The sequence below is a fragment of the Adhaeribacter rhizoryzae genome, assembly GCF_008629685.1.
Classification (GTDB): Bacteria; Bacteroidota; Bacteroidia; order Cytophagales; family Hymenobacteraceae; genus Adhaeribacter; species Adhaeribacter rhizoryzae.
Genome location: NZ_VWSF01000020.1, coordinates 57,672 through 115,342, shown reverse-complemented (window position 1 = coordinate 115,342; position 57,671 = coordinate 57,672). Strand labels below are relative to the sequence as shown.

At 45.4% G+C, this 57,671-nt stretch carries 32 protein-coding genes (1 of these 32 only partly in view); 8 read left to right on the top strand and 24 right to left on the bottom strand.

Features of this window, described 5'->3' with window-relative positions:
• Together F0145_RS20385 and F0145_RS20380 are read left to right on the top strand one after the other, a co-directional pair.
• A protein-coding gene (locus F0145_RS20385; RefSeq protein WP_150091394.1) for a TonB-dependent receptor crosses the window boundary here: on the top strand, positions 1–1,704 show its 3' portion. It extends 741 nt beyond the left edge of the window; 1,704 of the gene's 2,445 nt are visible here — the last part of the coding sequence; its start codon lies off the left edge, out of view; it ends in the stop codon at positions 1,702–1,704.
• An 80-nt stretch (positions 1,705–1,784) separates the two neighbouring features.
• Positions 1,785–2,957: a PepSY-associated TM helix domain-containing protein gene (locus F0145_RS20380; protein WP_150091392.1), complete on the top strand. Its 1,173-nt coding sequence runs from the start codon at positions 1,785–1,787 to the stop codon at positions 2,955–2,957.
• 201 nt (positions 2,958–3,158) lie between these two features.
• Here F0145_RS20380 and F0145_RS20375 read toward each other — a convergent pair whose 3' ends face one another.
• The 8 genes from F0145_RS20375 to xth all read right to left on the bottom strand — a co-directional run bounded on the left by F0145_RS20375 (position 3,159) and on the right by xth (position 16,577).
• Positions 3,159–5,189, bottom strand: a complete 2,031-nt coding sequence (locus tag F0145_RS20375; protein ID WP_150091389.1) for an alginate lyase family protein — start codon at positions 5,187–5,189, stop codon at positions 3,159–3,161.
• Between the two features lie 134 nt (positions 5,190–5,323).
• Positions 5,324–5,728 carry a hypothetical protein gene (locus F0145_RS20370; protein ID WP_150091387.1) on the bottom strand — a complete coding sequence of 135 codons (405 nt, stop codon included), beginning with the start codon at positions 5,726–5,728 and terminating at the stop codon, positions 5,324–5,326.
• Positions 5,729–5,751: 23 nt separating this feature from the next.
• Entirely contained in the window at positions 5,752–7,884 is a 2,133-nt protein-coding gene (locus F0145_RS20365) for a PVC-type heme-binding CxxCH protein (protein WP_150091385.1), read from the bottom strand.
• Positions 7,885–7,915: 31 nt separating this feature from the next.
• Positions 7,916–8,884 carry an amidohydrolase family protein gene (locus F0145_RS20360; protein WP_150091383.1) on the bottom strand — a complete coding sequence of 323 codons (969 nt, stop codon included), beginning with the start codon at positions 8,882–8,884 and terminating at the stop codon, positions 7,916–7,918.
• 272 nt (positions 8,885–9,156) lie between these two features.
• Positions 9,157–9,606 carry a response regulator gene (locus F0145_RS20355; protein ID WP_150091381.1) on the bottom strand — a complete coding sequence of 150 codons (450 nt, stop codon included), beginning with the start codon at positions 9,604–9,606 and terminating at the stop codon, positions 9,157–9,159.
• Between the two features lie 233 nt (positions 9,607–9,839).
• Complete coding sequence (locus tag F0145_RS20350) at positions 9,840–12,029, bottom strand: carboxypeptidase-like regulatory domain-containing protein (RefSeq protein ID WP_223816175.1); 2,190 nt, start codon at positions 12,027–12,029, stop codon at positions 9,840–9,842.
• Positions 12,030–12,225: 196 nt separating this feature from the next.
• Positions 12,226–15,318: a transglycosylase domain-containing protein gene (locus F0145_RS20345; protein ID WP_223816174.1), complete on the bottom strand. Its 3,093-nt coding sequence runs from the start codon at positions 15,316–15,318 to the stop codon at positions 12,226–12,228.
• A gap of 482 nt (positions 15,319–15,800) precedes the next feature.
• A complete protein-coding gene (gene xth, locus F0145_RS20340) occupies positions 15,801–16,577 on the bottom strand; it encodes an exodeoxyribonuclease III (protein WP_150091376.1) in 777 nt (258 codons plus the stop codon).
• 280 nt (positions 16,578–16,857) lie between these two features.
• Between xth and F0145_RS20335 the strand changes: the two genes are divergently transcribed.
• Entirely contained in the window at positions 16,858–17,847 is a 990-nt protein-coding gene (locus F0145_RS20335; RefSeq protein WP_150091374.1) for a TIR domain-containing protein, read from the top strand.
• Positions 17,848–18,135: 288 nt separating this feature from the next.
• Here the strand turns inward: F0145_RS20335 and F0145_RS20330 are convergent, their stop codons facing one another.
• Positions 18,136–18,558, bottom strand: coding sequence for a hypothetical protein (locus tag F0145_RS20330; protein ID WP_150091372.1), 423 nt, complete (start codon positions 18,556–18,558; stop codon positions 18,136–18,138).
• A 424-nt stretch (positions 18,559–18,982) separates the two neighbouring features.
• Positions 18,983–21,493 (bottom strand): SF1B family DNA helicase RecD2, encoded by a 2,511-nt coding sequence (recD2, locus tag F0145_RS20325; RefSeq protein ID WP_150091370.1) that lies wholly within the window; start codon positions 21,491–21,493, stop codon positions 18,983–18,985.
• A 531-nt stretch (positions 21,494–22,024) separates the two neighbouring features.
• Between recD2 and F0145_RS20320 the strand changes: the two genes are divergently transcribed.
• The 4 genes from F0145_RS20320 (at position 22,025) to F0145_RS20305 (ending at position 31,098) form a co-directional block, all read left to right on the top strand.
• Complete coding sequence (locus F0145_RS20320; protein WP_150091368.1) at positions 22,025–22,933, top strand: ABC transporter ATP-binding protein; 909 nt, start codon at positions 22,025–22,027, stop codon at positions 22,931–22,933.
• The gene (locus F0145_RS20315) at positions 22,930–26,532 is read left to right on the top strand and encodes an ABC transporter permease/M1 family aminopeptidase (protein WP_223816173.1); all 3,603 of its coding nucleotides are present in this window, start codon (positions 22,930–22,932) and stop codon (positions 26,530–26,532) included. Before F0145_RS20320 ends, F0145_RS20315 begins: the two co-directional genes overlap by 4 nt.
• Complete coding sequence (locus tag F0145_RS20310) at positions 26,529–30,230, top strand: ABC transporter permease/M1 family aminopeptidase (protein WP_150091366.1); 3,702 nt, start codon at positions 26,529–26,531, stop codon at positions 30,228–30,230. The genes F0145_RS20315 and F0145_RS20310 overlap by 4 nt, the downstream gene beginning before the upstream one ends.
• 97 nt (positions 30,231–30,327) lie before the next feature.
• Positions 30,328–31,098: an oxygenase MpaB family protein gene (locus tag F0145_RS20305; protein WP_150091364.1), complete on the top strand. Its 771-nt coding sequence runs from the start codon at positions 30,328–30,330 to the stop codon at positions 31,096–31,098.
• Between the two features lie 318 nt (positions 31,099–31,416).
• Here the strand turns inward: F0145_RS20305 and F0145_RS20300 are convergent, their stop codons facing one another.
• Positions 31,417–34,206 carry an outer membrane beta-barrel protein gene (locus F0145_RS20300; protein WP_190277604.1) on the bottom strand — a complete coding sequence of 930 codons (2,790 nt, stop codon included), beginning with the start codon at positions 34,204–34,206 and terminating at the stop codon, positions 31,417–31,419.
• A gap of 442 nt (positions 34,207–34,648) precedes the next feature.
• On the opposite strand from F0145_RS20300, the gene F0145_RS20295 reads away from it, so the two are divergent.
• Positions 34,649–35,257 carry an HAD family hydrolase gene (locus F0145_RS20295; protein WP_150091360.1) on the top strand — a complete coding sequence of 203 codons (609 nt, stop codon included), beginning with the start codon at positions 34,649–34,651 and terminating at the stop codon, positions 35,255–35,257.
• A 144-nt stretch (positions 35,258–35,401) separates the two neighbouring features.
• Here the strand turns inward: F0145_RS20295 and F0145_RS26300 are convergent, their stop codons facing one another.
• The 13 genes from F0145_RS26300 to F0145_RS20235 form a co-directional block, all read right to left on the bottom strand.
• The gene (locus F0145_RS26300; protein ID WP_190277603.1) at positions 35,402–35,554 is read right to left on the bottom strand and encodes a hypothetical protein; all 153 of its coding nucleotides are present in this window, start codon (positions 35,552–35,554) and stop codon (positions 35,402–35,404) included.
• A 56-nt stretch (positions 35,555–35,610) separates the two neighbouring features.
• A complete protein-coding gene (locus F0145_RS20290) occupies positions 35,611–37,887 on the bottom strand; it encodes a GH92 family glycosyl hydrolase (RefSeq protein WP_150091358.1) in 2,277 nt (758 codons plus the stop codon).
• A 210-nt stretch (positions 37,888–38,097) separates the two neighbouring features.
• The gene (locus F0145_RS20285) at positions 38,098–38,949 is read right to left on the bottom strand and encodes an SMP-30/gluconolactonase/LRE family protein (RefSeq protein ID WP_394349600.1); all 852 of its coding nucleotides are present in this window, start codon (positions 38,947–38,949) and stop codon (positions 38,098–38,100) included.
• 308 nt (positions 38,950–39,257) lie between these two features.
• Complete coding sequence (locus F0145_RS20280) at positions 39,258–39,974, bottom strand: basic secretory protein-like protein (protein ID WP_150091356.1); 717 nt, start codon at positions 39,972–39,974, stop codon at positions 39,258–39,260.
• A 179-nt stretch (positions 39,975–40,153) separates the two neighbouring features.
• Positions 40,154–42,442: a GH92 family glycosyl hydrolase gene (locus tag F0145_RS20275; protein ID WP_150091354.1), complete on the bottom strand. Its 2,289-nt coding sequence runs from the start codon at positions 42,440–42,442 to the stop codon at positions 40,154–40,156.
• 430 nt (positions 42,443–42,872) lie between these two features.
• Positions 42,873–43,727: a sugar phosphate isomerase/epimerase family protein gene (locus tag F0145_RS20270; RefSeq protein ID WP_223816172.1), complete on the bottom strand. Its 855-nt coding sequence runs from the start codon at positions 43,725–43,727 to the stop codon at positions 42,873–42,875.
• Positions 43,728–43,794: 67 nt separating this feature from the next.
• The gene (locus F0145_RS20265; RefSeq protein WP_150091352.1) at positions 43,795–44,955 is read right to left on the bottom strand and encodes a Gfo/Idh/MocA family protein; all 1,161 of its coding nucleotides are present in this window, start codon (positions 44,953–44,955) and stop codon (positions 43,795–43,797) included.
• A 312-nt stretch (positions 44,956–45,267) separates the two neighbouring features.
• Positions 45,268–46,035, bottom strand: a complete 768-nt coding sequence (locus tag F0145_RS20260; protein WP_150091350.1) for a ThuA domain-containing protein — start codon at positions 46,033–46,035, stop codon at positions 45,268–45,270.
• Between the two features lie 146 nt (positions 46,036–46,181).
• Positions 46,182–49,817, bottom strand: a complete 3,636-nt coding sequence (locus F0145_RS20255; RefSeq protein ID WP_150091408.1) for a PVC-type heme-binding CxxCH protein — start codon at positions 49,815–49,817, stop codon at positions 46,182–46,184.
• Positions 49,818–50,370: 553 nt separating this feature from the next.
• A complete protein-coding gene (locus F0145_RS20250; RefSeq protein WP_150091348.1) occupies positions 50,371–51,393 on the bottom strand; it encodes a LacI family DNA-binding transcriptional regulator in 1,023 nt (340 codons plus the stop codon).
• Between the two features lie 448 nt (positions 51,394–51,841).
• Entirely contained in the window at positions 51,842–52,543 is a 702-nt protein-coding gene (locus F0145_RS20245) for a DUF3823 domain-containing protein (RefSeq protein WP_150091346.1), read from the bottom strand.
• A 26-nt stretch (positions 52,544–52,569) separates the two neighbouring features.
• On the bottom strand, positions 52,570–54,453 hold the full coding sequence (locus F0145_RS20240; protein WP_150091344.1) for a RagB/SusD family nutrient uptake outer membrane protein: 1,884 nt from the start codon (positions 54,451–54,453) through the stop codon (positions 52,570–52,572).
• An 8-nt stretch (positions 54,454–54,461) separates the two neighbouring features.
• The gene (locus F0145_RS20235; protein ID WP_150091342.1) at positions 54,462–57,632 is read right to left on the bottom strand and encodes a SusC/RagA family TonB-linked outer membrane protein; all 3,171 of its coding nucleotides are present in this window, start codon (positions 57,630–57,632) and stop codon (positions 54,462–54,464) included.
• Positions 57,633–57,671: the final 39 nt, after the last annotated feature.

The window sequence follows — 57,671 nt, the reverse complement described above, 5'->3', positions numbered from 1 at the left end:
AAACTCGGCGGTGAAGTAACGGCCGCCATTGGCAGCTACGATTTTAAACGCATAAGCGCCGATGTAAATACCCCGCTGGATGCTAACAAAAAAATATTGTTCCGGTTAAATACCGCTTATAACCACGAAGGCAGTTTCCAGAACGAAGGATTTAACAAAAGTTTTGCCGCTGCGCCCAGCCTGCTTTACAAACCCACCGACCGTTTATCTATTCACCTGGATGCGGAACTCTTCTCTAGCCGCAACACTGGTAAGCAAGCCTTTTTCTTTTATTTCCCGGCTGCCGCTTTGGGCGCTACCCGGGCCGATGAACTGAATGTAGATTATAAAAATTCGTACACGGGTTCCGGTCTCTCGCATCAGTCCAGAAGCACCAACCTTTTCGGGCAAATTAATTATAAACTTTCCGAAAGCTTTACCTCTTCCACTAATTTTACTTCCAGCCACAGCTTTTCCGATGGTTTCTCGCCTTACTTTTATTTAGTACCCGACGATGTGTTTACCCAGAATCCGGCCGATGCCGGTAAAGCCAATTACCTGGCCCGCGCCGACCAATCGACGGGCAACAGCCGGAGCAGCATGTGGGAAGTACAGCAAAATTTTAACGGCGACTTTAAAATTGGTGCCCTGCGCAACCGGGTAGTTATTGGCCTCGACTATTTACGTACTAATTCGAACGATAATTTTTTCGGCAGCATTTATGATATGGTGCCTTTAAACGTGGCCGATTTTGACTACAGCACTTTTAACCGTACTACTTTGGGCGCAAAATACGCCAGCGGCGCGCCCGATTTTACCTACCCCATTGTAAATAAAACCGATACTTACAGCATGTACGTATCCGATGTACTGGATTTAACCCAAAACCTGAGTCTGTTAGCCGCGCTGCGCGTAGACCGCTACCAAAATAAAGGCGGCAAAACCGGCGGCGAAACCATGCAGCAATTTGATCAAACTGCCTTATCACCAAAATTTGGTTTGGTATTTCAGCCGGTTAAAGATAAAATAGCGGTGTTTGCCAATTACCAAAACAGTTTTAATAACAAAGGAACTTATAACGCCTATAACGCAGCCAATCCTGCCGAAGGCTTACCCACCATTGCCGATTTAGAGCAGGCAAACCAAATAGAAGGTGGCTTAAAACTGGATGCCTTAGCGGGTAAATTACAGGGTACCATTAGTTATTACGATATCCGGGTTAAGAATATTTTACGGGCCGATTTGCGCGCCCCGGCGGTGGCCAGCATTCAAGATGGCACTCAACTAAGCAAAGGCCTGGAATTAGAATTAATCGCTAACCCGTTTGCTGGTTTTAATGCCGTGGCCGGTTTTAGCTACAACTATTCCGAATATGTAAAAGCCGATGCGGATGTAAACGGGCGTCGCCCCGCCACGGCCTCTTCGCCTTATTTGGCTAATTTTTGGCTGAGCTACCGCTTACCCGAAATTGCCATTAAAGGCTTAGGCTTTGGTTTTGGCGGCAATTACGCCATCGATAATAAAATATTAAACAGCGTATCGATGGGTGAGTTTGAATTACCAGCTTACACAATATTTAACGCCACCGCCTTTTTAGAAAGAGCAAAATACAGGGTGGGTTTAAAAATTGATAACTTAACCAACGAGCGCTACTGGATTGGCTACACCACCATGAATCCGCAAAAATTAAGAAGCGTAACCGGTAGTGTAACCTGGAAATTCTAAAATATTAATTTACTACCACAGGCTACTTGTGCTGATTTACCGGAGTAAGTAGCCTGGCTTTACCACTAATCATCAGCAACATGCAACCTGAAAAAAGAAAATTAAAATATTGGGTGGGGCAAATACACTTATGGCTCGGTTTGGCTTCCGGATTATTGGTGCTTTTTTTAGGAATAACCGGCTGCATACTGGCTTTTGAGCGGGAAATTCAAAATTTCACCCAGCCCTACCGCTTTGCCGAAGTCCGGCAGCAGCCCTTGTTGCCACCTTCGAGGTTAAAAAATATTGCCGATAAAGCCCTCCCCAACAAGCATGCGCATAGCGTTAGTTACGAACCGGGCAAAGCAGCGCAGGTGGTATACTTTAGCCTGGAACCTGCTTATTATTACAGCGTTTTCCTGAACCCTTACACCGGCCAGGTGCTTAAAGTAAAAGATGTGGATGCTGATTTTTTCCGGATTATCATCATGGGGCATTATTATTTGTGGTTACCGCCGCATATTGGCCAACCCATTGTGGCTACCGGTACGCTCATTTTTGTAGTACTGCTAATTACGGGTTTGGTGTTGTGGTGGCCCAAAAACAAAGCAGCCCGCAAACAGCGGTTTAGTATTAAATGGAATGCCCGGTGGCGCCGCGTTAATTACGATTTGCACCACGTACTGGGTTTTTACATGACCTGGGTAATAATTTTTATTGCGTTTACCGGCTTGGTGTGGGGTTTTCAATGGTTTGCCAAATCGGCATATTGGGTAGCTTCCGGGGGCAAAAACTTAGTGGTTTTTGAAGAAAGCTTCTCCGATACTACCCAAATGCAAGGGGCTAACCTAAACCAGCCGGCTATGGATATTTTGTGGCAACGCGCCCGCGCCGCTAATCCGGGTTTTGCCGGTAGCCTGGATGTACACGTACCCGAAAACGCCAAAGCCGCCATTGAGGTAGCCCTGAACCCCGACACCGAAACCTATTGGCAAACCGACTACCGCTACTACGACCAATATACCTTAAAAGAAATAGAGGTAAAACACCAGTACGGCGCTTTTGCAAAAGCCAGTGCCGCCGATAAATTATTCCGGATGAATTACGATATTCATGTGGGCGCGATTGCAGGTATTCCCGGAAAAATAATTGCTTTTTTTGCCAGCTTACTAGCGGCCAGCATGCCCGTAACCGGTTTTTTAATTTGGTGGGGCCGCCGCAAAAAACAACCCCGGCCCGTTCCGCAAAAAATATCTTCTATGGCAATTACTTAATGGCTTTAATAATTCTTAAAGATTATTCCGAGGCTGCAAATTAATACCACTATCAAATAGAAAAGGCGCTTAAGGGTACATTATCTGTCATCCTGAGCTGGTCGAAGGATCTATAACAATTATGAAAAAGTAGTATTAGATGTTTCGACAGGCTCAACATGGCCACAATAACTTAAGCGCATCAAGCAATTATTAGTATTATTATTCTGACGGCAATTGTTCGGTTAAGTTATAACCGATTTCCTGCGTACGTCCATTTGCTTTTACTTTTAAAGTTAGCTCAGCACCCGCAATGGCTGGCTTGCCCTTTACCCGAACCTGGATTTTGGGCATTTGGCTATTATAGGGCGCTACAACGGTTACAAACCTCACGCCTTTGCTGGTGGCTTCTTTCTGAACCCGGTAACGAAAAGCGGGCCGGGGTTCTTTTTTGGTGTAAACAAAAGAAACCTGTCCCTCCTCTTCTTCTAACTGCATACCGGGTTGTGCTTTGGTCTGCACCAATACATTCCAGCCACTGGCAAAATCAGTTCGTACGGCCATTTTCTTATTATCGAAAACAGCTTTACCCGGGGCCAACTGAAAGTGTAAATCAACCTCGCCCGCCGCATCGCCATACGCTTCATCTACCAGTACAAAAAAGCTTTTATCTACAAAAAAAACAGCCCGTCGGTTGGTTAGGTAGGGGTAACTTTTATTTTCTACCACCAGCACATCCAGGTTTTGGCCGGGTTTCCAGAGTAGGTGCTTAGGTGCGTAAGCCGAATTAGCGCCGTTGAGCGTGATGGTTTGATGCACTTTGGTTTGCCGGAACCAGGCCCGGTTTTCCGGATCGCCGCTGTATATATAACTGCCGCCATCGGGCATGAGGTGGCGCCCGCCGGCATACAATTCAAAGGTGCCGTTATCTGGTTGTGAATGCGCGCCACCATTGGGCCCGCATTTAAGCACTAAACAAATATCGTCTGGCTTCCAGCCGCTACGCATCGAGTACAATCCGCTTTTTTCGAGGGCAAAAGTGGTTTGGGCCGGTGCCGTACCTACTTTACCAGCAGTAGCCACGTACAGGAAATCTTGCCGGTTAAATAAATTGCCCCAGGTTTGTAGCCTGTTCCAATATTGTCCCGGCTTACCCGACCACGAATCGCCGAACTGCGGGGTTGTGCCGTCGCCGAATGCCAGCTTCAGGGGCACTTCGCACATTTTTTCGATTATTTGGGTATAAGCCGGCGAGAAGGCCTGCTGTTGTCCGTTCAGGAGGGCCAGGTCATAGGTTCTTAAAAACCAATCGATGCAACCCATGTGGTATCCAAATGCCAATTCGCGCTGGTGCCCATCGGGGTAAACCTGGTTGTGTATTTCCTGGTTCAGCCGGTTAATGCTTTCGGTTTTCCACTTTTCAGCTTCTATAAATTCCGGGAAAGTAAAAGCGATAAACGCCATGCCTTCGGCTTCCATTAATCCCCAGTTACTGCCTTTGCTGTAAGTAGTCATGAGGTAAGTTGCATGGTCGTGAAAACTGTTCAGGAAAGCCACTAAAACTGTAGGCGTAAAAGCCTCGGCATGCAGAAAACGTTGATAAAGCCCGGTCCAGCGATGCCCCCGAATACCGGCCTCAATGGATCGCCAGGCATATTTGTGTTCGTCGTCGCGCGGGTTTTTCGCTGTCCAGTCAAGTAATTGGGCACACCATTCCCGGGCATATTTTTCATCGCCGGTATGCCAATAAGCCAGCGCCATGGCATCCCAAAAACTCATCCGGTTTAATTGCCATACCCACTCTTTATCCGGAAAAGGATTGGTAGCCCAATTAATATTGGTACCGCAGAACTGCGCCGGGTAGGCCGGCTGCCCCACAAAAATATGCTGCAGGGCATTATTTGCTATTTGTAAGTCCTGCTCCGAAGCAATATTACCTAAAGATTTAACTTTAGCCTGCGGATCAACCGGGTGCTTTACGGTTTTTCGGTTTTGAAAATATACCAACAATTCGCGGGCTGCCAAATCAGGATTATGCCTGGCGGCTTTTACTTTCTCCAGGCCAGGTGCATCAAGGTTCAGGCGGGCAATTAGTTTTAATATTTCCGGCTGCGTGCTTGTGGCTGCATAAATTTCGGTGGCCGCAACTGAATTTATACCTAAAGTGGCGAATAAAATAACCGCTATTAATAGCAACTTAAACGCATATTCCGGACTAAAATTTATTCTTAACTGAACCAACTTTTTATGCATAACTTTTAATTCAACAGCCTTTATTTTTCCGGTGAGGCACTTGCCGGAGGTAATATTAAATATTTCCGGCTATCTGTTATTAGCATTTATAACTGCCCCGCATGTAAGCCAATATTATAGGTAAATATTTATCATTAATCCAGCGGCGCCCAATACGTGCAATAACCAACTTCCCGGACCGGACCTTTAAACAACATACAATTACCGCAAGGTTTACCGGAACCCGGCGGCAGAAAAAGCTTACAATTGCCGCAATTGCTATCGGTTATGGGCGAAACCGGTACATAAGCAAACTTTTTCCGTTTATCTAATTCGGCGGGTGCTACCCCCGTTAAATTATCGCAGGGATTTTCAGCGGAGCTTTTAGGTGTTTGCTGGGCAACATTTGGTGGTACACCCTGATTGGTTGTATGGGGCTTGTTTGCAGGATTAGTTTGCTGCCAATTAAAAGAACTTAACAACCATGCGCCCCCTAGTAGGGAAGCACCACCGGCAATATTTTTAAGTAAAAAAGCTCTTCTGGAATATTTATTTGTCATGTTGCCCAAATAAGTTGCTGGCCCTAATATAATTTCTTTAAAAGCTGAATAGCGGCCAAAACGTCTTCTGCTGAACTTGTTTTATTCTCGGCTAAAGTTTCCTTTACTTTTGGGTCAGCATTGGGATTTCGGGTTAAGCCTTTGGTTAAACCCATTACCGTTGCTGTTCTTAAGGAATCTGAAATCACATTAGGTTGCATTAGTTGCGCTAATAAGGCGCTGATTTGTTCTTTTTGGTTGCGGGCGCCTATAATATTAGCTAAATCGCCCAGAAAAGCGGCCTTCCAGGGTTCCGAGTTTTGTAAAAAGTTTTTGTTCTGGCTGAGTAGCGGCAATATTTCGGGCGAAGAACCAACATCAGAACTTAAAACAGCCATCCGAAACCACTGGTCAGCGCCGTGCTTTTCTATTATTTTTGCCAAAGCTGGCGTTGTTTCTTTATTGGCTTTAAATTCGGGTAAACTCAGCGTAGCCTGAAAAGCCACCCGAACCACCGGGTCATTTATTTTTTCCAGCACCAGCGAATAAGTCTCCGGAAATTGTTCAGCCAAAATAATAGCGTTTTCGCGTACGCCCGGCACGGAATCTTGTAAAGCTTTTTTAATTATAGCAGCATCCAAAGCTTTTAGTCCTTCCAGCACATACAAAGCATGCAGTCGGGTTCTAGGGTCTTGACTGGTGCTAAACAGTTTTTTTACGGCGGGGATTATTGCTTTATCCTGGCGCTCCAGCAACAACCGTTGGGCTTGCAATCGCCACCAGAAGTTTGGGTGCGAAAGCGTTTGTAGCAATTTGGTACCTGAGGCTTTTGCCAGATTAACGGGCATATTTTGGGGTTTAGCATTGGCGGGTAATATCCGGTAAATGCGACCTTTATCGCTGCCAGCCATAAAATCCATTTCGGCCTTTAGTTCATCCGGAATAGAGAGTGGGGTTTCGATATGCTGACGATAATAATCCAGTACGTATAAATAGCCATCGGGCCCAACGGTTAAATTGGTAGGCCGGAACCACGGGTCGGTAGAAGCCAAAAATTCCTGGTTCTGTTCCTGCGGGCCCCGCGAAGCTATCCACACCGGACTTTTACTGCTGGGGTTTAAAATATCGCGGTGTACTAAATTGCCGGCCACCTCGGTTACAAAAATATTGCCGTAGAACTCCGCCGGAAAACCATTGGCCGCATAAAATGCCATGCCCGCTGCTCCGGTAAACCTATCCTCAGCGTATTCTACCCGGTTTAAATTATTTTCCTGAAAAGTTTTATTTCGTTGTTTTGTTCTTTCGGCCCGCCAGTAAGGCGGTGGCGTTTCTTGAAACATGATTTCCTCGTGGTCGGTTAGGCTGGTTACGGCTTTGGTAGTTGGCAAATACGGGTGCCGGTGCGTGTAGCGCCACGGAATTACTACTTGCTGCAGGTGCAAAGAATTTTCGTTCGAAAACCGGTGGCCCCACTCTCCCAACGTATTACCAAACTGACCCGGCCCGGTTTCCAGTTCAAATTTATTCTGATCCAGCCTAAACCGGAAATCGGCACCGCGCACCGCTAGTGGTTTTGCTTCTGGCGTTCGGTTAAACGTTACCAAGCCCTGCTGTCCGTGGTTGTTGGCGTAAATCCAGTTGTCTATGCCAAACCGTAGGCTGGTAATTTGGGCCTCGGAATTGTTCTGGAAAAAGCCGGTAAACAAAACTTCCCGGGTATCGGCTTTGCCGTCGTTGTTGGTATCTTTTAAGTAAAGAATATCCGGCGCAGCCGTTACAATCAGCCCGCCTTGCCAGGGCAAAATACTGGTGGCTTCGGTTACATTTTCGGCAAAGGTAATGGCCTTATCTACCCTGCCGTCGTGGTTGGTATCTTTTAAAATCCGAATGCGGCCTTTTCCTTTGCCCGGCTCTACCTCAAAAGGATAATCGGGCATTTCTACAACATACGCGTTACCCTGCTCGTCGAACTCCAGCGCTACCGGGTCATACACATGGGGCTCCGCGGTAAATATTTCGGCTTTAAAGCCATTAATTAACTTTATTCTTTTTAGTGATTCTTCCGGCGATAACGGTCCGGGATAATGCTGCGCCAAACTAGTGTAGCTTATTGTTAAAACCCAAAATAGCAAACTTACTTTGGTACCAGCAGTTAAAACTTTGAATTTATTTAACATAATTATTTAAATAAATTACTTTGCTAAATCTTTAAACCTTTATTTTAAATAAAGTTCGGGCATTCTCGTAAAGCAGTTTGCGTTCTATTTTTTTGGAAGGGGCTAACCGCCGGATGGCAGCAATCATCTGAGCTCCCAGGCAAGCTTCGCCCTGACCGGCGATATCTGCACAATCGCTGCCGTAAATAAGCTTATCCTGGTGCCGCTGCAAAAATGCGCGGGCATGTTCTTCATCCCGGGTAAAAGCACCTAAGCCCGAACCCGCCGACATGTCGGCAAACATGTTGGGGTAATCTTGCAGCAACCTATCAGTTATGCCGCCCGGCGTTACTTTGGTTTTGGGATACAGCATATTCTGGTCGGTATGGTTCTTATCAATATTGGCCCACCAGGTTTGCGCATGACCAATAAAATTAACCCGCGGATACTTCTCCAGCATTTTGTGAAACCGGTCGAAACCCCAGTTAAACATTTTGTACTGCCAATGCATTACCACCGGCACCTCGTAAGCCTCGGCCAGTTCGTATATTTTCTGCATTTCCGGCGCGTCGCAGTCTATATTAAATTTTAGCTCCCCTATAACGGGCGCACCCAGCTTTAAATATTTTTCTATTTCCTGAATAGCGTTCGCTACATCCGGCACTTCGTTGGCGCCAAACAGAAACTCCCGGGGATATTGCTGGGCCATTTGATTACTGGCTTCGTTGGGCGTTACCTGGGCCTGCAAACCATTGGAAACCCCGTAATGCGTTGATCCATAATTTACCGGATGCCCGGCCGGCAGCAGAATAGTGGTGGTAATACCCATTGTACGCTGGTGCGCTAATAACTGCGCGGCTGTGCGCCCCAGGTAACTGGTATGCTGGTGCATATCTATTATTGGCTCTTTGGGCACTGATTGTAATAAAGGCGTAGCATTTAACTTTAAGGCTGTACCAGCCAGCAAAAGACTACCTCCGGCTAAAAACTCTCGGCGGGTTATGGTTTTAAGTTCGGACATGCGCGTACCTATACAGGCGGATTATTCCATACAAAAATATTACTAACTGGTTTTAACTACTTAGCTAATATTCTAATACCTATTCCTTTAATATAATTACTGAATAATAAGGGCAATAAATAAGGCTCGTAGTTAATTAGACCTGACTACAATGGCAGAGCATTTTTCTGCTGTTTAGCTAATTAGGATTTTTAACCTTTGATATACTATTTCTTTAAGGCAGTTAAAATAATGCTGCCCGTTTTCGGTTAGTATTAGCTATTATTTAAACTTCACACATCCGGTAGTTGTACCAGATCAAACCAGTAATCGCTTATTGTTTTGGTTAAATCTACGAGCGAGGCAAATGAAACCGGCTTGGCAATATACCCGTTTGCCCCTAAATCCAAAGTTTTTAAAATATCTTCTTCGGCTTTAGAAGTGGTAAGTACTACCACCGGAATCAGCCGCAACTTGGGGTCAGCTTTCACTTCTTTTAAAACTTCCCGGCCATCTTTTTTGGGCATATTCAGGTCCAGCAGAATTAAACCCGGTAAGGAATATTTTTCTTTATCGGAATATTTACCCCGGTTATAAAGGTAGTCCATTAGTTCTTCGCCGTTCGGCACATAATACCGGGTATTTTTTACCTGATTTTCTTCCAGGGCTTCTTCTAATAACATGCGGTCTTCTGCATCATCATCAACAATCAGGATAACCCGGTTTTTATTACTTTCTACCATGTTAATGTTGCTTTTGCCTAAAGCTTTTAACCTTCTGAAAAAACAAGGACTACTAAATTCAATATTATATTTCTTTCACAAATTGCCTAATGTTCGAAAGCAAAAAGACATAAAGCAGATTGGAAAAGGTTTATAAATTATTAGCTAACCAAAGCTGAATAGTGAAATATCAAGCGCAGGTATTTTTGCCCGCGCTTGATATTTCACGAGTATATTTAGTTAAGCATTTTTAATTACCGGGCCAGCGGATTAGGGCGAAGCTGAAATTTATAGACTTTACTGGTGGTACCCTTGCCCCCTTCCATGTGAAAAGGTGCTCGAGTACTAATGGTAGCCCACAAGCCGCGGCCTTTCCAACCGGCTTTGGGGTCATCAATCCGGCCGTCGAGCCACTTGGTATAAAAGCCCATGGGGTAAGGTACGCGTAGTTTAATCCATTCGCCATCTTTCAGAGCCAGCAAAGCTTCCGATTCATTACCGGTATTAATAGGAATATTTTCGCCTAAGCCAAAGGTATTAAACTGGTCTACCCAGGTGTAATAACTAGACTCGGCGCTGCCTTTGTAATCTACGCCTTTTAGTTGCGGCAAGGGTTCGGGGTAAAAGGTCCAGCCTTCGGCACAATGCTGGCCGGTGGCATTGGGGCCGTTGCGGGAACCCTGACATTTACGCCGATCAAAGCTGGCCAAATGTCCGCTGGCCAAAGCTACCCAAGCCACGCCGTTCCGGTCAATATCCATGCCACGCGGCGAGAAACCTCCGATGGGTTCGCCGTTTTTATTTAGGGGTAATTCGTAATATTCTACCAAAGCGGTTGCGGGCGGATTAGTACCAGGATCGAGGCGAACAATACCGCCCGGATAACCCAAAGAAGAACCCCAGATAGAGCCATCCGGCGCAGGCGCCACTGAATAAATGCCTTTGGTAATGCGCTTATCCTTGGTAGGGTCTAGGGGTTGGTCGGGTTCTACGTAAGCATCGCGTTTGCCATTGCCGTTGGTATCTAAAATGAGGGCCGTCCAGCCTTGGGAAGCTTCTTCATCGCCGGTTTCCAGGTATTTTTTGGTATCCAGCCAGCCAATTACTTCGCCGCCGCCACTGGTCCAGAGGGTATTATTCGCATCTTCGGCAAACATGAGGTGGTGCGTGCTGAAACAAGTACTAATGGTGGTATATTTTTTGGTTTTCGGGTTATATAAACCCAAATGACGGCCAGCTCTTTTTAAAGGAAATAATTTGGCCGATGGATGCCCCATCATACAATAATTAGGGTTTTCGGCCGGGCGTACGGCGGCTGTTATCCAAATATTACCCTGCTCATCCATCATGGGATTATGCACGTTGGTTTTGCTGTTCCAAATAGCTTCCATACCCCAGTAAGGCGAAGGCTGCATGACCGTACCGGAAGCCGATTTGGTATTGGGATCCCGCACAGCTAAAGGAACCTGGCTGGTTACGTGGTTTATCGGGTCCAGCACGGGCAAATAATCGGCACTTAATTCTAAGGCGCCATAAAGCGCACCATTGGCATTTACGGTAGGCTTGCGCCGGTCCGTCGAAACCAAGTCATGGAGGTAAACTTTGGGATCGGCCCAATCCCATTGGGTAATGACCACATTCCGTTCCAGGCCTTTAGGGCGGGGCGGTGTTGGTGGCAACTCACCGGCTTTAATGCGATCCGTCCAATCGGCGAACATCCGAAGTACTTCTTCTTTACCCACTTGGTGAATGGCCGAAGTCATATTGGGCCCGGCCTGGCCCGACTGCAAACGGCGTTCCCAGGCTTCCGGGGAGGTTTTAAAAGTGCCTAAAGATTCCTGCAACTCGCGGGTGCCTTTGCTGCCCAGTTGGTGGCAGGCCAAACAAGTACCCGATTTTATGGTCGATAAAAATTTGGCCTGCGTAGTAACATTGGGCAAAATGCCATTGCCATCCGGGCCGGTACCCGGAAATTTATTTTTAGCGGGCACTTGCAACAGCGAAAACCAATAACCCGCCGGATAATATTGGGCTGCCGCGTGCGGGTTGGGCGCTACTACTGCATCCAGATTCAGGTTCCGGCCCGGTTTAGCTTGTTTTTTAGGTGAATCTACCAGGCCATAACCCCGCACCCAAACCGAATAATCAGCGTTGGGCAAATCGGGTAATAAATATTTGCCTTCATCGTCTGTAACTACAATTTTGGCAAAGCGTGTGGGCAAGTCCTGGGTTTCGGCAATTACCCAAACCCCGGCTTCCGGGCCATTATTACCGGTTACTACACCCCCAATATCCTTATCCCCGACCGGTACCGAAGAGGCAACTGATTTAGTACCGGAGTTACAGGCGTTTATGGCCAGCAGCAAACCCGGTAAAACCAAATAAAACAATTTAATCAAAATCCAATTGGTACCCTTTTCAACAACAATAGCAGTAGGTTTCATAATTGTTTGTTTAAGTTAAGGATAGGAAGGCAATGCTTGTTTTACCGCAGTAAAACAAGTTTTCCAATTTATTCTTTTTATTAGTTAAGTACAAGCCCTCTTCTGCAATCAGTTAAAAAGAGAATATTATTAAGCCGCAGAGCCTGCTATTAAATAAGAATAACAGTTGCTTGTCTTACTTCAAAAAAGGAAAATATTAGGAACCGGCTGCTACTCTTTTTGGGGGAATATTATTTGTCTTGAAATATTCCTTTGTGTTAAGTCTAGCCTTTTCATCTGGCTGTATATTTTTTGCAGTTTCACTTACCGGCTCCGGAGCAACTTCTCCTCCATCGTGGCATAATGTTCCCCGGCCAGGCTCCAGGTATGGCTCCAGAATGGGTGCCATGCTCCGCAGCACCTGAATAGGCAGCGAAGAAGTAAAGTGGAATTCTGCTGCATCACGCCCCGGCACAAAAGCAATTAAAGTTCCAAAATGATGGTGGCCCAAATAAAACACGAAGGTAGCGGTACGGTTGATGGTGCGGGAAGTAAGGCGGTGACCGCCGGCGCTCACTGTAACCAGGCGGTTATCGCCGGTGCCGGTTTTACCACCAACCGGAAGCGGACTACCATCGGCTTGGGTAAAGCCCCCTTGCAACCGAATGGCCGTGCCTTTGTCTACCACGCCAGATAAAACCTCCTGCACCGCAACGGCTACTTCCGGCACCATTACCTGCTCTCCAGCCAAGGGCTGTAGCCCCACAATTGTTTCGTAAGGCGTGCGGGCCGCAAAATGCAGTTTTTCAATCCGAATATTTTTTTGGCGGATTCCCTTATTTAAAATAATGCCCATTAGTTCCGCTAAAGCAGCCGGACGGTCGCCGGAAGAACCCAGGGCAGTGGCATACGAAGGCACCAACTGCTCGAACGGATAACCTAACTTTTTCCACCGTTGCTGAATATCCTTAAATGCATCTAATTCCAGCATGGTTCGGATGCGGGAATCGCGGGCGTGCTTAAACCGGGTCCGCAGTAGCCATTTATATACTTCCTGCCGCTCTTCCCGGCTGGCCTCAGCTACCTCCTGCCATTTTGCATCCGGATTGTGCTGTAAATAATCTAACAACCATAATTCCAGCGGATGCACCCCCGCAATATATCCCTGGTCCGGCAGGTTGTAAGCCTCGGGGCCGTAGCGGTGGTATAATTTCATAATTCTTTTGTGGGTGAGCTTGCCGGAGGGAAAATGCTTACGGAGATATTTTTCAAAGCTAACCGAATCTGTTTCGGGGTACAGGTAGCGATGCACCGCTGCAAACCGCACCGGGTACTTCCGCAATCCATTCAAAAATAAAGTAAAACGCGCCTGGTCAGATTTTCCCTGGTATTTTCCCCAAAAACGCCGCAGGTACATACGGCCTTCACGATCGGCAAATCTACTTAAATATTTCCGGCGCCGGGGTTCCCGGTCGTTTCCGAGCAACTGCACCGGATTACTGGTAGTTTGATAAATGCTGTATTGCACCAAGTCCCGCATTAACCGGACAAAGGGCAGGTTAATAGAATTCTGCAACGCTTCCCGAACGGTAGGCCGGGTGCCATTGTCTTTATTCTCGAAATTGTGAAAAGTGTGCTGGCCGCCACCGGTAAAAAATACCTCCCAGGGGCTGGCTGAATACCGGCGTTCCGTAGCGGCGCTAAGAATAGCCGGCAAGCTTTTATCTTTTGTCCGGAGCAAATAAGTAAGCACCCAGCGGCTCAAATTATCCTGAGGCTGGTTTAAAGCATGCTGCAAAATATTAACCGGCTGATTGGCATAACGCTTATGAATTTCGGCAATTACTTCCAGGTAGTGAACCAGCACCCGCAATTTGGCAGTAGAGCCTAATTCCAGTTTACTGCCTTCGTTTAAATCAAAAGGTTGGTTAGTATTATCGGTTTGTACCCGTACCAAATTTCCCTGGGGCGTACTTTCGTACAAAGTAAAACTATAGCGCACCTCGCGGGTTTGGGGAGGCGTTAATAAATATTTGCCCATAAGGCCATTGGCCTGGGCAAAAGCCGGATCGTTTAGTTTGTTCAGGTAGGTGCTAACTTGTTCCTGCAAGTCATGTTGCAAGGTAGTTGTGGCCGTCAGATCAAATCGGTCGAGGTCGTACAAGGAAGCAGCCAGCATTTCCGACAGGTGCGTACGGACCATCAGCACGCCTTTATCGGTTTCTTTAGCCTTAACGGGTGAATTCTGGCTGAAATTACGATAATCTTTTTTTTGCGAAAGGCCGGCATTCAGTAGCGCCGTACTAATATAACCGTTATTGGCTAAGAGCCGGAGATAACTATCTGCCAATGCACTTAGCTCGGCGTGGTTTTTTATTTCTAAATAATAATTAGGCCGCCGTTGGGCAATAAATAACGAAACTACTTGCCTGAGCGCTTTGCCTTGCGCCAACAAGGTATCGCCGGTAGCTTCCGGTTGTTGTAATAATTGGTTAAACTGATTAAAATCGGCCCCAAACCAAACCCACAAGGCATCGCCTAAGCCGTGTACCTCGCCGTATTCCGGAGCCGCCGCCAGGGGTACCGAGTTCAGGTAGGTAAGCACAATTTGCTGGCGCGCCCACAGTGTTTCCGGACCGCCCTGGTAAGCACGCACACTAGCCGAAACCATTTGCCGTAATTTATCGGAGTGGTTAGCGGTAACACCGCCCGGCGAATGACGGAATTTTTCAATTTGCGTAGCCAAGGTACTGCCGCCCATGCGCTTAAAATCAAAACCAATATATTGCGCTCCTTCGTGCAGCATGGCCTGCATAAAACGATCCCAATCCACAGCCGGGTTCAGGTAAGGCTTGGCCGTATCCAGCAGCTCGCGGTTTTCTATAAACAACAACGCATTTATTACCAGCGGCGGAATAGAATCGAAACTGGCATAAACCCGGGCCGGATAAGGCGTATGGTAAACAGATTGACCCTGGCAATCTATAATATTCAGGCCGGCCTGGTGTTTTTCCGGGTACGGGCTAAATAACCCGCGCCTGGCGTACTTTAATAAAGCCGGCGAGAACCGGCTCTGATACTCAATGGTCATTCCGTGCGAACCTACCCGCTCCAAAAGGTGTGGTAGTTTTGCATAACCCAACCGTTTATCAAACGGGCCGGAACTGGGGTAAATAATATTATTACTTGCTCCGGCTTTTAAGGTATAGGTGAGTGATGCCGCATAACGCGAAATTTTTCTGGCCTGTAATTTAGACGTTTGTGTTTCATAAACCACGGCACCAAGTGCAGCCAAAAAACCGAGGAGCATTATTCCAAACAAAACCCACTTTAACGGGAATGCGCGCTTTATCTTTTCCCTGTCCTGTGTAGCCGGAAGGGATTTACTCACCAACATTTTTGGATTATTTTAGGGTTAAAAACCGGAAAGGCTTTGCTAGATTATACGTTTATCGTAGGGCGAAGGTGCTAAAAACCAGCAATAATATTAGAGAAAAAATATTCTTAAATGATTCTATGTTAAAGCCTTAAACTCCTAAAAAAATTAAATCTTACTTTTAATCCGAATTATTTTGTGGGGTATTACAAATTAATTTTTGGTGAAGTTTCCAACTTCCGGTCAGTTGAAAACTGGCAATTATTTAAGGTTCAAGTTACCGCTACGCTCAATACAGAACCAGCTCAAGAACATTCGTGAATACTGATCAGCTAATTTAAAATATTTCACAGCATTAATATTTACCCTAATAACTTAAAGTCAGAAAGTTATTCAATTGTTATTATAATATTTCCTTACTTGTCGGCCAGTTCAATCCAAACCGGCGCGTGGTCGCTGGATTTTTCCCAACCGCGCACGTCCCGGTCTACGCCGGCAGCTGTTAAACGAGGAACGAGATGTGGGCTCAGCAAGAAATGGTCGATGCGTAAACCGGCATCGCGTCCATAGGCATTCCGGAAATAATCCCAGAATGTATAAATCTTTTCGTCCGGATAAAGCTTGCGGATGGCATCGGTCCAGCCTTGCTGCAACAGGTTCTGGTAAGCCTGCCGTACTTCCGGCAAAAACAAGGCATCTTCCAGCCAACGTTCCGGCCGGTAAACATCCTGCTCAGTAGGAATAACGTTAAAATCGCCGGTGAGAATTATTGGTTCATCCAGGGCCAGCAACTCAGTTGCCCGGTTGGCTAACCTTTCGAACCATTGCATTTTATAATCAAATTTAGGACCGGGCGTTGGGTTGCCGTTGGGCAGGTACAAGCACCCAATACGAATATTATTTACCATGGCTTCCAGGTAGCGGCTTTGGGTATCTGTTTCATCGCCGGGTAGCCCCCGCCCTACTTCTTTTATTTCCAGGTTGCGCGCCAATATAGCCACGCCGTTCCAACTCTTCTGGCCATGCCAAATACCTTGATACCCAGCCTCCGCGATTATGTCTGCCGGAAATTTTTCCTGCGGCGTTTTCAGTTCCTGTAAGCAAACCACATCCGGCGCGGTAAATTCGAGCCAGCGCAGCAATACCGGCAACCGGGCATTTATGCCATTAACATTATAAGTAGCTATTTTCATTTTACACCAGCTTTGCTTATTAGAGTAGGTTTTAAACTTAAACTAATTTCTGACAAAAAAGATGTACTGCCAAAATATAACCAACTTGTAAGAGTGGTAAAAACATCGCCCTTGCAAGTCGCAGCTAATATTTAATTTATTAATTCTACAATAAACCCTAAGTATTCAGGATCAATATCTCACCTTAAATATTTGAATAAACCAGGAAAAATATTAATTTAAATAGAAATTATTATTCTCCGGCATAATTTAAAATATTCACCCGCTAACCTTTTTGCCCATGAGCGTGCTAAATGTAACCTCTAATAACCGGCCCAGCATCTTTATTGCCAGTACCAGCGAAGCTTTGCCAGTTGCCCGCGCTGTTAAAGCAAACTTCGATAACGAAGCCGATGTGGATTTATGGACTGAAAATATATTTACCATTAACAAAAGCTATTTATCGACGCTGCTAAACCGGGCCAGTTTTTATGACTACGCCATTATTATGCTTACCCCCGATGATGATGCTACCATCCGGAAAGTAAAGTACAGTGTGCCAAGAGATAATTTATTGTTTGAATTTGGGCTATTTCTGGGCCGGCTCGGACCTAACCGGGCTTTTGTTATAGCCGAAGAAAGCGTTAAAATATTATCAGACTTTGAGGGAATTAGCCTGGCTACCTACCGCACCCGCGATAACCTGGAGGCCGCTGTGGGTACAGCTTGTGAAAAAATTCGCCGGGAAATTGCCGTAACCGAAAAAATATATAATTTTTCTTTGTTGCCATCTACCTCTTTGGCCATTGGTTACTATAAAAACTTCTTGGAAAAAGTAGCTGAGGCTTTTCAAATAATTGACAAGTACGAAATATTTGAAAAGGACATTAAAGGGAAAAAGATTAATGTACAGAAAAGAAAAATTATTACCCGGTTTCCCTCCATCACGGTATTGCTGCCCCTAAAATTATCCGATTTAGCAACCACGGCATTCCGGATGAAAACCGCTAACTTAAAACAAATAACCGTCGATACCACTTTCCGGCCTTTTCCGTTTTACATTGAAGGCGACGTGAGCGACGATAAAAACGTAAACTTTTTTGATATTCCAACCACCTTGCTTTCTTCGCTCGAAACCATTAACCGTATTTTTGATACCGATTTTTTAATAAGAGATAGAAATTTTGAAAGAATCGAACGCCGGGAAATATCTAATTTCGAAAAAACCATCCGGATCTTAACCCCCGATTCCATCGAAAATAACCTTATCCGGTTTGCTACACTTAAATAAGCTTAACAAGGAAGCTGTTTTGTATTTTACCCTAATACCAAAGGAGTCGCCAAGGGTGTACGCTCGCCATCATTTTTTTTGTTTCTTCCCGAAAATACAGAAGTAAACTAAATACTGCCTCGCTCAAATTCCTTGTATGCCATTCAGAAGGCTATGGTATTCACTCGTTGCTGGTTATCGAAACAAGTAAAAATTATTACAAAGGTGCACCGGTTAATTTAAAAAATACGCCTAGGTATTTAAGCACGTAATTTACCGGGTAAATATTAAATACTTATTTATTGCCGTTTATTGCGGTACAGCTTCTTTCACCAGCCAGGCCAGTGCTTCCGGCTCCGTGGCAAAATTTTTAACTTCGAACTTGGTAACCCCCAGCGCTTCGGCCCGCGTAACCACCGATTCCAGGGCTAACCTATGAAATACAGAAGCCGGTAATACCCGGGCTAATTTTTTAAGTTTAGTTTGAGAAAGCATTTGGTAAAAGGTGGTAGACATCCATTCTTTCGCGTCCGTAGAAAGGGCCGTAAACGTTTGGGCATTTCCTACCGCATACTTTACCTGAGTATCCCGGAGTACTTCGTATAATTTAGTACCGCCCTGTTTTACTTCTTTGGCCGAAACTGGCCGCAGCCATCTGGCCATTAGCAGTTGTTGTGCCGTATCTACCTGGATGCGGTAGAAGTCAGATTCATAATAAGTTTTCAATGCCATAACAGGCAAAAGGTACGAAAATAAAATGAGTTAAAACGTATACAAACCTGCTAAAAATGCAAAATATTATTTAGGGTACAACTATTTATTGGATAAGGTAAATTACAATTCCTGGGTTAATTTTTTATAGAATCACTTAAGGTTATTAATGGCCAAATATTAAACCAGGAACCGGCTTATAATTGCTATTTTGCTTTAGAAATATTAAATGGCAGCAAAGCACGGCCCCGTTTAAGTTTAATTTTGCAGCAGACTGGTTGTATCAGAAATTCCCAATTATATTAATAATGGCTAAATTCCTAGGAGATATTACGTACGGACAGAAATTGCAGTAAGAAGTAGTTGTTAAATCAGCCTATTAAACAAGCAAAATATTAATGGTCTAAAAATATTAAACCAAAATAATTGCCAGGACAATGAGGTTTTACAGTTGGCTGGGCTGTTTTAGTAAATATTCCAGGGCCGTTTGCCGGGCAGCCGTATTTTGTTTGTTTACCGCCAGGGCTAAAGCTTTGCGCGTGCCTACAAATACTACTAACTTTTTGGCCCGGGTAATACCCGTGTATACCAGGTTGCGGAAAAGCATGCCAAAGTGCTGGGTAACCAAAGGAATAATAATAGTTTGGAACTCACTGCCCTGCGATTTATGAATGGTAATGGCATACGCTAAATCCAGTTCCAGCAAATGTTCTTTTTCATAAACAACTTCTTTCTCTTCAGTGCCCGCCTTAAAAGTTACAGTAAGCAATATTTCCTCATTGTCAATGCGGGTGATGGTACCAATATCGCCGTTATATACATTTAAATCGTAATTGTTGCGCCGCTGAATTACCCGGTCTCCTTCCCTGATTATGCGGCCACCCAGTAGCAATTGGGCTTTTCCGGAACTGGATGGGTTTATTTTTTCCTGAATAATTTTATTTAGGTTGGCGGTGCCTAAACTGCCTTTGGTCATCGGGGATAAAATCTGGATTTCCGTTTCCAGGCCGTAATATTTAGGAATAATGGCTTCGTACAACTTTTGAATCATGCCTACGGCCGAAAGGCCATAATGCAGCGACGACCAGGGATGCACCGTTTTAAGTACTTCTTTCAATTCCTGCGAATAGCTGCTGGCTTGCTGCAAGGCTTCCAGATCTACATGGCTGAATTTTTCCGGAATAGCAAAATTACTACCCTGCGTGTAAAGGTCTGAGCCATAAGCAGCTGCCGGCTCTTCTAATAAATTATATTCTTTCACTACCGGGTTAATTGCATCGCCGGTCATTTTTTTCACTTTAGAAATAAACTTGAGTTGTTCGGAGGTAGCTTCTTCGGAATCTATAAACAAACAATCTTTTTGCTGTTGCCATACCTGCGGCAGGTTAAACGGCGATTCTATGCGGGGTACTTCGCCTTTGTTAATCTGGTGGGCGTACGAAATAATTAACGACTCCTGCGCCTGCCGGAAAACTTTGGTCAGCCGCATACAAGGCACCATGTTCGAAGCAATCATGTCTTTTAACACGTTACCGGCACCAACCGCCGGCAGTTGATCGGCATCGCCAATTAATATTATTTGTCCGTGCCTAGGTACCGCTCGCATTAAAGCCGCCGCCAAATGTACATCCAGCATCGAGCATTCATCTACTATTAAAATATCGGTTTTTAACGGTTCGGCCTCGTTGCGTTTAAAGCCGCCCTGCGCCGGGTCCCATTCCAACAACCGGTGAATGGTTTTGGCTTCCAGGCTAATAACTTCGCTCATGCGCTGCGCAGCCCTACCCGTAGGAGCCGCCAACATTATTTCTTTACTCATAAATTGCATTACCCCTACCAATGCCCGGGTGGTAGTAGTTTTGCCGCAACCGGGTCCGCCCGTCAGAATACCCAATCGCTGCCCAGCTAACTGCAGCACACTTTCCTGCTGTTCGTCGCTAAGGTTAATATTGTGCACCTGGCAAAATGCATCCAAATCTTGTTGCAGGTGATCTTTATTAATTTTAAGCGGGTACGCCACTAACTGCCGGACCTTAGTCGCCAAATATTGCTCATCGTAATATAAGGAGTGGGCATAAAAACATTTGTGCACCACCCCTTGCGCATCGGGTAAAAGCCGGATTTTAAGGGCTTCCTGCTGCTCCATTTGCTGCAAGATTAATTCAATGCTGGTGCCGTTTGTTAAGGATAATAATTCTCCTACACCTTCTACTATTTGGGTTTGGGTTAAATAGCAATGGCCTTCTTCGCGGGCATTTTGCAGCACATGTTCTATACCTGCTTGAATGCGTTGCGGCGAATCGGCGGCCAAACCCAGACTTTGTGCTACTTTATCCGCCGAAAAAAAGCCAATGCCGTAAATATCGGTGGCCAGGCGGTAAGGATTTTGCGTTACTAATTCAATGGCATCGTTGCCGTAAGTTTTGTAAATTTTTACCGCAAATAAAGTAGAAATATTATGCGATTGTAAAAACAACATTACATTCCGGATTTCCTGGTGTTCGGCCCAGGCTTTGCTAATCATTTCCAGCTTGCCCCGCGCAATGCCTTCCACTTCGGTAAGCCTTTGAATTTGGCTTTCAAATACATCCAGGGTTTTATAGCCAAAATGCTGCACAATTCTTTTGGCCGTAACTGGCCCCACACCTTTTATTAAGCCGGAACCTAGATATTTTTCCAGAGCATGGGCGGTAGCCGGTTTTCGCTCGATGGCTTTGCTTGCCTTAAACTGTAAACCATAGCTAGGGTGCGTGGTCCATTCGCCGTAAAAATCTATGGTGGCGCCGGCAAAAACTTTAGATTGGTGCACCAGCACGGTAAGTTCCTCCTGGGGCTTTTGGAAGCTGTTTACTTTTAGCACGGTGTAACCGGTTTCTACACTATGGAAGGTAATGCGTTTTACAATACCCGATAGTTTCTCTAACTCCGGCAAAATTGGTTTGTCTTGTGCTGGCATAAACAAGAAAGCAGAAAGCCAAAGATAGATTTCCTGCATCAGAATTGCTGAAAATAATTTTATCAACTATTTACCAGGCTTAAAATCGTTGCTTCAGGTTTAGGTTAGCGCAAATATTGGAAGGACTTAATAACAAAACTGTTAGCGGAATATTGGACTACTATAGCAATCGTGAATTAAGCATTTTACTGTATTTAGCATAAGAATGAAGTATTTCTACGATGGTAGAGATGATAAATATTTTAAACAGCTATAAATATTGGCAGGAGCTCTTGTATAAATACATTTTTATTTTAACTTTGAACCGCAAAGTACTTTTAAGTATAAAAACTTTATTGATAGCGAATACCCTAATAATGTTTTGGTAGTTTCTAAAGTATTTTGCTGTACGCTTTTTAGCTTTCCTCCAGTTTTATTGTTGTTGCATGAACAAGCTGGATTATTTTTTACCCTAATACTTTGAATTACAAAGTTCTTTTAAATTTATACCATTATTAAAATGTAAAGAGTAAACTCTAAAATATAAACCGAATGACCCTAGAAATTACCAATCTTTCCAAAACCTATTCCAACGGCGTTCAGGCGCTTAAAAATGTAACGCTCTCCATACCCAAAGGCATGTATGGCCTCTTAGGACCCAACGGAGCCGGAAAATCAACCTTAATGCGCATACTGGCCACGCTACAAGAACCGGATGCAGGTAATATTCAACTCGATAACATTGATGTTATAAACCAGAAAGACGAAGTACGGAAAACCCTCGGCTACCTGCCGCAAGAGTTTGGGGTTTATCCAAAGGTAAGCGCCGAAAGTCTGCTGGAGCACTTTGCTATTCTGAAAGGGATTACCAGCCGCGCCGCCCGCAGAGAAACGGTGGAGGCGCTTCTCCGGCAAACCAATTTGTGGGAGGTGCGCAAACAAAAACTGGGTGGCTACTCCGGCGGGATGCGTCAGCGTTTTGGGGTTGCCGTAGCTTTGTTGGGGAACCCCAAACTAATGATTGTGGATGAGCCAACCGCCGGACTGGACCCGGCCGAGCGTGTCCGGTTTTTAAATTTATTAAGTGAACTGGGTGAGAACAGTGTTGTTTTGCTCTCGACCCATATTGTAGAAGATGTAAGTGAACTATGCACGCGTATGGCCATCATCAACAAGGGCGAAATATTGCACGAGGCAGAACCGCTGAAAGCCATGGAAGGGTTAAAGGGCAAAATTTGGCGGAAAATTATTGAGAAAAAAGCGCTGCCCCAGGTAGAACAAGAGCATAATATTATTTCTACCAAACTGCTAAGCGGGCGCACGGTTGTGCATGTTTACAGCAATGCAGCACCTGCTGGTTTTGAAGTAGTTCAACCGGACCTGGAAGATGTTTACTTTAGTGCAATGGCCGGACATTACCGCCAGCGAACTGGGCAAGAAACAAAAGAGCTACAGCCGTGAAATTCCGGGAAATTTTTCGCTACGAGTTCGCTTACCAAATACGCCGGCCCTGGCCCTGGCTCTTCGCTGCCGTTCTGGTAATATTAAGTTTTTTAATGACACGGGATGGCTCGCTCTCCGAGGTGCTTTATGCTGATTTCTTTCTCAACTCCCCTTTTGCCATTGCCAAAACCACCGTATTTGGCAGCCTGATTTGGCTGGTGATGGCCGCCGCTATAGCCGGTGATGCCGCTGGCCGGGATGTGGCAATGGGCATGCATCCGCTCCTCTACACCGCCCCTGTCAGTAAAGCCCAATACCTGGGCGGGCGCTTCCTCGCCGCCCTCCTGCTCAACGCATTGCTCCTGCTCGCAGTACAAGCGGGCATCCTGCTGGGTGTTTACTTGCCGGGTGTTGATGCTGAATTAATTGGACCGTTCCGGCCGGCTGCCTTTCTTACTGCCTACGCCTTTATCTCGTTACCCAACGCCTTTGTTGCTACAGCATTTCAGTTTGCGTTGGCAGTACGGAGCGGCCGGGCCATGACCAGCTATTTAGGCAGTTTTCTTATTATTTTCATGGGTTTCTTCGTTGCTTCGGTTTTGTTTTTCAGGCAGAGTCTGGGAACATTACTCGACCCCATTGGTATTCGCTTTGTGGTAGAAGATATGGCGCATTTATGGACGCCGTTCGAGAAAAACTGGCGCCTGATGGCACTGGAAGGCCCGGTGCTCACCAACCGTTTTCTGTGGCTCGCTATTGGTTTGCTAGCCCTCGCGGCAACTTACCTGGGTTTTCGATTTACTCACCGCGCCGGGAGCAACTGGTGGCTACGCATCCCGCAATTATTTGGTATATACAAGACTGTACCCGAGAAACACCCAATATTTGTTCCCGGCATTACCGCAAGTACGCCAATCGCAGTTCCGCAGCGCTTTGGCATGGTGCTCCACACGCAACAAATGCTTACCATTGCCTGGGCCTCGTTCCGAACTATTGCTACTAGCTGGGCTGGATTAGCCTTACTGGCCGGCATTCCACTCCTGACCATACCGGTAGTGTTAGACCAAATGGCATCTAACGGCGTTCCGCTGGTACCCACCACCACCTTGGTCATTGCCGAATTAACAGCCTCGCTTTCGGATGAATTGAGCCGCTGGGTGATCATTCCGTTCCTCCTGGTTTTTTTCGCCGGCGAGTTGGTATGGCGGGAACGGGACGCCGGACTAGGAGAAATAATTGATGCGTTGCCAGGATCGGAATGGCCTCTATTTCTTGGCAAGCTGCTAGGGCTCAGCCTTATGCTTGCTGTATTCCTGATACTCCAAGCTACCGCCGGAATAATTGCGCAATCGCTAATGGGTTATGAGCACTTTGAGATAGGGTTGTACCTGAAAATTATGTTCGGGCTTCAGTTTCCGGAATATTTCCTCTTTGCATTGCTGGCCTTAGTAGTACACGTGGTCGTGGATCAGAAGTACGTCGGGCATTTGGTGACAATAATCCTCTACGTATTTATTGCTCTTGCTTCCTTGTTCGGTATTGAGCACAATTTATTAATCTACGGTGCAGGTCCGGGTTGGTCGTATAGCGAAATGCGCGGCTTTGGCCCATCTATTATGCCCTGGTTGTGGTTTAAGGGTTACTGGGCTGCGTGGGCATTGTTGCTTGCGGTGGTGGCGCGGGTACTGTGGGTGCGCGGCCGGGAGAAAAGCATCAGCAAGCGGCTTTGGTTGGCGCGTAATCGTTACACCGGCCGCACGGCATTAATTGCCTGGGCAGCAATACTGTTCATTTTAACGTCAGGCACATTCATTTTTTATAATACCAACGTGCTGAACCAATACCGCACCGCCACCGAACTAAAAGAACGCAGTGCTGCGTACGAGCACCGTTATGGACAGTACGCTAAAATGCCGCAACCCCGGTTGAAAGCAACAACCCTGCATGTTGAGATTTATCCTCACCAACTGGCATTAACTATTCGCGGCACGTACTCGCTCGTAAACCGCAGCAACACAGCAATTAATGCCATTCACCTGACTACCGCTGCCGACGTTGAGACGGGAAAGGTGACATTCGACCAAACGGTAGCTCAAGTGCTCACCGATGAATCGCTACACTACCGGATTTATAAATTAGAGAAGCCTTTACCACCCGGCGACTCGATGCAAGTCAACTTCCGGGTGCGCGTTGCGCCACATGGCTTTCGCGAGAATGGCGTCGATGCCTCGGTAGTGGAAAATGGCACCTACTTCACAAATAATTGGCTACCCGTTATCGGCTATCAAAGCAGTCGAGAACTAATTACTGCCAGCGACCGCCGGCAGCACGGGCTCGCTCCGCGCCGGATAATCGCCTCCCTTTACGACCCGGCAGCACGCAAAAAGAGCGATGAGGGTAGCACTTTTGAGGCGGTGGTAGTTACCGATATAGATCAGGTAGCCGTTGCGCCAGGGGAGTTGCGCCGGACCTGGACAAAAGGTGGCCGCCGTTACTTCCACTATTCAACCAATGACCCGGTTGGCAACGAGTATGCCTTCTTTTCCGCTAAGTACGCCTTGCACGAGGCCTCCTGGCAGAATCCCGATGGCTCGGGTCAGGAAGTCGCGATCCGGATATTCCATCACCCGCAGCATACGGCACACCTTAATCGTATGGTACGGAGCATACGAGCCTCCCTGGATTACTACACCGCGCAGTTTGGCCCTTATCGGCGCAATTATTTGAGCGTGGTTGAGCGCCCCGGAAACGGCACAGGTATGCACGCTGATGCGGGCATGATCACGCACGCAGAAGGGTTTACTTTCTGGAACCCAAAGAACGAACCGGGTAGCCACGATCATCCATTCGCGATAGTGGCCCACGAAATGGCACACCTCTGGACCGTGCCGTATGCCAACGTTGAAGGAGCCCCGGTAATGAGCGAGAGCCTCGCCTGGTATTATGGCATGAAGGTAGTAGAACAAAAAGGAAAAGAACATCTCCGCCAACTTTTAAACTTCATGCGGCAGCCGTATCCCTACCCCGCTATCCATCGGGGCGAACCGTTGCTCCGAGGCCTCGATCCGTACCTTTCTTACCGCAGAGGCCCTTTTGCGCTATACGCCCTGAGCGAATATATTGGCGAGGAGCAAGTAAATAAGGCATTGCGGCGCCTGCTGGAGAAGCATCGACCACAAGATGCTCCCCTGGCCACCACCCTTGATCTGTATCGAGAATTGCAGGCAGTTACGCCGGACTCTTTGCAATACCTGCTGCACGACCTGTTTAAGGTGAACACCTACTGGGAACTCCAGACAAAGCGCGCTACGACAAAGCCAGCCGGAGCAAACGCCTGGCAGGTAACGCTTGAGGTGGAGGCCCGCAAGGTGGTAACTGATACCGCAGGCGTGGAAACGGAGGTTCCGATGCATGACTGGATAGCAATAGGAATATTTGATGAGGCCAAAAATATTGCTACAAAAGAGCCGCTCTACTTGCAAAAACATCGCATTCGTTCCGGCAAGCAAACGCTTAAACTAAGGGTAACCCGCAAGCCTTCCTGGGCTGGTATTGACCCTGACTACTTACTCATTGACCTGAAAACAGATGATAATATTATTGCCATAAAGCCATGAAGTTTGCAGAAATTTTTCGGTTTGAGTTCCGGTACCAGTTGCGGCATGTTGCCACCTGGCTCCTGTTTGCCCTATTCTTTTTATTCGGCTTTCTGATTCTGAGAATGGTTACGCTTACCGATGGCACGCGCCTTAACGCCCCTGGTACAATAGCTTTCTTTACCGTCTTTGGCAGCGTAATATGGGTAATAATTGGCGGCGTCGTTGCCGGCGAGGCGGCCACCCGCGATAGGCAAACACGTATGCATCCGCTTACTTACACCACACCGGTAAGTAAATTCAGTTATCTGGGAGCACGATTTCTCGCTGCCTTAACGCTAAATGGCTTCATGTTGCTGCTTCTTTACATTGGCATGTTCTTCTCCTTTTATGGCCCTGGTGCAAAAACCCAATTTATTGGTCCGTTCAGTATTGCCGCTTATCTAACAAATTTTGGGTTTCTGGCCCTGCCTACAGTCATCGTCACGACAGCCATTCAGTTTACGCTTGCTGCCTGGAGTGGCCGGGCCGTAGCTGGTTATATTGCCAGCATTCTAATCATTATTTTTTCTCAGTTTGGCGGTACCACGGTTAGGTTTATGCTGGAGTGGAAGGTATTAGGTAGCCTGATGGACTTGCTGGGCACCAGCATTTTAGTAGACATGGAGGGCTGGACACCAATGGAAAAGAATACGCGACTGATTGTACTGGAAGGCCTTTGGCTCTGGAACCGAATTGTATGGATTGGCCTTGCTTTAGGCGCGCTTACGTTCACCTACTTTCGCTTTCAAATGAGCCACGTTACGCCGCAAATTAGTTGGTCAAGAATTTTCAGGCGCCTACCAAATAATATTCGTTCTGCGGAGCAAGCGGCCTTGGGCACCTCGCAAATACCCAATATTTCAACCAATCCAGTTAAAGTACCTTACAGCAAGCGTGATTTTGCCTTTATTACGTATGCGCAACAAATATTTGCCATTACCTGGATGGCGTTCAGAACGCTGGCACGCAGTTGGGGAGGAATCCTGCTCGTAGCTCTTTTAGCAATAGGTACAGGTTTGTTTGCAACCGAATATATGGAGTGGCTGGGCGTTCCGCTGCTTGCCCGTACCGCGGAGGTTTTAAGAATTATAACGCCAGCTTTGAACAGCTACCAAACCCAGTGGATTATTATTCCTTTGCTCACCATTTTTTACGCCGGTGAAATCGTCTGGCGCGAACGCGAAACCGGCCTGAATGAGCTTTATGACACGACCCCGGCTCCCGAATGGGTATTGTTTCTGGGTAAATTCCTGGGCCTTGCTCTTCTCCTCACCACGTGGGTCGCCTTCCTGATGGTGGCTGGAATAATTAACCAGCTCGTCATGGATTATCACCATTTTGAATTTAGTGTGTATATCAAGGCACTCTTCGGCATTCAGCTCACAAATTACCTTCTTTTCGCCGGACTTGTTTTTGTGATACATGTACTGGTTAACCAGAAATATATTGGTTACATGGCAGCGATTTGCGCTTATGGGTTCATCATGTTTGCATCCATGCTCGGCATTGAGCACAATTTGCTAATCTACGCCTCCGACACCGGCTGGTCGTACAGTGATATGCGCGGCTTTGGCCCTTTTATAAAACCTTGGCTTTGGTTCAAGTTCTACTGGGCCGCCTGGACATTTCTCTTGACGGTAATAGCCACGCTGTTCTGGGTGCGCAGCAAAGAATCTGGATTTACCTCACGAATTAATCTAGCCCAACACCGTTTCGGCAAATACAAACCGGCTTTATTTGTGGCCCTAGTATTGGTTATTGTAGCGGGTAGCTTCATATTCTACAACACCAACGTCCTGAATAAATATACAAATAAGGCAGAGCGCCTGGAAATGCGGGCAGAATACGAGCGCCGTTACGGGCAATACGAACATATTCCGCAACCAACGCTGGTACGGACGAAATTTTACACCGAGATTTATCCTGACAAAGGAGCGGCTAACATAAGCGGTACGTATTATCTGGTAAATCGTAGCAAAGTGGCTATTGGCGCCATCCACCTTTCTACCGTTCCGCACGTTGAAATTACCGGAATATTATTTAACCGGGCAACTACCCCGGTGGTGCTGGATGCGAAACTCGGTTACCAGATATATTCCCTTAAAACGCCGCTTGCCCCCGGCGAGGCTGTACAAATGCGTTTCAAAATAAATATTAAACCACATGGCTTCAGCAATAATGGTGTAGATGCCTCGGTTGTAGCCAATGGTAGTCATATTGATAGTAACGACTGGATGCCTGCAATTGGCTACAACGAAGATCGCCGGTTACACGATGCGCAGGATCGCGCCACGTATGGGCTGGCTCCGCGTCCGGCGAGACCTGCGCTCACAAATATTGCCGCGCGTTATGATGCGCAGCATGCAGAACAGCTAGACTTTGAAGCAATTGTTAGCACCACCAAAGACCAGCTCGCGGTGGCACCCGGTTCGCTGCGCCGAACTTGGACGAAGGGAAACCGGCAATATTTTCACTATGTTACCAATGCCCCAATTAACAACGAGTATGCTTTTTTCTCGGCCCGATACGCGGTGCGTGAAGCCAAGTGGCAGCCCCATTCAGGAAAATCAGACCAAGAAGCTACCAATCCCACTCAAAAATTAAACAGCCCCGGTAAGCCTGTTTCAATCCAGATTTTTTATCATCCGGCCCATAACACCAATGTAGCACGGATGGTAAAAAGCGCCCAGGCTTCGCTGGAATATTACACGCAGGAATTCGGACCTTACCCCTACAGCCATTTTCGGGTGCTGGAACGGCCTGGCCCGGGCCGCGGCATGCACGCTGAACCCATGACCATTGATTACGAGGAAGGATATTCTTTGATGAATCCTAAGCCGGGCTGTCTCGACTTGCCCTACCACATTATGGCCCACGAAGTAGCGCATCAATGGTGGGGTTTAGGGTTTGCTCCCGCTGCAGTCGAAGGTGCCGGTTTACTCATCGAAAGCATGGCGACGTACTCGGCCATGCAAGTAGTAGAGAAATACCTGGGCTACGAGCATTTGCTTAAATATTTGTCGCAGATGCGACAGGAGTATGAGGTTCCCCGTTCGCGGGCTGCGCCGCCATTGCTGCGGGCCAACAACGCTTTTATGAATTACCGCAAAGGGCCTTTTGCGTTTTTCGCCCTAAGAAATTACATTGGCAAGGATAAGGTAAATAATGCCCTCCGGCAGATGCTGCAAGCCTATACACCTAACCCGCCCCTACCAACCACGCTCGATTTTTACCGGGAGTTGCAAGCCGTAACGCCGGATTCGTTGCATTATTTGGTACACGATCTCTTCGCGGCCAACACGTTTTGGGAACTGGAAACAAACCTGGCAACTGCGAAACAAACCGCCACCGGTATCTGGCAGGTAACACTGGAAGTAGAAGCACGCAAGGTAACCGTCGATAGCCTCGGACTGGAAACAAATATTCCCCTGCAAGATTGGATAGAACTTGGCGTTTATGCCCCACGTACAACTGGCGCCACCTCAGCAAAAGCACTCTACCGCCAAAAGCATCGCATTAAATCGGGCAAACAAACGTTTATTCTTCAGGTAGCAGAAAAACCTGAGCGTGCCGGCCTTGATCCGAATAACCTGCTGATTGATTTAGATTTAAATAACAATACCAGAAAGGTGAAAATTGAAGGCGTTGCGAAAGTAACAGCGCCCGATTTAATTTAAACAAAGTTAAGGAACATCAGGCAGGTGCCAGAATTGCTTGCTGATATGGTATAAATTAGGCACAAGGATTAGTCGTTTCAATATTAATTAGCTGTTTATGAGTAAAGAATATTTCGTGGATGAAGGCTCGGTGGTGCGGCAAATTTGGGGAAAGGGTGACACGATTTTATTCATATTTGCCGGTGCGGCCGCTGAGTTTGCCCTGAACAAGGCGGTAGATTGGTTATATTTTACAGGTCGCCTGCCGGCCGATCCTTTAGGCAGGCTTTTTTCAACGGTTTCGTACGCCCGCAAAATTGTATTTTCTGAGAAACAAGCTGCCCTGCAGGCTATTGATGCCATGGCGGCCATTCACGCCAGCGTAGAAGCCAAGCGCGGCATCAGTATTCCGGACTGGGCTTACCGGGATGTACTTTTCATGCTCATCGATTATTCAATCAGGTCTTTTGAATTGCTGGAACGTAAGTTGGGTAGCGCTGAAAAACAGGAAGTGTTTAGTGTTTTTTACAGGGTAGGTAGCCGGATGGGACTGCGCGGCCTGCCCGAAACCTTTGCCGCATGGCAAATAATGCGGCAAACACACCTGCACCAAAACCTGCAGTACAGCTCTTATACCCATGACCTGTTCAGCCAATATTGCAAACACTTGGGCGTGGTGCGTTATCGAATCTTGTTGGAGGCGCAAAAACTGGTTGTGCCAGACGAGGTACGCGCGTTATTTGGTTTTTCACAAATATCCTTTTTTAAGCCTTTGATTAGCCTTTATAAACTGAGCAGAAGTATAAAAGCAGATTGGTTCTTAAAAACCATCGTCCTGCCAAATAAATATAAAGCAGAGATTAAGTCGCTGGACAGCTTACCAGCTTAGTAGCCGTTTTGAGTCTAATAAATTAAGAACGTCTACAGCATTGATAATCGACAATGCCCGAAATCATTTATACCAAATATTAGCTTAGGCACTTTAAGAAATTATTGTCAGACAAAAATTATATAATAAAACCTAAGTAATCCACTTCTGTCATTCAGGAGGAAACTATTTAGTTAGTAGCCAAATAGTTTCCTCCTGAATGACAGATGTGTACAACATAGCCTTATAATCAATCTCCAAGAAAAGAGTGCGCCATTAGTTTAAATAATTAGGCAAAAGGCCCTAATACGCTAGGGCCTAAGTTTGAGAAAGAAATTGTTAAAACCGGAACATAGAATTCGTGCCTCCTACTTTGCCCCCGAAGTTGCGAATATTATAGGTAAAGCTTACCAGGCCGTACCGGTTCAGAACGGTAGTTTGGTAATCTTCTATCATGTTTTCGCGAATTAACCGGTAATTACTGATGTTCTGGTTTAGCAAATCGTAAATGGCAAATTTAAGTTGACCCCGATCGTTTTTCAGGAATAAATAGGTAACAGCGGCATTAATCCGGTAGAAACTTTTTTGTACCCCCGGTACTGTGTTCGAGTTGTAGCGGTAATCTAGCTGCGACTCCCAAACCAGTTTGCGCGGCAGCCGGATAATAATTTCGGAACGCCAGTTGCGGGTAATAAAATGCCGGTTATCGAATGTATTTTTTTCGTAAGTGCTCCTTTGGCCGCTGATGGAATAATTTTGCGTCAGCTCAATTTTGTTATCTAGGTTCATGCGGCCTTCTATTGATGGGTATAAACCCCAGGTAACCGCATCGGATTTAAGGTTATTCAGCAGCACCAGGTTTTTATTATAACTCACCCTAAAGTTTGTACCAATAGAAAATTGATTTTTGTCGTTAAACTTATAATCTTTCATCACGCTGCCGTAAGTACTAACCTGCCAGATGCCGTCGGCGTTTACCGGCCGGGCCGTTTGCACCCCTTCCGAATTAAGGGTTCGCTCTTGCACAATGCCGTTTTTACTATTACCCCCATTTAAATACACGTTATAGTTCAGCAAGCGTTTGGTATCGTATTTCCGGTAACTCAGGTAAAAACGGTTATCTACAGATGGTTGCAGCGTTGGATTACCGTACTGAATAAATAATGGGTTGGTATTATCAATTACCGGCTGTAAATACCGGGCAAATGGTTCCTCCACGTAGGTGTTATAGCTGGCGTAAAATTCTTTCCAGCTAATACTTAGCGCGGGCCGGATGTAAGCGAAGTTTTGATTTAACTGGGGGCTTTTCTGAAACTGATTCTGAATAGCAATAGAATTAAACTCCAGGCCAGGATTAATACTTAATTCCTTTATTCGCCAACGCAAGCCGGTAGTTATCCCATTGCGCCAGCCCTGCCGTTTTATAAAATCCGATAATTCAGGAACGGGAATGTCGTAGACCGCTAAATCCGAAGCAGCGTTGTAGGTATTCAGAATATTATGATCGTTGAAGTAACGGGAATTCACCCGCAAAACAGCACTAATATTTTTGGTGAGTGGCTCGGTAAAATTCAAGGAATTCTGGATGAACAAATTAGACTGATCGTTCTCGCGTAGCTGGTTTAATAAAGAAGTAAAAGGTTGCGGCCGGTAAAAAGTATTTATAGCATTGTTGTATTGGTTGTTCAGGGTGGTATTTAGCGAATAATTCCCGTAAATATTAAACTGGCGGCCTTTTTTCTTGAATAGCTGGTCCAGGGCCAGGTTGGTAGAAAAACCGCTGACACCATTATCCATTCTTTGGTCGTTGTCGCTTTGGTTTATAAGTTCGTCAGGTTCTTCGGTAGTTAGGGTGCGGGCATTCTGCCGGGAATCGCTGGCGGCCCAAGTAACGCTGGGTGTAATGGTAATTTTTGTTAGCTCGCTCAATTGCCAGTCTAGTCGGCCACCTATTTTATGATTAAAATTTTGACTGGTTTGGTCGCGGGTGCGGCGGGTGTTCAGGGTCTGGTTAGGGAGCACCTGGTTCGAGTTGGTTAGCTGGTTTAAATCGGCGTTGATGTTACCGAAGAAATAAAGCAGATTTAGTTTAATTTTTTTGTGCAGAATGGTATTAAAATTAGCGCCGCCCCCACTCGATTGCTGAATGCCCTCCTGCGTGCCGCCAAAAGAAATATCGTTTAAAGCAAAGCCGCCGTCGCTCCGGATCATCATTGAATTTATGCCACTCCGGTTAAAGCCGCCAATCCTAGAAATATCTTCGAACCCAAAACCGGGCCGATTCAGGTTATTGGAGTAACCCAGCACACTTACCTGCATGGTATCTTTAAAAATATTAAGAATGCCACCGCCTTCGTAGCGGCCTGGCTGGCCAGCCCCGGCGTATATTTTACCAAAAGCACCTTTTTTAATTCCTTTTTTAAACTTTAAATTTATTACCTGCGGAATATCGTTGGCAGGCATATCGGGATTGCGGCGCAGGGCATCAGGGTCGTTCATTACCTGTACTTTCTCAATTACATCGGCCGGCAAATTACGGCTGGCTACTTTGGGATCGTCGCCGAAAAACTCTTTGCCGTCTACTAATATTTTATTTACGGCTTTGCCGTTTACGCTAATATTGCCGGCATTATCCACGGCCACGCCCGGTAATTTTTTCAGTAAATCTTCTACGAGGGCGGTGGGCAGGGTTTTAAAAGAGGCGGCGTTAAATTCCAAAGTATCTTTCCGGACCACAATCGGGGGAACTTCGGCGGTTACCAACACCTCGCTCAGCATTTTGGCAGATTCGCCCATGATTACCTCGCCTAAATCTGCTACGGTTTCGGTGGGGCTTAAAGTTAGTTCTTTGCGGTAAACACCAAAACCTGTCATCGACACGACCACCCGCAGGGGCACCTGCAACGGCAAACCCGGTGTTTTAAATAGTCCTTTATCGTCGCTTACCCTAAAAGTTACCAGCGTGGTATCTTGTGCACGGTAAACAGCCACCGTAGCATAAGGCAATGGCTTCTTACTCGCGTTATCGATAATTTTACCTTTTATTTCTCCTTTCTGGGCTTGGGCCGGACTAGGTAAACAAATCAGGAAAATAATACTGGCAAATACCAGGCGTAATACGTTTTTCATGGGTTGGGTTAATGGCTCGTTTTTTTGCCTTACAATGTTTTTATTATCTGCTACCATCCTTACCGGAACTGGTCAAATCCTCTTGTAAAGCGCAATCAACCCTATTACCCCGCTACTCCATACTTCAACAGTATTCTCCTGTTTGCACCCCAACCCAACCAATATAATAAACACCATTGCTGGTATTAGTCAGAAAATATTGCTCTTGCCAAAACTTAATGGCGCACCATATTTTTTCCTGCTTAAATACCATAAATTTCACAACTTTTCAAAGTTCTTTATCTAAGAAGATTATAATAAAACAGCCTTCTAACTTAAATAAAGCAATTATCTGCCCCTTTTTTCTGGCGCATGCGGCAGTTCTGTTACCTTTGCGCGAAAACGCACCGTTAATCCGGAAGTAAGCTAACGGACATTTGATTAATAAGCGGACCTTAAACCTATGATAAACACCATCATTTTTGACCTGGCAGCCGTTTTAATAGACTGGGACCCTAAATATTTATACCGGAAAATATTTAAGACAGAAGAAGAGGTAATGTACTTTCTTCAAAATATTTGCACCCCAGATTGGAATGAAGAACAGGATGCCGGTAGAACCATTGCGGAAGCTGAAGAATATTTAATTGCAAAATTTCCTGAACACGAAGAAAATATTCAGGCCTTTTACGGCCGCTACCCCGAAATGCTGGGCCAAGAAATTAGCGGAACTGTAACTATTCTGAGAAAATTAAAAGAAAGCCAAAAATACAAGTTGTATGCGCTTACCAACTGGTCGGCTGAGACTTTCCCGGTTGCTTTAGAAAAGTTTAGTTTTTTAACCTGGTTCGATGGAATTGTGGTTTCGGGTACCGAAAAAAACCGAAAGCCCTTTGCTTCATTTTACCAAACTTTACTGAACCGTTACCAAATAAAACCTACAACGGCAATATTTATTGATGATAATCCCCTTAATGTAAGAGGCGCCGAACAGGTCGGTATTTCTTCGATTCATTTTACTTCCCCGGAACAGTTGCGGCAAGCCCTGCAGGAAAAAAGTATTCTGGTTTAAGACTTTACCAAATATTCATTTTTAGGTTACAAGCCTTTTGGCAACACCTTATTTCGGGTGGCACTCTGCTGCCAGATGGCATTCATTACTTTAACTTTTTCAAGGTATTGTCCGGTTAAATCGTTCAGTTCCATTTCATCGGCATTAATCCGGTACAGGTGCCACCATGATTAAAATTTTATTCGGCCGTTTATCTGCTTTACCGGAAGTTTCGGTTACAGGGCTCCGGCACTGCGCTAAAATACCCAGCAAACCCAATCCAAACAGTAATCTATCGTAAAATGCTCGTTTTTGCATGGGTTGTATTTTGTTGTTTTTAATTATTCACCTACCCAAAAGCTTGCTGCTTTTTTTTAGATTTTAGTTAAAGAAAATGGCTTGTCTGCTGGTTTGGTGCCGCGGTTTTTGGCCGGTTGGCTGCCCATTTCGAATTGTAGCGTGCCGCCGTTTACAATATCCTGGTGCCGGATAAAATTAGCCGTATAAGGCTTTTGGTTTAAGGTTGCCGACTGAATATAGACTTGCTCTTGGCTGTTGTTTTTAGCCTCGATAATAAATTTTTTACCGTTTTCCAGGGTAATGGTTGCTTTCGGGAAAACGGGGCTGCCCATTAGGTATTCGTCGGTACCGGGGCAAACGCTGTAAAAACCTAAAGCGCTCAGCACGTACCACGACGAGGTTTGCCCCTGGTCTTCGTCGCCGGGATAACCGTTTTCGGTGGCATTGTACAATTTAGCCATAATGGTACGAGTTAGCCGTTGCGATTTCCAGGGCTCGCCGGCGTAGTTGTACAAATAAGGCATGTGCTGGATGGGCTGGTTACCGTGGGCATATTGGCCCATGTCGGCCATAACCATTTCGGTCATTTCGTGAATCAGGCCGCCATAAGTACCTACTTTAACTTTGTTGGGCACCGAAAGCACCGAATCTAATTTGGCCGTAAAGTTCTTTTCGCCGCCCATTAATCTTATTAAGCCTTGTACATCGTGAAAAACCGACCATTGGTAATGCCAGGCGTTGCCTTCGGTAAACGGCCCGCCCCATTCTATTGGGTCAAAATTTGGCATCCAGGCGCCATCCGGTTGCTTGCCCCGCATAAAGCCACGGGCAGCATCGTACACATTTTTATAGTTATACATTTGCCGCGCGAATACCTGCTCGTAAAAAGAGTTGTTCGTTAATTTGGCCAACTGGTAGCCGCAAAAATCATCGTAGGCATATTCCAAAGTTTTGGCGGTAGCTTCGCGGTATTTCGGGTAGGGCACGTAACCCAAGGTAAAATATTCTTTCCAGCCATCGCGCCCGTTTGCCGGCCCCCAGGGTCCTTTATTGGTAACTTCGTGGTGGTAGGCGGCCAAAGCTTTGGCGGGGTCAAACGTGCGGATTCCTTTTACCCAGGCATCGGCCAGTAAAGAAATGGCGTGGTTGCCAATCATGCTGCCGGCCTCTCCCGGATAAGACCACGATGCCAGCCAGCCGCATTGTTCCTGCGCATCCAGCAAAGCGCTTACGTAGCGGCCATGCATGGTGGGGTGCAAAATAGTATTCAATGGGAATTGCGCCCGGAAAGTGTCCCAAAAACCGGTATCGGTATATAAATATCCCTGGTGAATTTTACCGTCATAGGGGCTAAAATAATAAGGCTTACCGGCTTTATCTATTTCAAAAAATTGCCGCGAAAACAAACTGGCCCGGAAAAAACAAGAATAAAAAGTAGCTTTTTCGGCTTCGGTGCCGCCTTCCACGTAAATCCGGTTTAGGTGTTTGTTCCAAATATTGCCGGCCGCGGCTTTGGTATCTTCTAATCGTTTAAATTTACCTAGTTCCTGCTTAAGATTCAGTTCGGCCTGCTCCGGACTAATATAAGACGAGGCTACTTTGGCCTGCACCGCTTCACCATCCTTAAACTGCACATACGCGCCATAACCGTTACCTTCGGCAATTAAATTATTCGTTAATATTTCATTTTTCCGGTTTTCCCAGGTGCCGTGCGTTACAAAAGGCTTATCAAAAATTATAACAAAGTAGTTTTTAAAATTCTTTTGCAGTTCCCGTCCGTTGTGTACATATCCTATTATTTTCCGCTCTTTGGGAATAATTTTCACCATACTGGCCCCGGTATACCCATCCAGCACCAGGTAAGCGCCTTTTTTATTTTTCGGGAAAGAAAACCGGGTGTGTACGCCTCGCTCAGTTGGGGAAAGCTCGGTGGTAATGCCGTTATCCAGACTAACTTTATAATAATGCGGTTTGGCAATTTCGTTCTGATGACTAAACCGGGCAGCTCTTTTAAACTGATCAACCACTAACCCGCCGGTTACCGGCATGAGCGAAAACACCGCGTAATCGTTGGTCCAGGAGCTGCACTGGTGCGCCTGCTGAAAACCCCGGATGGAATCGGCAAAGAATTGGTATTTCCAGCCGTTGCCATTGCGACCGGTTTGGGGCGTCCAGGTGTGCATGGCAAAAGGCAAAGCGGTGGTTGGGTAGGTATTGCCGCGGGTTAATTCGTGTTTGGAATTGGTACCCTGCAACGTATTTACGTACTGCACCAAATCTGGCAAGCCCGCCGCTGATGCCACATATTGCCCAAGAACAAAGAATATAACTAAAGTAATTTTTACCCGCATACGATATTAAATTATTAGGCTATTATTTTTTAAAAATATTCTATGCCTCGGACCTGGGACCCCATTACTGAACATAAGTGTTTAGGGCCACGCGCCAGGAGGGCATGGTTGAAGGGTTCGGTAAGTAAATTTATATATTGGTTTAGTAATGCCTCATTAGCAAGTATGTTCTTGGCCAGCTACTAAACCAGTAAGAAGTTTTGCTTGATTTTAATAATGATTGCCGCCTTTTACTTGCATGGGCAACGTAAATACCGATTCAGAAGCGGTAATAAATAAGGTTTTCCGGTCTTTGCCCCCGAAAGTTACGTTGCCGGTCCAATTGGCCGGTACGGGTATATTCCCGATTTTCTTTCCGGCGGGGCTATAAACCGTAACCCCTCTGCCGGTCAGATAAATATTCCCGTGTTCGTCCAAAGTGATACCATCGGAACCCTGGTTTACAAAAAGCGTTTTTTCGGTTAAGGTACCATCGGGGGCAATGGTGTACTTATAAGTTTTGTTAGCTCTTATGTCGGCTACAAATAAATATTTACCATCGGGCGTGCCAATAATGCCGTTGGGTTGGGCCAAATCATCGGCTACCACCATTAATTCTTTCTTACGCGGCGCTAAATAATACACTTTTTGTCCTTCTATTTCGGGTTTTTGCCGCTCCCAATAATCGCGCTGGTAATACGGGTCGGTCAGGTAAATACCGCCTTTGGCATCTATCCATAAATCATTAGGGCCATTTAACTTCTGGCCCTGGTAATCGGTAACCAGTACCGTTATTTTGCCTTTGGGGCTGATAGACCACAATTGATTTTGTTCGTCGGCGCAGGCCAGCAAATTGCCTTTTTTATCGAAACCTAAACCATTGGCCCGGCCCGCCTTATCTAAAAATATTGAAAGTTTACCCGCGGTATCGTATTTCCAGATATTATTATTAGGCTGATCGGTGAAATAAATATTACCGGCTTTATCGGTGGCGGGGCCTTCGGTGAACTTAAATTGTTTGCTTATTAGCTGTGGCGTTGCATCGCCGGCCACTAATTGGCTCAGCGTTGAGTCCGCAGCCATTGCGGATTGGTTGGATAAAGGATTATTCATGCTGGTATATTGGTCTGTATGAAGGTTTAAACCAAATACTTCAACTGCCCCGAAAAGGATAACCCCAAGCATTACGCGGCTACCCATCTGATATTTCTTTTGCATACTCAACTGAATAATTCTTAACTAAAAGTTCTAATATTTACCAATATTCTCGCCATACCGGAGATGCAAGTAGTAGCTGGCTTTTACTAATATTACTTTTGTGTCAAACCCAGCCCGCCTGCATTTAAAATTTCGGGTAAAAGCACCGGCAAACTACCCGGATTTCAAAATATTTAAATTGCTGGATTCTGGGCATAATTGGCCCAGAGTTCGTCTAAAGATTTGCCGGTAAGCTTAACCCAGGTTTCGGGCGTATATGTTTTGTTGCGCAAAGCCTTGTCCAGTTCATCTACAATTTTCTTGTTTTCATTTTTCTCCAGCCATACCAAAAAGCGGGCGGTAATGCGGTAGCTGTTTTTATAATTATGCTTCGGGTCGAAAGGTGTTAAACTCCAGTTAGCCCCGGCATTATCCACCCCGTATTTATGCCGCACGTAATCGGTAATGCCTTCGGTTAGCCAACCCGGTCCGGCCCCGCGCGGATAGCTCTGCACAATATGAAAGACTTCGTGGGTAACCACATCAATATCGCCGGGGTTGGTAAGCATCCATTTGGGGCTGTACCGGATAATGCCGTGGCTGGCTGCCGCTACGCCTTTATAAGCCGGATCTATAACAAACGTTACCCGACGGGCCGTTTTGCGATTAAACCGTTTGGCTTCTTTGGGATAAACTTTAAAGAAAGCTTCGGTCATACGTTTTTGTATTTCTTCGCCGCTGGCGGCAAAGGCCGTATCGCGGTTAATAAATATGAGCGTGTACTTGCCTTTCGAGACCGAATCTTTGCTGATATAAGGCCCTATTTCCTGCCAGTTCCGGATTTGCGCCAGTGTAGGTTGACTGCTTAGGGCCAACACGAAAAGCGCTATCCCAAAAAGAATATTTTTCATATTATAATTAATTTATTAAATATTGGGGTATGTTATTCTAAGGAGCCCACTATTGTCATTCAGGAGGAACCTATGTGGTTACCTGCTAAATAGGTTCCTCCTGAATGACAATAGTGAATTGCTTAAACCTATATTTCTTAATATTTGCGAAACCTCAGTTATTAATTTAGCTAGCTTAATTATTTATTTTCATCCGAGAAAGAATAAGGATAATCGGCTTCCTGGGTACCGCGGCTGGTGTTGGGCTTTTCGTCCATGTCGAAAAAGAGCTTAGCGCCTTTGAAAATATCGCGGTGATCGACCCAATTCTTGGTGTAAGTTTTGCCGTTGAACTTTACTTTTCCGGCGTACCGGTTGGCAGCGCTGTTTTCCGGGGCTTCTATCACCAACTTTTTGCCGTTTTCCAGGGCTACGGTTACTTTCCGGAACAAAGGTGCGCCTAACACATATTGGTTAGAGGCGGGCGTTACGGGGTAAAAACCCAAAGCTGAGAAAACGTACCAGGCGGAAGTTTGCCCGTTGTCTTCGTCGCCGATGTAACCATCGGGTGTAGCCCGGTACATCCGGTCCATTACTTCGCGTACCCAATACTGCGTTTTCCAGGGCTGGCCGGCGTAGTTATACAAATAAGGCATGTGCTGAATGGGTTGGTTGCCGTGCGCATACTGGCCCATATTGGCAATCTGCATTTCCCGAATTTCGTGAATAACCCCGCCGTAATAAGATTCGTCGAAGACCGGTTGCATGGCAAACACCGAGTCGAGCATGGCCACAAACTGCTGTTTACCGCCCATTAAATTGGCTAGCCCTTTTATGTCGTGGAATACCGACCAGGAATAATGCCAACTGTTGCCTTCGGTAAAGGCATCGCCCCACTTAAACGGGTTAAAAGGCGTCATAAATTTACCGTCTTTGTTTTTACCGCGCATCAGTTTTGTTTCGGGGTCGAATAAATGCCGGTAGTTCTGGCTGCGTTTGGCGTACAAATTAATTTCGGATTGCGGACGGCCCAGCGCTTTGGCTAACTGATAAATGGCAAAATCGTCGTAAGCGTATTCTAAAGTGCGGGCGGCATTTTCATTGATTTTTACATCGTAAGGTACGTAGCCCAATTCTTTATAATATTCGGCACCTGCCCGGCCCACGGCGGTCATGGGTCCGGCGTTGTTGGCGCCTTTAATTAAAGCTTCGTAAAGAATATTAATATCATAGCCCCGCAGGCCTTTCAGGTAGGCTTCGCTTACCACGGAGGCCGAATTATTGCCCACCATAATATCCGCAAAACCAGGACTCGACCACTCGGGTAACCAGCCGCCTTCCTTAAAGTCATTTATCAAACCTTCCTGCATTTCTTTGTTAATGCTAGGGTAAGCAAAGTTCAGGAAAGGATACAAGGCCCGAAAGGTATCCCAAAAGCCGGTGCCGGCAAACATATAACCGGGCAGCGTTTTGCCGTTGTAAGGGCTGTAATGCACAATCTGGTTATTTGCATCCAGCTCATACATTTTGTGCGGGAAAAAGAGCGTGCGGTAAAAACAAGAATAAAAAGTACGCATCTGGTCGATGGTGCCACCTTCTACGGTAATACGGCCCAACGTTTTATTCCAGGTATCTTTTGCTTTTTGCTTGGTAGTTTCAAAGTCATCGCCGGCCAGTTCTCGTTTCAGGTTCAGTTCGGCCTGCGCCAAACTAATAAAAGAAGAAGCTACCCGCAGGTTTACTTTCTCGCCTTTGGTAGTCTTAAACCCGATAATGGCGCCAGCGTGGTTGGCGTTAATTTCCAGGGAATCTTTTACCAGTTTGTTGCCGTGCCAGGTGCGGGCGGTGGTAAAAGGTTTATCCAGGTAAATAACAAAATAATTTTTAAAGTTAGGCAGCGGTCCGCGGCTGTACCGGGTTGAGTAACCCACAATTTTTTTCTCCTGCGGCAATACTTTTATGTAAGATCCTTTGTCGAAGGCGTCTATTACTATAAAAGAGCTGTCCGATTTAGGATAGGTAAACCGAAACTGGGCAGCGCGTTCGGTGGGGGTTATTTCGGTGGTCACATCGGCATCGGCCAGGTACACGCTGTAATAGTAAGGTTTGGCTACTTCGGCTTTGTGCGAAAACCAACTGGCGCGGTCGTCCTGGTTAAACTTACGACGGCCGGTAACTGGCATAATGGAGAACTGGCCGTAATCGTTCATCCACGGTGAGGGCTGGTGGGTTTGTTTAAACCCTCTGATTTTATCGGCGGCATAAGTATAAGCCCAGCCGTTTCCCATTTGTCCGGTTTGGGGCGTCCAGAAATTCATACCCCAGGGCACCGCAATGGCCGGATACGTGTTGCCATTGGATAAACTCGGTTTAGAATCGGTTCCCATTAAAGGGTTTACCCACTCCACCGGATCAGTTACTTTGTCAATATATTGGGCTTGGACATTTCCCGCCAAAAGCAGGCCGAAGAATAGAAAAACTTTTTTCATTAATAAATTAAAAGACAAATAATTAGCTAAACACTTAATATTTTAGCTGATAATAAATATTACCCGCGGCTACTCCTGCTTGTAGAATCTCCGGCCTAAATTAGACCGGTTTTACCGTTAAAACAAAAAGTAAGTCGGCGCAAACTTAAGGGATTAAGGGAATATTGGTTCTATGCCGGTGCGCTTCTTTTTAACTAAAAACTGATAAACTAATTTTTTAATAACTTGAATACTTTGGAATAAGATGCTCTTTATTGAAGCTCTTCTGTTTTTCCGCTATAATCAGGATCTGGCACCATTGGTAGTGTTATCACTGCCAATTCAAATGCCTCTGCTAAACTACTTGCTGGTGAAAACACACAGCAAGGCCAACGTTTCCTCCTATTATTAAGCTAGACAGCTTTATCCGCAGCAGGTGCTTTCTGCCAAATTAGTTTTTAAATATTTGCTGATAAAAATCTAAACCTTCCTGGGCTAGTTCATCGGCGCTGTTGGCTAAAGGCCGCCAGATACAAGCAGCTTTGGCTAATTCTTTCGAGGGCGCACCAAAAGTTTCCAGCACCACGGCTCCCGTATAATTTATTTCGGCTAAAGCAGTTTTAATACCTGCCCAATCCAGGTGACCGGTGCCAGGCGTACCGCGGTCGCTTTCGTTGCCCTGCACATGGCACAATAAATCCTTACCTATTTGCCGGATGGCATTGGAAATATTTTTTTCTTCGATGTTAGCATGAAACGTATCGAGCGAAATTTTTACCTGGCTATGATTTACTTCCCGCACCAGCAAAAGCGCTTGATCTACGGTATTAATCATATCGGTCTCGAACCGGTTTAAAGGTTCTACGCCTAACAAAACGCCGTAATCTGCCGCAACCTGGCCGGCTTTTAACAGGTTTTGAATACACCAGCTCCGCTCCTGCTTTTTCTGGTCTTCGGATATTAGCCGGGTTTTGCCTACTGCCGAATAAAGCGGTCCGGTAAAAACAGGGCTTTCCATTTCAGCGGCAATTTCTATACAATCCGTAATATATTTTAAGCCATTTTCGCGGTTGGTCGCCACTTCGCTGGAAATATCCCGGTCCGGACCAAAAGCGCCGCTAATCGTAATTTTTAAATCCAAATCGCTGGCTCTTTGCTTTAACTCCGGCCAATTAATTAGATTTTTATCTTCCACGGCTACTTCTAAAATATCGTAGCCTATTTCTTTTACTTTACTAAGCAGGTTAAAATTATCTGTACCAAACGGAGAAACCCAAACAAATGTACTTACCCCAAACTGAATCATAAAAGTTGGTTAATTGAAAAAATAAAGGAGAACAGATTCAATCTCCATTCTCCTGTTCTGCGGCTATTTAGGCTTCTATGGCCGATGCTTTATTTGAAACCGTTTCATCCTGTTGTTCAAAATCGGGAATAAAAATGCGTTTACCATTGTTCATCGCCGATTCGTGGGCGCAAATTCCCGCGCAGGTATAATTGGCAGCCAAGGCAGCATCCACCGCCGAATCGCGGCCTTCCACAATAGCAGCCACAAACTCCTGCACCAAGTGCGGATGCGAGCCGCCGTGGCCGGCTCCTTGCAAGAACGAAACGTGATTCGGGTCGTCTATTTTTTCTCTTTTGGTATAGTGCTTAATCGGTTCAATTAATAATTCATCGGTATCGGGCACATTAATACGGCGGGCATTTTCGCCGCCGTCAAATATTACGTGTTCTTCGTCTTGTAATTGCTCCCACTCAAACGACATTTTGGTGCCGTATACATCGTAGCTTTCGCGGTATTGCCGTACCACATCAAACAAAGAACGTGTAGCTTCCGCTACTACATCCGAATCTTTTAAAGTAAACGTAGCTGTTTCCACGGCAAACGGCGAACCGTAACGGCTGGCCAAATCTTCGCTTAAGCGGCCGGAACCGTGGCAAACCACCGATTCGGCTTTGGTATTATTAATGCGCAACAACGGCGAAATAGCGTGGGTACCATTCAGCATGGGCGGATAGCCTTTCCAGTATTCGGCCCAGCCTTCCATGCTCATGTCTTGAATATGCGAGCCGCGCACAAACTGAATCCGGCCCAGTTGACCGGTTTCGGCCAGGTTTAAACCATATAAAAATTCGCGGGTATACAAAGCAGTTTCCATCATCATGTACACCTTACCCGATTTGCGCTTGGCTTCCACAATGGCTTTGCAATCTTCAACCGTCATGGCCATAGGTATAGTACAGGCGGTATGTTTGTTGGCGTTTAAAGAGGCCAAAGTCATTTTGGCGTGCTCCGGTACCGGTGTTACCACATGAATGGCATCTACATCGGCGCGTTGCGGTACATCTTCAAAATTTTCGAAACACAAATCCGGACTTAAGTTGTATTTAGCGGCTAATTCGTCTAAGGTTTGGCGATTGCGGGTACAAATACCTACGGCTTTAATATTGGGGTGACTTTGGTAAATTGGAATAAATTCTTTGCCAAAACCCATCCCCACAATTACAACGGTTATTTTTTTCTGCTCCATAGAACTAATTATATTTTTGGTTTAATAAATTATTAATTAAGGGTAATATTTTGCTGATGATAATATTTTAAGAACTTTCGCAAATAATACTACTAATTGGTTAATGCGCCTACATTATTGTAGTCATGTTGAGCCTGTCGAAACATCTAATAATTAATTTACAATGCTGTTATAGATCCTTCGACCAGCTCAGGATGACCAAAATTCGGTTTGAGCGCATTTTTATTTGATAGTGGTATTAATTTTAGAAAGTAATTCCTCCCCTTGCCCCCTCCAAAGGAGAACTTTCAATATTGTGTAAAAGGCCTGATTTTATTTTTTGGCGGCCCATTTAATTGCGTTGCGCAATAAGGTTTGGTACGGGGTAATATTATGCGATTCGGCATCGTGGCCTAAAGCAATTCCTACAATGCGGGCCTGTGGATTATTTACCACGAATACCGAAGGAAAAATCCGGTCGGAGCCGGCAACACTGGCATTGGCTAATACTTCTACGCCGGGTCCGTTGGGGTCGGTTTTAAAATAATAAAGTTCATCTTTTAAACTGAAGGCAGGTTCCACGCCTTTGGTAACCGGGTGGTTGGTGTTAATAATATTTACATTAAAATTACCGTACCGGTCGTGGCCGCGCGAGCCGCCGCTTGCCAGTTGCAAATTATATTCGGGCCAATCTTTCCAGTTATACCACAAAGCAGCGTGGCCCAACACCAAACCTTTACCGGATTTTACAAAATCAAAAATAGCTTGGCGTACCTGCGGGTTATTTATTGGTTGGTTGTTCGCCAGGTAAAGCACATCGGTCTGGGGCAAATAAGCCGCAATCGAATCGGTATTATCGGTATACCGCACGGTAGCAAAATTATCCCGGCGCAAGGTAGCCGCATCGGCTTGTTTATACCACTGGTTAAAATCGTGCGAGGCCCCGCCCCCAACCATTAGGGTACGAATGCTTTTTGCCTTGCCGGCACTACCCGAATTAACTTTACAATTATTGAACAAAAGTCCGCAAAAAAGTAAAATTAAACAGCTATTAAAGTGCGTACGCGCCAAGCGAACAGCAAAATTTTGATTATTTTTCATTGTGTTTTATTTGTTGTGCTGAAATATCAAAATAAGTAAAGCAAGTTAGGTAAGAACCAGAAATAATAAGCTTTTGCAACTGGCTTTTCTCTCTGGTTCCATCCACCCAAACCTGGATTTATTTGGCGTTAACTAAGCGCCTGAATTTATTTAGTAACTCTCAAAATTCCATTCATACCACGCCAGTGACCGGGGAAAGTACACACAAAAATATAGTCACCGGGTTGCGTGGGTGCGGTAAATTCCAGCGTAAAGCTTTCTTCCGGGTTTAATAATTTGGTAGCCCACAATACTTCTGATATTTGCGGTACATAATCTTTAGAGGCGCCATTTGGGTCGCGGGCCAAAGCATCGGCAGCATTGCCTACTTTTTGCAAAGTACCAGGTTTAATAATAACCAAATTGTGCTGCATGCCATCGGGGTTATCCAGGTTTAAAGTTACTTTCTGGCCCGCTTTAATATTAATTAACTTTTTATCAAACTGCATCACATGCTCTACCACTTTAATATTTATGGTAATGGGTTCGGCTGTTTTGGTGGCATTTTTAGATGCTTTGGCGGAAGTTGTTTTGGCAGTTTGATTATTAGCAGAACGCGTTGTTCTGGTTAGCGCAACTGTAGCATTTTGCAAATTACCGGCAAATCGGAAGGCCCCTTCGTATTCACCCATCCGGTTTTCGTTTTCTAGATCTTCGCCGGCTCGTAAGGGCTGATTTAATGATTGTGAAAACAAACCGGCGGCTTTGCCTTGGGCTACTTGCTGGTCGTTTATCGTAATCGTCATGGTACCATTATTGGCCAAACGGCTCACGAAATCAAATTTTTCGGGTAAAGGCTGCGTGGTAGTAGCTTTATAGGTTTTACCATTCTGTTTTACCACCATTTGCAGCTTTTTATTTTGGATGAACAAGCCATAACCGGCTTCCTGGCCACCCTGAGCTACAATTACGCCTTCTAAATCGCGGTTGCCTTTACTAATAGTGCCTTTTACAGTTATTTCTTTGCCGGCTACATCGGGCGGAAACTGCAGGGTACCGCGGCGGGGTAAAGTGTACACTTCGTTGCTTACGGCTTCTACGATGCGACTGGTTAAGTTAGATGCAGCAGCAGTAGCGGCCGATTTGTTTTTATCCGCTACAGCCAGAAAACCTGTTTCGTGCGTAATGGCCGCGGCCAGCAAAGCTTTGGTCAGCCAATCGTCCTGGGCATTTTCCGGCACCAGGCTGGCCTCGTAAATTTGTTTGCCCAGTTGCTCCGAAGCCGGGAAGTTTGTTAAAGCCAGGAAAGCTGCTTTACGGGTATTCAGGTTTTTATCTTTTAAAATAGTACTGCCCAAAATTGCTGCTTCTCCCTGCGCGTTCGTTGGTATAACTTCTACGGCGGCTTTTCTAACGCCGGCGGCCGGATGCGACAAAGCCTGGCTTACTACTTGTAAGGCTTCGGCGTTTGAGCCATCTAAAGCACCCATGCCGTGTAAAGTCCAGAGGGCATGTACCGCCGGGCTATTGAGGCCAATTTCATCTACCCGTTGGTTGGCTATTATTTTGTACAATCCTGGCAAAGCCGCTTTGTTTTTGCTTTCAACTAACAAACGTTGGGCATGCATGCGCCAGAACATATTATCGTTTTCGAGGGCGGCCAACAAACCGGGCACATCGTTAACTGATAACTTTATAGGGGCAACCGGTTTGGCTTTTTTGTAGACTACCCGGTAAATGCGGCCGTGGTTGGTATCGCGCAATTCGCTAACCATGGCATTCCCCTGCCCTCTTTTTTGCGGTTGCGGCGTGTTCGGCAGTACCAAACGGGCGGGAGCCTGGCCTTCCACAAAATCGTTGTGCTGAATAATAAAGTTGTACCAATCGGCGACCCAAACGGCCCCATCCGGACCAACTTCGGCGTGTACCGGCCCGAACCATTCATCCGAACTGGCCAATAAATTCCAGCCATCTTTTTCGGTAAAGCCGGCGCCGTCGGGTTCAATGATGGCATTATGAGTAAGTCTTACGGTGGGTTCGGTTACAAAGGCAATGCGGTTCCAATATTCTTTCGGGAAGTTACGGGCAGTATACAAATGGTGCCCGGCGGCGGCCGTAAAACCACCCAGTACGTCTACCTGCCGTAAGTTCGGCGTCATGGCGTGTACCTCGTAGTGGCCATCCAGTTTTTGTACTGGCTGCACCGAGTTCTGCGAAGCTGGCCGATTACCCCCTGTGGTATTTTGCGCGGTTAAAGCCGGCAAGGCAGGTAAGCTACGTTGCGCCAAACGGGCGGGCATGCCGTAGTAAGCACTATGGGTATTATTGGCGGTGGAAATAAACACGTTATTATCTTCGGAAAAACCTAAGCCCCAGGTATTGTTGCTGGTATTACCTAAAAACTCAAAGCCTTTGCCATCGGGGTTAAATTTGTAAACGCCGTTGCCAAACCGGTAAGCTTTTCCGTCTACGGTGCTGTTAAAACCAGCGTAGCCTACTACACCCCATATTTTATTGTCGAAGCCGTATTGTAAGTTAGAAGGGCCGGCGTGGGTATCGTTTTTGCCCCAGCCACTCATAATATTCTGGAACACATCGGCCTTATCGTCGCCGTTGGTATCTTTCATGAAAACAAAGTTCGGTGCCATCGAAACAATTACCCCCCCGTTAGAAAAAACCAAACTGGTCGGAATATTTAGTTTATCGGCAAAAACCGTGAACTTATCGGCTTTGCCATCACCGTCCGTATCTTCACAAATTTTAATGCGGTCGTTGGCTACACCGTCGGTTTCTTTAAAAGTGTTCGGATAATCTACAGATTCTACTACCCATAAACGGCCACGTTCATCCCAAGCCATCGAAATAGGGTTAATAATATCCGGCTCGGCGGCAAAAAGCTTTAATTCAAAATTAACGGGAACTTGTATTAATTTCTGCGATTGTTCGGGGGTGAGTGCCGGCTGTATGCTGGGCACTTCGTAGCGTTTGGTGAAATTAGAAATATTAATGTTGGCTGCTTTGTAAATATCTACTGCGGGCAAGTTTAACCGGGCAATTTGCGCTTGCACGTCTTTGCCTACGGCCCACATTACCCCGTTTTTTACCAGATTCAAAAATCCGGGATTGGTCCAGGTGCTGTCGTTGTGGCCGTAAGCGGTATAGAATACGCGGCCTTTGCCCAGGTTCCGAACCCAGGTATACGGTTCGGTGGTATTGCCCTCCGTCCGTTCCATCAGCACGGTCATGTCTTTATTCAAATTCTGGTGCACGTAGGTTTCATCCCAGGTAGAGAACTGGTTTAACCCTTCGGTTACCGGATGATATTTCTTTGCAATAGTGGCAGTAAACTTACCGGTTCCGTGCGATTTAAACTGACCACCAATGGTTTGTATGTACCAGTCGGAATTTTTGAAACAGCCGGAAGCCGAATGTAACGGAATTAAACCTTTACCACCTTCCACAAATGCCTGCAAAGCTTTTTCCTGGTCCGGTGCTAAATTGTCGTGGTTGGCATAAATAATTAACCCATCGTACTTAGCCAGATTTTCAGTGTTTAAATCCTGCAGGTTTACGGTGTAAGTAATATTAATGCCACTGTTAAACAAAGAAGTAGCGAGCCAGGGGGCATATTTACCGGAATCGTGGTGTTTGCTGGTGTGGCCTAAAAATAAGATTTCAGCTCTTCTGCCCTTGGTTCCATCTGATTTTTGCTGGGAAACACCGCCGCCGCTTTTGCTGGCTTTATTGGTACACCCATAAAAAATAGAACTAAGCAGAAGAAGCAATAATAAAGTTTTCCTCATCATAAATTTAAGTTTGGGGCGGTTTAAAAAGCAGCAACAAAAGCGCTGCTGCCTGTTATATAAGTGGTAGATATTTTAAAGGTACCTCGTATTTACAGAAAGCTTTAAGCAGTTTATTTCTTAATATTTGATATTAATCAAAATATACTTTTGATTAAATAATATAGCAGACAAACCGCGCCAACCAAGCTTTAACTCTGCATACACCCAATAATAAAATTAAAAAATATTAGGCGGAGTTGGTTTTGGTTTGCATAAAGCCACTATTATATTATTTTTAATTATCAGTTAAGCAACTATAACGCCTTGAGAATATTAAAACCTGGGTACAAACACGGCTGCTTAATTCCAAATCAGGTAACTAATGCTAAATCAAAAAGGTGGTATTCAGAAATTATTAATATTAACCTCAGAAAATGTGTACCCTCTTAATTATCAAATAATAATTTAAACTTCTAACTTGTAAAAAGAGGTGCAAAAAATAGCTAAAATCATTTCGTGCAACCGGTTGCGTAATATTAGAAAGGAAATCCTTTTAATGCAAATTTCTGCTTTACTTTTTTTGGCTGGAATCGCGAACAATTAAATCGGTAGAAAAAACTTTGCTCTCTACAGTAATAACATTGCTTTTAATTTGATTTAAGCACAATTGGGCAGCCGCTTCTCCGATTTGGAAAGCTGGTTGCACCAAAGTAGATAAGGCCGGCTCTACTACGGTAGCCATGGGTTCATTGCAAAAACCTACTACCGCTACCTGCTCCGGAATTTTAAGATTATTTTTTTTTAGGGCCATCATAGCCCCAATGGCCAAGGGATCGCAAAAGGCAAAAACGGCATCGGGCAATATACCTGTATCTAATAACTGCTGGGTAGCAGCAATCGCATTTTCTCTTTCCAAACCGGTATCGCAGGTAATTAGCAGTTCTTCCTGAAAAGGTATATTGTATTTGGCCAAGGCTGCTTTATAGCCGTTAACGCGGTTCTGGGATATTTTTAACAAAGGCGGACCGGCTAAATGGGCAATCTGGCGACGGCCTTGCAGAATCAGATGTTCTACGGCTTTAAAAGCGCCGGTGTAATCATCAATAATTACACTGCTGGCTTCCATATCAGGGCATACGCGGTCGAAAAAGATTACCGGAATATTTCTTTCCTGAAAAGCTTTAAAATGATCGGAGTTTTTGGTCTCGCTCGAAATTGAAACGAGCAAACCATCTACCTTGCTCGATAGTAAGGTTTGCGAGGCAATCACTTCGCGCTCGTACGACTCTGCCGATTGGCAAATAATAACTTTATAACCGGCTTTGTAGGCCAGTTCTTCGATGCCGGCAATTACCGTAGAAAAATAATAATGGGAAAGCAGCGGCACAATAACCCCAATGGTTTTGGTAGAGCGCTTAGATAAACTGGAAGCAATATTATTGGGGTGATAATTATATTTCTTGGCTAAATCCCGGACGGCTTTTTTGGTGGCTTCGCCAATAGAGGCATGATCGTTTAAGGCCCTGGAAACGGTTGACTTAGAAACATTTAATTCTTTAGCAATATCTATAATTGTGGTTTGCTTTATTTGCATTAGTCTCTCTTGCTATTCCCGTGCACGCTTAGGAATACTAGTATTAATTTAACATTGGTATTGCTGCTAGCTAAATAGTTAATCAAATTGCTCTTACTTAAACAGCCTCCGGTAAGTCTATATTTGCGCAGCTTCTAACTTCCAATATACTTACAATTATCAAAACAACAATTATTTTTTTGATAAAAACACCTCGGACCTTTGGATTAAACTGATTCCCAAATTAGAAAACTAATAATGAAGGCGACTGCACCTGCCGGAAATTAAGCTAAGCAAAACAACCACTCCTAACCCCTCCAAAGCTTAGGTGGGGAACTAAGTAATATTTTATTTAATAGTGAATTCCATAAAGAGAAAACGGAATTTATACCAAAACGATTATTACTTTTTGAGGAAAAAATAAAGCTGACTGGTAAAATATACCAGCCAGCTTTATTAAAAAATTAGCTTAAAGTTGAATCTTCTGAATAGCGGAATACAGCATATCTTCTACCCCGGCAATTTTTACCCCCACCCGGGCAAAAACATAATTTTGGGCCGGGGTAATGGCCGGTACAGTTGCACTTAAGTTAATACTATTTAAATCAATAATATTAGCGCCGCTTAAGTCTTTGGAAGCAATATTATTACCGCGGTCTACAAACGTAGTTTTATTAATGTACAAAGACACTCGTTCTACGTTCTTTGCATTCGCATCGGTAATAATTCTTTCGAGCTTAAAATTAGCGGTTATGTCGCGGGCAGAACTGGCAATTTGCGTATTCCGGATCATATAATAGGGCATCACCTCAATATCCAGTACCTGGTTTCCTTTTAAATCAACCATAATGGTATCGGACTGGGTAGTGGAATTTTGGATAGAGCGGAAAGGCCCTTGGGCCGATCGAATATTTAATTTATAAGTGGCGTTAAAGAGCACGGCAGAATATGAACCGTCCTGGTCAACGGCTACATCAATAGGGGCCCTTAATTGCCACCCCGGTTCCCATAGCTGCATATTTACTTCGTTGTAGCCAAGGTGTATAGGTTCGCCATTATAAACAATTCTACCTTCTAGTTTAGACTGGGGTGCCTCGTAGTTGTCTGTGTCGCAGGAGGCACAACCAATGCCTAAGACAAAACAAATCAGTACAAAAATCTTATTTTTCATATTATAATTTTTCTTTGAAATTTAACTTACTGATTAGGTTGTCTTACTAGCAGTGGATTATTACTAATGATAGCATCGCTAATTTGTGAATAGTAATTGCCCAACCGGAACCTATCTGGGTTGGTTGCCGGGTTAGGAATAACTACTCTGAATACCCAATCATATTTAGTTGGATCAGCCGGGTTGGTTAAATATCTATAAGGCCAAACACCAAACGGCATTGTACTTGCCTTTTCGGCCTTCCCTATGTTAGCATTAAGATCAGCAACAGTCATTCTGGAGCCATTCCAAACCACGTGGGCTAATCGCCAGCGTTTCATATCAAATAGCTGATGTCCCTCAAAGGCTAATTCCACTTTTCTTTCGTGTACTATACGATCAAAAGTAATATCAGCAGTTGTTAAGGGTTTAGTTAGCCCGGCTCTTGCCCGTACCTGATTCATATAATTGGCCGCTACATCTGGCTGACCCAATTCAAATGCAGCTTCGGCCGCATTAAGTAATACTTCAGCATAACGATAGCGTATCCACCAAACATCGCTGCGGGTACCAATTGTACCGGATCCTGGGTCCGGGTCCAAGTATTTCCTAATGTAGAAACCAGTTTGAGCTGTCCACTCCAAACCATCTATCGGGCCGCTAAAACCAACCACCTGCTCAGTAACCCCATCGCCATTTACATCCGCTCGCCCACCTATATTATTAGAAGTTATAATGCTGCCGTTAGGGCGCATGTAGCCAGCCCATATATCTACCTCTTTATTTTTAAATTGTGTACCAGGCAAAATAACCGTACCCCACAACCGCGCATCGCGACCCGCAAATAAATCGGTTGGGTTACTATAAAGAATCGGATTGCCACTGGCATCGTTTATAGGCAAAGGCGCAAAGGTATTATCCAGTTTTTCGAATTCTTGCACCAGATTCAACGTAGGATTTATCCGGCCTCCTTGCTGCTCTTCTGCCTGATAACGGGGTTGGTTCTCTATCGTAAACCCATGAGGTCTGCCACCTGCTAACGCAAAATCTTCTACCCAAATAGCTTCCGGATTATTTGCTTTTTCGTAGAATATACTGGCAAAGTTTTCGCCCAAATCAGGTTTATTCATATATAAACCGTAGCCGAGCGTCATTACTTCCTGCGCAGCTTTTAATGCCGTTTGGTAATAACCAATAGCCATATTAGCCGGAATACCTACTTGACCTCCTGGCAAGGATACCTCGGGCGTAGAAGCGCCGTATTTAGCAATGGAGGCAGCATATAAAGCAGCTCTGGCTTGCATAGCTAAGGCCGCGCCTTTTGTAGCCCTGGATTTGCTACCAAGCTCATTAGGAAGGGTTGCTTTAATTTCTTCTAACTCTTTAATGACAAAATCATAAACTTCGTGTTCTTTGGCCCGAGGATGACGCAGATAAGAGGGATCCCCACTTAAATCATAAGTTAAAGGCTCGGTAATTAAAGGAACGCCGCCCATTCTTTTTACGTGTTCGAAATAAATGCCGGCCCGAATAAAACGAGCTTCCGCCAAAAACCGGTCTCTAACAGTTGAATTAAGTGCTGTAGCCGCTGTGCATTTCTGAATAAACAAGTTTATTTCCCGGATGTAGCCATAATCCCACAAACCCCAGTTTCCATAGCCATAATCCGTGTTGCGGTGGCGCCCGTAATCGCCAGCATTTGAAGCAAAAGCTTCATCAAACTCCGTATAGTTAGCCCATCCTTCAATAGATTGAAAATCTGGGAAACGCATGTAAAGATTACTTAATACCGATAATACCAAGTTTGGGCTGGTCCAAACATCTTCATCCAGAAGAATATTGGTTGGCTTTTTATTCAAAAATTCCTCATCGTTACAACTGGAGCTACTAACCAATAGCCCAGTTAAGAATATATAAATATATTTTTTCATTTTGACTTTTATAAAGAAAGGTTTACCCCCAGGTTTACAAATTTATTCTGTGGATACTGCAGACCATTGGTATCCATAACCTCCGGATCTACCCCCAGATGGGCTACATTATCAATTGAGAACAGGTTGTAAGCATTTATATAAACGCGGGCTCTTTTTACTTTTACTCTGGTTAATAACGCTTCCGGTACGGTGTAGCCAATTTCCATTGTTCTGGCCCTCAGGTATTTGGCATTAATCAGCCAAAAATCAGATTGGCGGTTATTATTACTATGCCCCCCGTCGTTGAATCGCAAGGCCGGATATTTACCCGCTATCCAAGGGCTATCCATATTGAGTGGATCTTCCCTGTGCCATCTGTCTTCATAGATTGCTTTGAGTAAATTTCCGGTATTCTGATAAGGATTTCTCAGTTCGTTCTCTGCTAAGAAGGAATAGCCAGCACCGCCGGAGAAATCGGCTTTAACATCAAATCCTTTATAAGCAGCAGAGAAGTTTAAACCAAAGTTTAACATTGGGTTCCGGTCTCTCGGAAAGCCTATTGGTCTTTCATCATAGCCGTCAATTTTGCCGTCTTCATTCAAATCCTTATAGATCAAATCGCCAGGTAATAAAGTTCGGTTACCTTGTCCGTCAATGTTTACTGGGTAATTATTTATTTGCTCCTGAGACTCAAATTGGCCGGCAACCTGGTATCCCCAGAAAATACCGTTCCATCTATCTTCAGATTCATTTGTGTTCCGGTAATTATCCCAAGAGTTAGCATATCTGGGCTTATACCGTTTTAAATCACGACTCCTTGAATAGCCAACATTACCACCTATCCCAAATTCAACGTTGTTTATGTTACCGCTGTAGGACAAAGATACTTCACCGCCCATTTGGGCATCACTCCGTAAATTTTCAGCCGGTAATGTATAGCCTAATTCGCTTGGCACCAAAACATCATAACGGGTCTGAAACAAGCCGGAACGTTTCCGGTAGAAATAATCTACTGCACCTGATAACCGGCCGTTGAAAAAGCCATAATCCAAGCCAATATCAGTAATATGACTGGTAAACCATGAAATATTGGTAGTTGGTACCGCACGGTTCTGCTGGGCACCGGGAGTTATGACTCCGTTGAGAACGTTTACGCCTGACGGGTAAGTGTAGCCCACAATATGCTCGAAAGGAGTGAAACCATTTCCGATATCATCATCGCCTAATACACCGTATGATCCACGAAGTTTCAGGTCGGTTAAAGCAGTTAAGCCCAACGATTTGAAAAAGCTTTCTTCGGTAATGCGCCATCCCGCAGAAACGGAAGGGAAATTACCCCATCTTTGTTCGGGAGAAAATCTCCAGGAAGCATCTCTCCGGCCGGCAAATTCAAAATAATATTTATCGGCAAAATTATAGTTTACCCGCGCAATATAGCCTATACGGGCCTCTTCATTAATTCTATCGTCATAAACAGTAAGGTCCGCAAACTGAATTATCGGAAGGACGTTGGTTTTAGGAACAGGACGTGCCTCCGTAAAAAGGTTCCGGCGGGTTAATCTTTCGGCCACCAATGTACCGCCAATGGTGTGTTTACCAAAAGTATTGTTGTAATTTAATTGTCCTTGAACAGTAGTATTAAAAACCTTTTCATTAATCCTTTGCCGATAGGGGTTGGTGCTCCCGCCGGTTCTTACATATTCTTGTGTTGCCTCATTGTACGTATAAGCATCGTAGGTATATTCGTGGACATCCCTTACACGGTCTGCCAAATAATAAGAGTACAAGCCTTTAACCGAGAGCCCTTTAATGGGTAACTGGTATTCGGCGTTAAAATTAGTTTGCAGTACGCGCCAGGTATCTGCCAAGTATCCTGATATGGTTTTATTTAATATACCCCAGTTGGTATCGTTGTGGCCTATATCGTTTACATAAGCCGGATTGTCATTAGCATAGGGCCGCTCCGTAGGTCGATTTCGGAACAGCGCAAATCGCGGCGCCCAATAATCATCACCTCCTGGCACACCAGGGTTCTCCCGGTTTTCAATCCGGCCATTAATCTGAACCCCTACCTTAATACGATCTGATATTTTAGCATCCACGTTAGATTGGATGTTAGTTCGGTCAAAGGTAAACTCCCGGCCTAACACTGATTGCTGATCTAGCCTGGTTACAGATAAGTAATAATTTATTCTATCGGTACCGCCGGTAGCATTGGCATTAAGAGAGGTTAAGGGTGCATTAGGTTTAATAATAAAATCATACCAGTCGAAACTCTGATAACCTTTTTCGGTACCGGCTCGCCATTTGTCCAGCTCGGCTTGCGTAATACTCGTTCTTCCTAGTTGGTTCATTTCAGCATCTGCGCGGCCAGCCATCCACTCGTAAGCATTAACAGTCTCGGGAAACCGCGCCCAATTTTGCCAACCGGTATAGGCCGCAATGTTTAAGTTATTACTTCCGGCAGCACCTCTTTTAGTGGTAACCACAACTACCCCGTTAGCACCTCTGGAACCATACACGGCCGCTGAAGCATCTTTTAATATTGTGATACTTTCTATATCGTTTGGGGCTAAATTATTGAACTGACCGGCATCCTGCTGTATCCCGTCAATAACATATAAAGGGTTTCCCATATTCCGGATATTAATATTGGCACTGGCACCTGGGCGGCCATCCGGCATCCGGAAGGATACGCCAGGTATCTTACCGGCTAAGGCGGCACTAACAGTAGATGCATGTACCCGATCCAGGTCCTTACTAGTTACGGCCGAGACGGCACCCGTAATAGATTCTTTGGTTTGGGTCCCGTAGCCCACAACCACTACTTCCTGCAGGGCTTTGGCATCCGGCGCTAACGAAACGTTAACCACGGTGCGGTTACCAATGGGTACTTCCTGGGTAATATAACCCACAAAAGATACCACCAATATTCCGCCTTCGGCCGGGGCCGATAAAGTAAAATTACCGTTAGCATCGGTGGCAGTACCGTTGGTGGTGCCTTTAATTAACACGGTAACACCCGGCAAAACATCGTCTTTTTCTCCGATTACTTTACCCTTTAAATTCCGTTCCTGGGCAAATAGCTGACTGTTAGTTATACACAACAGCGCTGTGAGCAAGAGCAACAAATAAATCGGTTTCCCCTTAGGATTACCCGGGGCAGGGAGCACTTTTCTCGGTAAATTGTTGATCATGGTTGTAGATTTTAAGTTAATTTTTAGATGGTGGAAATT

Coding starts and splice junctions, on each gene's coding strand:
- F0145_RS20265 (WP_150091352.1), bottom strand. CDS start 44,955: ATGGAGCAGAAAAAAATAACCGTTGTAATTGTGGGGATGGGTTTTGGC.
- F0145_RS20360 (WP_150091383.1), bottom strand. CDS start 8,884: ATGTCCGAACTTAAAACCATAACCCGCCGAGAGTTTTTAGCCGGAGGT.
- F0145_RS20285 (WP_394349600.1), bottom strand. CDS start 38,949: ATGGCTGCGGACTCAACGCTGAGCCAATTAGTGGCCGGCGATGCAACG.
- F0145_RS20250 (WP_150091348.1), bottom strand. CDS start 51,393: ATGCAAATAAAGCAAACCACAATTATAGATATTGCTAAAGAATTAAAT.
- F0145_RS20290 (WP_150091358.1), bottom strand. CDS start 37,887: ATGCGGGTAAAAATTACTTTAGTTATATTCTTTGTTCTTGGGCAATAT.
- F0145_RS20350 (WP_223816175.1), bottom strand. CDS start 12,029: ATGAAACCTACTGCTATTGTTGTTGAAAAGGGTACCAATTGGATTTTG.
- F0145_RS20355 (WP_150091381.1), bottom strand. CDS start 9,606: ATGGTAGAAAGTAATAAAAACCGGGTTATCCTGATTGTTGATGATGAT.
- F0145_RS20320 (WP_150091368.1), top strand. CDS start 22,025: ATGACCCTAGAAATTACCAATCTTTCCAAAACCTATTCCAACGGCGTT.
- xth (WP_150091376.1), bottom strand. CDS start 16,577: ATGAAAATAGCTACTTATAATGTTAATGGCATAAATGCCCGGTTGCCG.
- F0145_RS20380 (WP_150091392.1), top strand. CDS start 1,785: ATGCAACCTGAAAAAAGAAAATTAAAATATTGGGTGGGGCAAATACAC.
- F0145_RS20240 (WP_150091344.1), bottom strand. CDS start 54,453: ATGAAAAAATATATTTATATATTCTTAACTGGGCTATTGGTTAGTAGC.
- F0145_RS20305 (WP_150091364.1), top strand. CDS start 30,328: ATGAGTAAAGAATATTTCGTGGATGAAGGCTCGGTGGTGCGGCAAATT.
- F0145_RS20260 (WP_150091350.1), bottom strand. CDS start 46,035: ATGAAAAATAATCAAAATTTTGCTGTTCGCTTGGCGCGTACGCACTTT.
- F0145_RS20255 (WP_150091408.1), bottom strand. CDS start 49,817: ATGAGGAAAACTTTATTATTGCTTCTTCTGCTTAGTTCTATTTTTTAT.
- F0145_RS20270 (WP_223816172.1), bottom strand. CDS start 43,727: ATGATTCAGTTTGGGGTAAGTACATTTGTTTGGGTTTCTCCGTTTGGT.
- F0145_RS20300 (WP_190277604.1), bottom strand. CDS start 34,206: ATGAAAAACGTATTACGCCTGGTATTTGCCAGTATTATTTTCCTGATT.
- F0145_RS20365 (WP_150091385.1), bottom strand. CDS start 7,884: ATGTTAAATAAATTCAAAGTTTTAACTGCTGGTACCAAAGTAAGTTTG.
- F0145_RS26300 (WP_190277603.1), bottom strand. CDS start 35,554: ATGCAAAAACGAGCATTTTACGATAGATTACTGTTTGGATTGGGTTTG.
- F0145_RS20345 (WP_223816174.1), bottom strand. CDS start 15,318: ATGCTCCTCGGTTTTTTGGCTGCACTTGGTGCCGTGGTTTATGAAACA.
- F0145_RS20375 (WP_150091389.1), bottom strand. CDS start 5,189: ATGCATAAAAAGTTGGTTCAGTTAAGAATAAATTTTAGTCCGGAATAT.
- F0145_RS20330 (WP_150091372.1), bottom strand. CDS start 18,558: ATGGCATTGAAAACTTATTATGAATCTGACTTCTACCGCATCCAGGTA.
- F0145_RS20245 (WP_150091346.1), bottom strand. CDS start 52,543: ATGAAAAATAAGATTTTTGTACTGATTTGTTTTGTCTTAGGCATTGGT.
- recD2 (WP_150091370.1), bottom strand. CDS start 21,493: ATGCCAGCACAAGACAAACCAATTTTGCCGGAGTTAGAGAAACTATCG.
- F0145_RS20310 (WP_150091366.1), top strand. CDS start 26,529: ATGAAGTTTGCAGAAATTTTTCGGTTTGAGTTCCGGTACCAGTTGCGG.
- F0145_RS20295 (WP_150091360.1), top strand. CDS start 34,649: ATGATAAACACCATCATTTTTGACCTGGCAGCCGTTTTAATAGACTGG.
- F0145_RS20335 (WP_150091374.1), top strand. CDS start 16,858: ATGAGCGTGCTAAATGTAACCTCTAATAACCGGCCCAGCATCTTTATT.
- F0145_RS20280 (WP_150091356.1), bottom strand. CDS start 39,974: ATGAAAAATATTCTTTTTGGGATAGCGCTTTTCGTGTTGGCCCTAAGC.
- F0145_RS20275 (WP_150091354.1), bottom strand. CDS start 42,442: ATGAAAAAAGTTTTTCTATTCTTCGGCCTGCTTTTGGCGGGAAATGTC.
- F0145_RS20370 (WP_150091387.1), bottom strand. CDS start 5,728: ATGACAAATAAATATTCCAGAAGAGCTTTTTTACTTAAAAATATTGCC.
- F0145_RS20235 (WP_150091342.1), bottom strand. CDS start 57,632: ATGATCAACAATTTACCGAGAAAAGTGCTCCCTGCCCCGGGTAATCCT.